This window comes from Sphingomonas arabinosi, from assembly GCF_036663715.1.
Classification (GTDB): domain Bacteria; phylum Pseudomonadota; class Alphaproteobacteria; order Sphingomonadales; family Sphingomonadaceae; genus Sphingomonas.
Genome location: NZ_JAXOJN010000004.1, coordinates 55193 through 111949 on the forward strand (window position 1 = coordinate 55193; position 56757 = coordinate 111949).

The 56757-nt window shown below is 66.3% G+C and carries 54 protein-coding genes (2 of these 54 only partly in view); 30 read left to right on the forward strand and 24 right to left on the reverse strand.

Annotated elements, in window-relative coordinates:
* The 4 genes in view from nrdR to rpiB are tightly spaced (at most 4 nt apart) and all read right to left on the reverse strand, a layout consistent with a single transcriptional unit that may run on beyond the window.
* Nucleotides 1-77 carry the beginning of a transcriptional regulator NrdR gene (gene nrdR / locus U1708_RS08535; RefSeq protein WP_332744683.1) on the reverse strand. It extends 388 nt beyond the left edge of the window, so only the first 77 of its 465 coding nucleotides appear in the window; the start codon lies at nt 75-77; the stop codon falls past the left edge of the window.
* Nucleotides 78-257, reverse strand: a complete 180-nt coding sequence (locus U1708_RS08540; RefSeq protein ID WP_307087601.1) for a hypothetical protein — start codon at nt 255-257, stop codon at nt 78-80.
* A gap of 4 nt (nt 258-261) precedes the next feature.
* Nucleotides 262-1572 carry a serine hydroxymethyltransferase gene (gene glyA / locus U1708_RS08545; RefSeq protein WP_307087603.1) on the reverse strand — a complete coding sequence of 437 codons (1311 nt, stop codon included), beginning with the start codon at nt 1570-1572 and terminating at the stop codon, nt 262-264.
* Nucleotides 1569-2003: a ribose 5-phosphate isomerase B gene (rpiB, locus tag U1708_RS08550; protein WP_332744686.1), complete on the reverse strand. Its 435-nt coding sequence runs from the start codon at nt 2001-2003 to the stop codon at nt 1569-1571. Before rpiB ends, glyA begins: the two co-directional genes overlap by 4 nt.
* A gap of 224 nt (nt 2004-2227) precedes the next feature.
* Here rpiB and U1708_RS08555 point away from each other — a divergent pair, with 224 nt between their 5' ends.
* Genes U1708_RS08555 through U1708_RS08575 form a run of 5 tightly spaced genes read left to right on the forward strand, consistent with a single transcriptional unit; the run spans nt 2228 to nt 5015 of the window.
* Complete coding sequence (locus tag U1708_RS08555; protein WP_332744688.1) at nt 2228-2650, forward strand: hypothetical protein; 423 nt, start codon at nt 2228-2230, stop codon at nt 2648-2650.
* A gap of 10 nt (nt 2651-2660) precedes the next feature.
* A complete protein-coding gene (locus U1708_RS08560) occupies nt 2661-3230 on the forward strand; it encodes a sigma-70 family RNA polymerase sigma factor (protein WP_332744690.1) in 570 nt (189 codons plus the stop codon).
* Complete coding sequence (locus U1708_RS08565; protein ID WP_332744692.1) at nt 3223-3933, forward strand: anti-sigma factor; 711 nt, start codon at nt 3223-3225, stop codon at nt 3931-3933. Before U1708_RS08560 ends, U1708_RS08565 begins: the two co-directional genes overlap by 8 nt.
* Nucleotides 3933-4409 (forward strand): DUF3429 domain-containing protein, encoded by a 477-nt coding sequence (locus U1708_RS08570; protein WP_332744694.1) that lies wholly within the window; start codon nt 3933-3935, stop codon nt 4407-4409. Before U1708_RS08565 ends, U1708_RS08570 begins: the two co-directional genes overlap by 1 nt.
* A gap of 48 nt (nt 4410-4457) precedes the next feature.
* Nucleotides 4458-5015, forward strand: coding sequence for a Uma2 family endonuclease (locus U1708_RS08575; RefSeq protein ID WP_332744696.1), 558 nt, complete (start codon nt 4458-4460; stop codon nt 5013-5015).
* A gap of 28 nt (nt 5016-5043) precedes the next feature.
* Here the strand turns inward: U1708_RS08575 and hemA are convergent, their stop codons facing one another.
* Together hemA and murI are read right to left on the reverse strand one after the other, a co-directional pair.
* Nucleotides 5044-6306 carry a 5-aminolevulinate synthase gene (hemA, locus tag U1708_RS08580; protein ID WP_332745146.1) on the reverse strand — a complete coding sequence of 421 codons (1263 nt, stop codon included), beginning with the start codon at nt 6304-6306 and terminating at the stop codon, nt 5044-5046.
* A gap of 136 nt (nt 6307-6442) precedes the next feature.
* Complete coding sequence (gene murI / locus U1708_RS08585; protein ID WP_332744698.1) at nt 6443-7231, reverse strand: glutamate racemase; 789 nt, start codon at nt 7229-7231, stop codon at nt 6443-6445.
* A 256-nt stretch (nt 7232-7487) separates the two neighbouring features.
* Between murI and plsY the strand changes: the two genes are divergently transcribed.
* From plsY to topA, 3 genes are all read left to right on the forward strand, one after another.
* Entirely contained in the window at nt 7488-8105 is a 618-nt protein-coding gene (gene plsY, locus U1708_RS08590) for a glycerol-3-phosphate 1-O-acyltransferase PlsY (protein WP_332744700.1), read from the forward strand.
* On the forward strand, nt 8098-9189 hold the full coding sequence (gene dprA / locus U1708_RS08595) for a DNA-processing protein DprA (protein ID WP_332744702.1): 1092 nt from the start codon (nt 8098-8100) through the stop codon (nt 9187-9189). The genes plsY and dprA overlap by 8 nt, the downstream gene beginning before the upstream one ends.
* 378 nt (nt 9190-9567) lie before the next feature.
* Nucleotides 9568-12186: a type I DNA topoisomerase gene (gene topA, locus U1708_RS08600; RefSeq protein WP_332744704.1), complete on the forward strand. Its 2619-nt coding sequence runs from the start codon at nt 9568-9570 to the stop codon at nt 12184-12186.
* Nucleotides 12187-12502: 316 nt separating this feature from the next.
* Here the strand turns inward: topA and panC are convergent, their stop codons facing one another.
* On the reverse strand, nt 12503-13342 hold the full coding sequence (gene panC, locus U1708_RS08605) for a pantoate--beta-alanine ligase (RefSeq protein ID WP_332744706.1): 840 nt from the start codon (nt 13340-13342) through the stop codon (nt 12503-12505).
* An 81-nt stretch (nt 13343-13423) separates the two neighbouring features.
* On the opposite strand from panC, the gene U1708_RS08610 reads away from it, so the two are divergent.
* The 8 genes from U1708_RS08610 (at nt 13424) to U1708_RS08645 (ending at nt 20613) form a co-directional block, all read left to right on the forward strand.
* A complete protein-coding gene (locus U1708_RS08610; protein WP_332745148.1) occupies nt 13424-14236 on the forward strand; it encodes a division plane positioning ATPase MipZ in 813 nt (270 codons plus the stop codon).
* Nucleotides 14233-14490: a DnaJ domain-containing protein gene (locus U1708_RS08615; RefSeq protein WP_332744708.1), complete on the forward strand. Its 258-nt coding sequence runs from the start codon at nt 14233-14235 to the stop codon at nt 14488-14490. The genes U1708_RS08610 and U1708_RS08615 overlap by 4 nt, the downstream gene beginning before the upstream one ends.
* A gap of 64 nt (nt 14491-14554) precedes the next feature.
* On the forward strand, nt 14555-15922 hold the full coding sequence (gene pgmG, locus U1708_RS08620) for a phosphoglucomutase/phosphomannomutase PgmG (protein WP_332744710.1): 1368 nt from the start codon (nt 14555-14557) through the stop codon (nt 15920-15922).
* A 388-nt stretch (nt 15923-16310) separates the two neighbouring features.
* Nucleotides 16311-16760, forward strand: a complete 450-nt coding sequence (locus tag U1708_RS08625) for a PH domain-containing protein (RefSeq protein WP_332744712.1) — start codon at nt 16311-16313, stop codon at nt 16758-16760.
* A 27-nt stretch (nt 16761-16787) separates the two neighbouring features.
* On the forward strand, nt 16788-17567 hold the full coding sequence (locus tag U1708_RS08630) for an exonuclease domain-containing protein (protein ID WP_332744714.1): 780 nt from the start codon (nt 16788-16790) through the stop codon (nt 17565-17567).
* Nucleotides 17568-17642: 75 nt separating this feature from the next.
* Nucleotides 17643-19148 (forward strand): sensor histidine kinase, encoded by a 1506-nt coding sequence (locus U1708_RS08635; RefSeq protein ID WP_332744716.1) that lies wholly within the window; start codon nt 17643-17645, stop codon nt 19146-19148.
* Nucleotides 19145-19585, forward strand: coding sequence for a response regulator (locus tag U1708_RS08640; protein ID WP_307087643.1), 441 nt, complete (start codon nt 19145-19147; stop codon nt 19583-19585). Before U1708_RS08635 ends, U1708_RS08640 begins: the two co-directional genes overlap by 4 nt.
* Nucleotides 19582-20613: a sensor histidine kinase gene (locus U1708_RS08645; RefSeq protein WP_307087645.1), complete on the forward strand. Its 1032-nt coding sequence runs from the start codon at nt 19582-19584 to the stop codon at nt 20611-20613. Before U1708_RS08640 ends, U1708_RS08645 begins: the two co-directional genes overlap by 4 nt.
* Before the next feature lie 30 nt (nt 20614-20643).
* On the opposite strand, the gene U1708_RS08650 is transcribed toward U1708_RS08645, so the two are convergent.
* A complete protein-coding gene (locus U1708_RS08650) occupies nt 20644-21135 on the reverse strand; it encodes a TetR/AcrR family transcriptional regulator (protein WP_443030018.1) in 492 nt (163 codons plus the stop codon).
* 213 nt (nt 21136-21348) lie between these two features.
* Between U1708_RS08650 and U1708_RS08655 the strand changes: the two genes are divergently transcribed.
* Genes U1708_RS08655 through U1708_RS08665 form a run of 3 tightly spaced genes read left to right on the forward strand, consistent with a single transcriptional unit; the run spans nt 21349 to nt 27308 of the window.
* Nucleotides 21349-22566: an efflux RND transporter periplasmic adaptor subunit gene (locus U1708_RS08655; RefSeq protein ID WP_307087647.1), complete on the forward strand. Its 1218-nt coding sequence runs from the start codon at nt 21349-21351 to the stop codon at nt 22564-22566.
* A 6-nt stretch (nt 22567-22572) separates the two neighbouring features.
* The gene (locus tag U1708_RS08660; RefSeq protein WP_332744724.1) at nt 22573-25782 is read left to right on the forward strand and encodes an efflux RND transporter permease subunit; all 3210 of its coding nucleotides are present in this window, start codon (nt 22573-22575) and stop codon (nt 25780-25782) included.
* 5 nt (nt 25783-25787) lie between these two features.
* Nucleotides 25788-27308 carry an efflux transporter outer membrane subunit gene (locus tag U1708_RS08665; RefSeq protein WP_332744726.1) on the forward strand — a complete coding sequence of 507 codons (1521 nt, stop codon included), beginning with the start codon at nt 25788-25790 and terminating at the stop codon, nt 27306-27308.
* Nucleotides 27309-27368: 60 nt separating this feature from the next.
* Here the strand turns inward: U1708_RS08665 and U1708_RS08670 are convergent, their stop codons facing one another.
* Nucleotides 27369-27989, reverse strand: coding sequence for an NADPH-dependent FMN reductase (locus tag U1708_RS08670; protein ID WP_332744728.1), 621 nt, complete (start codon nt 27987-27989; stop codon nt 27369-27371).
* A gap of 188 nt (nt 27990-28177) precedes the next feature.
* On the opposite strand from U1708_RS08670, the gene U1708_RS08675 reads away from it, so the two are divergent.
* The 3 genes from U1708_RS08675 to U1708_RS08685 all read left to right on the forward strand — a co-directional run bounded on the left by U1708_RS08675 (nt 28178) and on the right by U1708_RS08685 (nt 32446).
* Nucleotides 28178-30331, forward strand: coding sequence for a transglycosylase domain-containing protein (locus tag U1708_RS08675; RefSeq protein ID WP_332744730.1), 2154 nt, complete (start codon nt 28178-28180; stop codon nt 30329-30331).
* A gap of 193 nt (nt 30332-30524) precedes the next feature.
* The gene (locus tag U1708_RS08680; protein ID WP_332744732.1) at nt 30525-31526 is read left to right on the forward strand and encodes a threonine aldolase family protein; all 1002 of its coding nucleotides are present in this window, start codon (nt 30525-30527) and stop codon (nt 31524-31526) included.
* Nucleotides 31523-32446 (forward strand): DMT family transporter, encoded by a 924-nt coding sequence (locus tag U1708_RS08685; RefSeq protein ID WP_332744734.1) that lies wholly within the window; start codon nt 31523-31525, stop codon nt 32444-32446. The genes U1708_RS08680 and U1708_RS08685 overlap by 4 nt, the downstream gene beginning before the upstream one ends.
* On the opposite strand, the gene U1708_RS08690 is transcribed toward U1708_RS08685, so the two are convergent.
* Both U1708_RS08690 and U1708_RS08695 read right to left on the reverse strand, forming a co-directional pair.
* The gene (locus U1708_RS08690; RefSeq protein ID WP_332744736.1) at nt 32359-33195 is read right to left on the reverse strand and encodes a Rossmann-fold NAD(P)-binding domain-containing protein; all 837 of its coding nucleotides are present in this window, start codon (nt 33193-33195) and stop codon (nt 32359-32361) included. The genes U1708_RS08685 and U1708_RS08690 overlap by 88 nt on opposite strands.
* Nucleotides 33192-34889, reverse strand: coding sequence for a M28 family metallopeptidase (locus tag U1708_RS08695; RefSeq protein WP_332744738.1), 1698 nt, complete (start codon nt 34887-34889; stop codon nt 33192-33194). Before U1708_RS08695 ends, U1708_RS08690 begins: the two co-directional genes overlap by 4 nt.
* A 106-nt stretch (nt 34890-34995) precedes the next feature.
* On the opposite strand from U1708_RS08695, the gene pepN reads away from it, so the two are divergent.
* Nucleotides 34996-37584, forward strand: coding sequence for an aminopeptidase N (gene pepN / locus U1708_RS08700; RefSeq protein ID WP_332744740.1), 2589 nt, complete (start codon nt 34996-34998; stop codon nt 37582-37584).
* A 142-nt stretch (nt 37585-37726) separates the two neighbouring features.
* Here the strand turns inward: pepN and U1708_RS08705 are convergent, their stop codons facing one another.
* Nucleotides 37727-38155 carry a nucleoside deaminase gene (locus U1708_RS08705; RefSeq protein ID WP_332744742.1) on the reverse strand — a complete coding sequence of 143 codons (429 nt, stop codon included), beginning with the start codon at nt 38153-38155 and terminating at the stop codon, nt 37727-37729.
* Between the two features lie 60 nt (nt 38156-38215).
* Nucleotides 38216-38434, reverse strand: a complete 219-nt coding sequence (locus tag U1708_RS08710; protein ID WP_332744744.1) for a hypothetical protein — start codon at nt 38432-38434, stop codon at nt 38216-38218.
* Nucleotides 38435-38594: 160 nt separating this feature from the next.
* Here U1708_RS08710 and rpmB point away from each other — a divergent pair, with 160 nt between their 5' ends.
* Nucleotides 38595-38894 (forward strand): 50S ribosomal protein L28, encoded by a 300-nt coding sequence (gene rpmB, locus U1708_RS08715; protein ID WP_131586953.1) that lies wholly within the window; start codon nt 38595-38597, stop codon nt 38892-38894.
* 96 nt (nt 38895-38990) lie between these two features.
* Here rpmB and U1708_RS08720 read toward each other — a convergent pair whose 3' ends face one another.
* Nucleotides 38991-40016 carry an esterase-like activity of phytase family protein gene (locus tag U1708_RS08720; protein WP_332744749.1) on the reverse strand — a complete coding sequence of 342 codons (1026 nt, stop codon included), beginning with the start codon at nt 40014-40016 and terminating at the stop codon, nt 38991-38993.
* Between the two features lie 155 nt (nt 40017-40171).
* Between U1708_RS08720 and U1708_RS08725 the strand changes: the two genes are divergently transcribed.
* Complete coding sequence (locus tag U1708_RS08725) at nt 40172-40558, forward strand: glycine zipper 2TM domain-containing protein (RefSeq protein ID WP_332744751.1); 387 nt, start codon at nt 40172-40174, stop codon at nt 40556-40558.
* Between the two features lie 327 nt (nt 40559-40885).
* On the opposite strand, the gene U1708_RS08730 is transcribed toward U1708_RS08725, so the two are convergent.
* From U1708_RS08730 to lgt, 6 genes are all read right to left on the reverse strand, one after another.
* Complete coding sequence (locus tag U1708_RS08730) at nt 40886-41404, reverse strand: phosphoribosyltransferase (protein ID WP_332744754.1); 519 nt, start codon at nt 41402-41404, stop codon at nt 40886-40888.
* Between the two features lie 120 nt (nt 41405-41524).
* The gene (locus tag U1708_RS08735; protein WP_332744756.1) at nt 41525-42871 is read right to left on the reverse strand and encodes a cystathionine gamma-synthase family protein; all 1347 of its coding nucleotides are present in this window, start codon (nt 42869-42871) and stop codon (nt 41525-41527) included.
* An 89-nt stretch (nt 42872-42960) separates the two neighbouring features.
* Entirely contained in the window at nt 42961-43719 is a 759-nt protein-coding gene (gene pgeF / locus U1708_RS08740) for a peptidoglycan editing factor PgeF (RefSeq protein ID WP_332744758.1), read from the reverse strand.
* 159 nt (nt 43720-43878) lie between these two features.
* A complete protein-coding gene (locus U1708_RS08745) occupies nt 43879-44391 on the reverse strand; it encodes a GNAT family N-acetyltransferase (RefSeq protein WP_332744760.1) in 513 nt (170 codons plus the stop codon).
* Entirely contained in the window at nt 44388-45488 is a 1101-nt protein-coding gene (locus U1708_RS08750) for a class I SAM-dependent methyltransferase (RefSeq protein WP_443030020.1), read from the reverse strand. Before U1708_RS08750 ends, U1708_RS08745 begins: the two co-directional genes overlap by 4 nt.
* 51 nt (nt 45489-45539) lie before the next feature.
* Nucleotides 45540-46475 (reverse strand): prolipoprotein diacylglyceryl transferase, encoded by a 936-nt coding sequence (gene lgt / locus U1708_RS08755; RefSeq protein ID WP_373458523.1) that lies wholly within the window; start codon nt 46473-46475, stop codon nt 45540-45542.
* A 37-nt stretch (nt 46476-46512) separates the two neighbouring features.
* On the opposite strand from lgt, the gene U1708_RS08760 reads away from it, so the two are divergent.
* From U1708_RS08760 to phbB, 4 genes are all read left to right on the forward strand, one after another.
* The gene (locus U1708_RS08760) at nt 46513-48216 is read left to right on the forward strand and encodes a class I adenylate-forming enzyme family protein (RefSeq protein ID WP_332744765.1); all 1704 of its coding nucleotides are present in this window, start codon (nt 46513-46515) and stop codon (nt 48214-48216) included.
* Between the two features lie 157 nt (nt 48217-48373).
* A complete protein-coding gene (locus U1708_RS08765; protein WP_332744767.1) occupies nt 48374-50560 on the forward strand; it encodes a xanthine dehydrogenase family protein molybdopterin-binding subunit in 2187 nt (728 codons plus the stop codon).
* Nucleotides 50557-51564, forward strand: a complete 1008-nt coding sequence (gene hemH, locus U1708_RS08770; protein WP_332744769.1) for a ferrochelatase — start codon at nt 50557-50559, stop codon at nt 51562-51564. The genes U1708_RS08765 and hemH overlap by 4 nt, the downstream gene beginning before the upstream one ends.
* A gap of 33 nt (nt 51565-51597) precedes the next feature.
* A complete protein-coding gene (gene phbB, locus U1708_RS08775; protein WP_056066403.1) occupies nt 51598-52320 on the forward strand; it encodes an acetoacetyl-CoA reductase in 723 nt (240 codons plus the stop codon).
* 348 nt (nt 52321-52668) lie between these two features.
* Here the strand turns inward: phbB and murA are convergent, their stop codons facing one another.
* Nucleotides 52669-53952: a UDP-N-acetylglucosamine 1-carboxyvinyltransferase gene (gene murA, locus U1708_RS08780; protein ID WP_332744773.1), complete on the reverse strand. Its 1284-nt coding sequence runs from the start codon at nt 53950-53952 to the stop codon at nt 52669-52671.
* Nucleotides 53953-54203: 251 nt separating this feature from the next.
* Here murA and U1708_RS08785 point away from each other — a divergent pair, with 251 nt between their 5' ends.
* The gene (locus tag U1708_RS08785; RefSeq protein ID WP_332745150.1) at nt 54204-54887 is read left to right on the forward strand and encodes a Crp/Fnr family transcriptional regulator; all 684 of its coding nucleotides are present in this window, start codon (nt 54204-54206) and stop codon (nt 54885-54887) included.
* 38 nt (nt 54888-54925) lie between these two features.
* On the opposite strand, the gene clpS is transcribed toward U1708_RS08785, so the two are convergent.
* The 3 genes from clpS to U1708_RS08800 form a co-directional block, all read right to left on the reverse strand.
* Nucleotides 54926-55264 carry an ATP-dependent Clp protease adapter ClpS gene (gene clpS / locus U1708_RS08790; protein ID WP_332745151.1) on the reverse strand — a complete coding sequence of 113 codons (339 nt, stop codon included), beginning with the start codon at nt 55262-55264 and terminating at the stop codon, nt 54926-54928.
* Between the two features lie 190 nt (nt 55265-55454).
* A complete protein-coding gene (locus U1708_RS08795) occupies nt 55455-56171 on the reverse strand; it encodes a phasin family protein (RefSeq protein WP_332744775.1) in 717 nt (238 codons plus the stop codon).
* A gap of 103 nt (nt 56172-56274) precedes the next feature.
* Nucleotides 56275-56757: the 3' portion of a PHA/PHB synthase family protein gene (locus U1708_RS08800; RefSeq protein ID WP_332744777.1), read on the reverse strand. Its footprint extends 1230 nt past the window's final position; the window shows 483 of its 1713 coding nt (coding positions 1231-1713); its start codon lies off the right edge, out of view; it ends in the stop codon at nt 56275-56277.

Consider the following 56757-nt stretch of genomic DNA (forward strand, 5'->3'; position numbering starts at 1 on the left):
CGGATCGCCGCCCCGTCTTCGGTGGGGCGGCTGTCCTTTACCTGGCTGTCTTCATGTCCGCAGAAGGGGCAGCGCATTCAGACCTTCTTCTTGCCCTTGTAATAAGCGTAGCCCGCGCCCGCGAGTGCGCCGAAGATCGGGCCGATCACGGGCACCGGGATCGCCACGACCGCGCCGAGTGCGCTCCACTTGGCCATGCTCTTGCCGAGGCCGGGGGTGCTCTTCACGTCGTTCTGAATTTCGTCGAACTTCGACATGACATCATCCTTGATAGATCGGGAAGCGCGCACACAGGGCCCGCACGCGAGTCCGAACGTCCGCCTCGACGTCCGGGTCCCCATGCTCGCCCTTTTTCGCGAGGCCGTCCAGCACGTCGGCGACCATGTTCCCGATCTCGCGGAACTCGGCCGGGCCGAAACCCCGCGTCGTGCCCGCGGGGGAGCCGACGCGGATGCCGCTGGTCTTGACCGGCGGCAGCGGATCGTTGGGAATGCCGTTCTTGTTGCAGGTGATCCCCGCCCGCTCCAGCGCCTCGTCCGCATCGCGCCCGGTGATGCCAAGCGGCGTGAGGTCGATCAGCGCCAGATGCGTGTCGGTGCCGCCTGAAACGACATCCGAGCCGCGCTCCTTCAGCGTCGCTGCGAGCACCTTCGCGTTTTCGACGACGGCCGCGATGTAGCTCTTGAAATCAGGCTGCAGCGCCTCGCCGAACGCGACCGCCTTCGCCGCGATCACGTGCATCAGCGGCCCGCCCTGGAGCCCCGGGAACACCGCCGAGTTGAACTTCTTCGCCAGCGCCTCGTCATTGGTCATGATCATGCCGCCGCGCGGACCGCGCAGCGTCTTGTGCGTGGTGGTCGTCACGACATGCGCATGACCGAACGGCGTCGGGTGCAGTCCCGCCGCGACGATCCCGGCGAAATGCGCCATGTCGACCATGAAATACGCGCCGACCTTGTCCGCGATCGCGCGGAAGCGCGCGAAGTCGATCGTCCGCGGATAGGCCGAGCCGCCCGCGATGATCAGTTTCGGCTGATGCTCGACTGCCAGCGCCTCGACCTGGTCATAGTCGATCAGGTGAGTGGTCGCATCGACGCCGTATTGGATGGCGTTGAACCACTTGCCCGACATCGCCGGCTTGGCGCCATGCGTCAGGTGACCGCCCGCATCGAGGCTCATGCCGAGGATCGTGTCGCCCGGCTTGACCAGCGCCAGCATCACCGCGCCGTTCGCCTGTGCGCCCGAATGCGGCTGCACGTTGACGAACCCGCAGCCGAAGATCTGCTTGGCGCGCTCGATCGCGAGCGTCTCGACCACGTCCGACGGTGCGCAGCCCTGGTAATAGCGCTTGCCCGGATAGCCCTCGGCATATTTATTCGTGAACACCGACCCCTGCGCCTCGAGCACTGCCTTCGAGACGATGTTCTCGCTCGCGATCAGCTCGATCTGCGTCTGCTCGCGTTCGAGTTCGGCCTCGACGCCGGCGAACACGGCGGCATCCGCATCGGCGAGAGTGCGCGTGAAGAATCCGTCCGGCTGGACGTCGTGGAGATCGCGGGGCTGGGTGCTCATGCGGGGACCTTTAGCTTGTCGACACGGAGTTGATGACGGCCGCCGGCGAAATCGGCGGTGAGGAACGCTTCGACGCACGCCTTGGCCATTTCCTCGCCGATCAGGCGGGCGCCCATCGCAATGGCGTTGGCGTCGTTGTGAACGCGCGCGAGACTCGCCGACAGCGGTTCGGAGACAAGCGCACAGCGGCAGGCGGGGTTGCGGTTGGCGGCGATCGAGATGCCGATCCCGGAACCGCACAGCGCGATACCACGCTCGACGCGACCATCGGCGATCGCGGCCGCTAGCTTGTACCCATAATCGGGATAATCGACGCTGGCGGTGCCCTCGGGTCCGAGATCGAGCACGTCATGCCCTGCTTTGCGCAGCCAAGCGGCGAGCACCGCTTTCAACGAAACGGCGGCGTGATCGGACGCGATGGCGATGCGCACCTGGCGTAATCCTGTGGCGGGAGATCGGGTGCCCAGCCCCTTACCGACCCGAGCAAGGATTTGCCACACCTGTTCGCTGCTGCTTCGTCATCCTGACGAAAGTCAGGGCCCGGGTAACCCAGGGCAACGTAGTGCATCACCGGTGGCTCTGGGTCCTGACTTTCGTCAGGATGACGCGTTAAGGTCGGCATCTGCGCTAAACGCCGACCGTGAAGGAGACATCCATGAAAGCCCTCACTTTGCTCGCTACCGTCACGCTCGCCGCCTGCTCCGGTCCCGCACCCGACACCAGCAGCGATGGCAACATGACGTCGGCAGGGTCAGTCGAGCAAAAGGCCACTGGATCCGCATCCGCGCCGCGCGACTACACCGGCCGCTGGGTCGGGGTGGAGGGGATGGTCCTGGATATCGCGGACGCCGGCGCACCCGGCCACTACGACCTCACGATGCAATGGGACCTCGACCACAAGGGCACATTCGACGGCATCGCGAACGGGAGGACCATCACGTTCATCCGCAACGACATTCCCGAAACCCTGCGCCCGACAAACGGCGATGCGACCGGGCTGAAATATCTGTCGGGCAAAACCGACTGCCTCACCGTCAAGCCTGGCGAAGGCTATTGCCGCGACGGACTTAGCCGCTAGGTTCTCGGTCGTGACCCGAGCCTATCCAGACGCCGACGCCGCCCGCGCGCACCTCTCCGAGGTGCTGCTGCGTACCGGCCAGGAGGATCGCGATGCGTTTCGCGAACTCTATACGCTGACCAGCGCGAAGCTTTTCGGCATCACCCACCGTATCTGCGGCAACGCCCAAGCCGCGGAGGATGTGCTGCACGAGGTCTATCTCACGATCTGGAAACGCGCCGGTGCATGGGAACCCGGCCGCGCGAGCCCGATAACCTGGTTGGCGACGATCGCGCGCAACCGCGCCATCGACTGGCAGCGCGCGCAGGGCGTCCGCCGCACCAGCCCGCTCGACGACGCGCCCGACATCGCCGATCCCGGCGACGGTGCCGAGGCTAGGCTGCTCGCCAGCGAATCGTCGCGCGAACTGATCGAGTGCCTCGAGGGCCTCGAACCACAGCAGCGCGACGCGATCCGCACGGCGTTCTTCGACGGCGTCACCTATGCCGAACTCGCAATCAAGCGCGCGGTGCCGCTCGGCACGATGAAGAGCTGGGTCCGCCGTGGCCTCGCCCGCCTCAAGGATTGCCTCGATGGTTGATCCGACCACCGATACCGGCGTTCCCGAAGACGTGGCTGCCGCCGAACTCGCACTCGGCCTGCTCGAAGGTGAAGAGCGCGGGGCAGCGCTTCGCCGTGTGCTCGCCGAGCCCGGTTTCGCCGCGCAGGTCGAATGGTGGCGGTCGCGTCTGGCCGTGTTGTTCGACCTGTGGCCCGAACGTGGGGCGCCGCCGCATCTCGCCGCGCGGATCGAAGCCAGCCTCGATGGTGCGCAAACACCTGCCAAGGCCACCCGCTTCGCATGGCCGGCGCTCGCCGCGATCACCAGCGCGATTGCCGCATCGCTGCTGCTGTTCGTCATGGTCCGGCCGGAACCGACTGTGCCCGTCTCGCAGCCGATCCCCGTCGCGCGGCCGACCAGCGTGCTGGTCGCGATGCTCGGCGATGCGAAGTCGCCCGTCGCCGCGGTCTATGATCCCGCCAACGGCATGCTCCGCGTCGCGGCAGGTCCGGGCGTACCGAATGCGCGGGTCGCCGAACTCTGGGTGATCGGGGGCGACGGCGTGCCGCATTCGCTTGGCCTGCTGTCGGGACGTCCAACCAAGCTGGTACCGAAGGGCGTCGACCGCGGTCGCATTGCCTCCGGCGCGACGCTCGCGATTTCGGTCGAGCCGCTCGGCGGCTCGCCGACCGGCCTGCCGACCGGCCCGGTCGTCGCCACCGGCGTGGTCGCGCGCGTCTGATGACCGAGCGACCGCCGTATAGCGGGCCCGCGACCGGCGGCATCCCGCCGATCGCGCGCCTGCTTGGGTTGAGTGGCCTGCTCCCGCAATTGGCGTCGGTCGCGCTGCTGCTGAGCGGCGACCCCCAAAGCCGCTACTCCGCGCTGGCGATCGCTTACGCCTATGCCGCGATCATCCTGAGCTTCCTTGGCGGCCTTTGGTGGGGCTTGGCCGCGCGCACTGACTCGCCCCCGCGCTGGCTCTGGTTCGCCAGCGTCGCGCCGTCGCTGATCGCGCTGGCGACCGCGTGGCCCTGGATGGTCGGCCTGCGCTGGCCCGGCCCGTCGCTGGTCGTGCTCGGCATCAGCCTGGTCGGTGCATTGCTTGTCGACCGCGCCCTCGTTCGTTCCGGTATCGCCCCGCCCGGCTGGATGGCGCTGCGCGTACCCTTGTCGCTCGGCCTCGGCGTCCTGACGATGCTCGCCGCCGCGCTTTAAGGCCGCTCGCGAGTCGTAAGAACATCTGGTTCGTGGTACGAATCCGGCATGATGACATCTGCCGTGAATCTCCGCACCGACCGGCAGGCGAAGGCGCGTTTCACGATCGCCAAGTTTGTCCGCATGGGTGAGTCCGGCGCGTTCGACGACATGAGGATCGAGTTGGTCGATGGGGAACTCGAACGGATGGACCTACCTTTGGCAAGCCATGCCGCGCGCCAAGCTAAGATCGGCATCCGCCTTTCGGGTCTGCTTCCGGAAGCGCGGATCATGGGTGGGGTCGCCGTCGATCTCGGCAACGATACCGTACTCGGCTGCGACGTGGCCGTGTTGCGTGAACCGGTCGAAGGTAACCGCCTACCGGTCGCCGCCGACTTCCTGCTCGTCATCGAAGTCGCGGAAACCTCGGTCGCACGCGATACCACGATGAAGCGCTTCGCCTATGGGCGCGGCGGGATCCCACATTACTGGGTCGTCGACGGCGCCCGGTCTGTCGTCCACATCTACGCCAGCCCCGTCGAGGGCGATTACACACGGTTCCACTCGGTAGGGTTCGGCGAACCTGTCGCCGTTCCTGATACAGACGGCACCATCACCATCGACTAAAAGCCCGCCAGCGCAGGCAAGTTCGGCCTCAGGCAGCCTTGCGAAGGTCCAACCGGCTCCAAATCTCCACCAGCGCATCGGTCAGCTCGCGCATCATCGCCTCGGTATGCGCAGGGCCCGGCGTGAACCGCAGCCGCTCGGTACCGCGCGGCACGGTCGGGTAGTTGATCGGCTGCACGTACACGCCGTATTCCGCCAGCAGCACGTCGCTGATCTTCTTCGCCTTGACCGGATCGCCGACCATCAGCGGCACGATATGCGTATCGCCGATCATCACCGGCAGACCGGCGTCCTTCAGCATCGCCTTGAGCATCGCTGCCGAGGCCTGCTGCCCCTCACGCTCGACGCTCGAGCTTTTCAGATGCCGCACGCTCGCGAGAACGCCCGCGACCAGCACCGGCGACAGCGAGGTCGTGAAGATGAACCCCGGCGCGTACGACCGGATCACATCGACGATCGTCCGATCGGCAGCGATATAGCCCCCCATCACCCCGAACGCCTTGCCGAGCGTCCCCTCGAGGATCGTGATCCGGTGCGCGACCTCGTCCCGCTCCGAGATGCCGCCGCCGCGCGCGCCGTACATCCCGACCGCGTGGACTTCGTCGCAATAGGTCAGCGCGTTGTACCGGTCGGCGAGATCACACACCGCGGAAATCGGCGCGATGTCGCCCTCCATCGAATACACGCTCTCGAACGCGATCAGCTTCGGAACGGCCGGATCTTCCGCGGCCAGCAACTCTTCGAGATGCGCAAGGTCGTTGTGGCGGAACACGCGCTTCTCGCAGCCCGAATTGCGGATCCCCGCGATCATCGACGCGTGGTTCAACTCGTCCGAAAAGATGACGCAGCCCGGCAGTACCTTCGCGAGCGTCGCCAGAGTCGCCTCGTTCGAGACGTACCCGCTGGTAAACAGCAACGCCGCTTCCTTGCCGTGCAGGTCGGCGAGCTCGCCCTCCAGATCGACATGGTAATGCGTGTTGCCACCAATGTTGCGCGTGCCGCCGGAGCCTGCGCCTACGTCGTGCAGCGCCTCTTCCATCGCCGCGATCACCTTGGGGTGCTGGCCCATCGCGAGATAATCGTTCGAGCACCACACCGTGATCGGCTTCGGCCCGTTATGCCCGGCGAAACAGCGCGCATTCGGAAACGCGCCCTTGTTGCGGAGGATGTCGATGAACACGCGGTAGCGCCCTTCGGCATGCAACCGGTCGATCGCCTGCGTGAACACACGCGAATAATCGACTCGCGGACCACTAATGCCGTCCGTTGCCGTTTTGCCGTCGATAATCATGGCCTTGGGCACTACGCCTCACTTTCACTCAGTTCCAGCGTAATACCGCTCTTACGGTGATCGCTTTCCTCGTCCTGGCAGCACATTGCCACGATGCGCCCGCGAAGCAAGGTGCCACATTGTCCCAGGTTAACGCTTAAAGCTGCTCGATCCGCGCAAACCCTCGCGCCGCCAAGGCGGGGCCGAGCGCGCATTCGTCGTCGCCCAACCGAGTAAAGACGGCGATGCCCTCCCCAGCTCCCGACCACGATTCGCCCTGCATCAGGTGAACGATCCGTCGCGCGATCCCAGGACCACCGTCGACGAACCGCACTCCGGGCGCCGCCGCGGCCAACTCTGCCTCGACCAGGGGGAAGTGCGTGCAGGCGTTGACGATCACGTCGATCGCATCGCCGCCGGGTTGCGAGAACAGCCCGTCGAGCACCGCGGCATAGCGCTCCGGCGCGACCGGTCGCCCGTGAAGCTTGGCCTCCGCCATCTCGACCAATGCCGCCGATCCATGGCGCAGCACCATGCAATCGCCCGCGAACCGCGCCGCCAGATCATCGACATATGCCTGCCGCACGGTCGCCTCGGTCCCCAGCACGCCGATCGTCCGCGTCTTCGACAGTAGCGCGGCAGGCTTGATCGCCGGCACCGTCCCGACCACCGGCAGGTCGAGCGCGGCGCGCACCACCGGTAGAGCGATCGTCGAGGCGGTGTTGCACGCAATCACGATCAGCCGCGGCCGATACCGCTCCGCCAACCGCCCCAGCAACACCGGTACGCGGGCGGCGATCTCCGCCTCGTTCTTGGTGCCGTAGGGGAAGCCGGCCGAGTCGGCGGCGTAGACGAACGGCGCATCGGGCAGCGCCGCGCGCGCCGGACCGACGATCGACAGGCCACCGACACCGGAATCGAAGAACAGGATGGGGCGCGTGTCCATGCAGCGCTCTTAGGACGGATCGGCGTGCGTAAACCAGAGCGACATATCCCCCCTCCCTGGAAGGGAGGGGTTGGGGGTGGGTCGGTTTCCGCATGTTCAGACGGTCGCGGCACGAGCCGGCCTACCCACCCCCAGCCCCTCCCTTCCAGGGAGGGGAGCGCGTCGACCTTGGGTCCACGCGCGCGTCCTCTCAAACTCACCCCATTTGCCGTCCGCCCCGCGTCGTTTATAAGCACCCCTAGAACGGGGGACATACTTGCAGACGGAAATTCTCTGGGTCGCGCCCACGCTATCGCTCGTGCTCAGCTATCTGCTCGGCTCGATCCCGTTCGGCGTCATCCTCACGCGGCTCGGCGGCGCCGGCGATCTGCGGACGATCGGCTCGGGCAACATCGGCGCCACCAACGTCCTGCGCACCGGACGGAAGGGTCTCGCCGCCGCCACGCTGCTGCTCGACATGGCCAAGGGCGCGGTCGCCGTCCTGCTGGTCGCGCACCTGTTTCCCGGCAACGCCTTGCTTGCCGCAGCCGGCGCGTTCATCGGCCATTGCTATCCCGTCTGGCTGAAGTTCAAGGGCGGCAAGGGCGTCGCCACGCTCATGGGTATCGTCGTCGCACTCTACTGGCCGCTCGGGCTGGTCTACGCAGTCGTCTGGCTCGGACTCCTCGCAGGCCTGCGCATCTCTTCGGTCGCGGGCATGGCCGCCGCGCTCAGTGCGCCGTTCGCAGCCGCCTTGTTCGGCCGGTTCGACCTCGTCCTGCTGCTGCTCGCGCTCGCACTGATCGTCTTCTGGAAGCACCGCGAGAACGTCGATCGCCTGTTCTCCGGCACCGAACCGCGCATCGGCCGCTCAAAACGACCACCGGGTGACTGACCCGACGGTCTCACGTCTTCGGCTCATCCGCACGACCGGGATCGGACCGGTCACCTATCGCCAGCTCATCGCCCGCTTCGGCAGCGCGGACGCCGCGATCGAGGCGCTCCCCATGCTCGCCCAACGGGGCGGCGGACGCAGCCCCCGGATCGCCGACGCCGCGATGGCCGAACGCGAGATCGCCGCCACCACGAAACTCGGCGCGCGCTATCTCTTCGTCGACGACGCCGAGTACCCCCGCCTGCTCGCCGAGATCGAGACCGCACCCCCGGCGTTGATCTTCCGCGGCGACATCGCGCACGCCAGCCGCCCCTGCATCGCGATGGTCGGCGCACGCAACGCCTCAGCCGCCGCCTGCCGATTTGCCCGCCAATTGGCACTGCAACTCGCCGAGGAAGGCACGACGATCGTCTCCGGCCTTGCCCGCGGAATCGACACCGCCGCACATATCGGCGCGTTGGGCGGCGGTTCCAGCGGCGGCACGATCGGCGTGATCGCCAGTGGCATCGACATCGCCTACCCGCCCGACAACACCGCGTTACAGGAGCGCGTCGCCACCGAAGGCCTGCTGCTCGCCGAACAGCCCCCCGGCACCGAGCCGAAAGCGCGCAACTTCCCCTCGCGCAACCGGATCATCGCCGGTCTCGCGATCGGCACGGTGGTGGTCGAAGCCGTCCCCAAATCCGGCTCGCTGATCACCGCGCGCCTCGCCAACGAATCCGGCCGCGAAGTCATGGCCGTCCCCGGCAGCCCGCTCGATCCCCGAGCGCAAGGGTGTAACCTGCTGATCCGCGAAGGCGCCACGCTGGTGCAATCCGCAGCCGACATCCTCGAACAGATCCGCCCGTTCGACCCGCGCGCGGTTCGCTCCCCAGTCGGAGCCTACGCCGCCGCGCCGCCGGAAGACGCGAGCGACACCGACCGCCGCAGGATCGCGGATCTGCTCGGCCCCGTCCCCGTGGCGATCGACGAGCTCATTCGCCAGTCGCATCTGGGACCGGCCGTCATCCAAACGGTGCTGCTCGAACTCGAACTCGGTGGCCATCTGGAACGTCATGCCGGCGGCCGGGTCAGCCTTCGCTGATCGTCCGGGTTTCAGGAAGCCGACAAGGCTCCGCGACCCTCTGCCCGCAATTTCACAACCCCGGCCGCAGCCAATGTATGGACGATCCGGCGCGGCGGTCGCTGAACTGGATGACCGAGGACCGTCAATCGTAACGATCTCCACGCCTGATCTGATCGGAGGCAACGAGAGGGAATGGTCTACTGTCATCATACCGACGCGGATACCGTGCCAGCAGCGCCGTCAGAGTCCGGGAAATACCCCGGCCCTGAGACCCCCTCTCGAAAAGCGGCACCTGTACCCTAATTTGCGGAGGTCGCTGATACCCAACCCGGGTTGACGCGAGCACCCCGACGCCGTCACCCTCGTACGCGTACACGTAAGGACCCCGGTTTCCCCATGCAGCTTGTCATCGTCGAATCGCCTGCCAAGGCCAAAACCATCGAGAAGTATCTGGGCAGCGATTACCGCGTCCTGGCCAGCTACGGCCATGTCCGCGACCTGCCGCCCAAGGACGGCTCGGTCGATCCCGACGATGCGTTCGCAATGACGTGGGAGAATTACGCGGACAAGTCGAAGCAGCTGAAGGCGATCACCGATCTCGCCAAGCTCGCCGACCGCCTGATCCTCGCGACCGATCCGGATCGCGAGGGCGAGGCGATCTCGTGGCACGTCCGCGAAGTGCTGCGGGCGCGGAAAGCGCTGCCCAAGGAGGTCGAGCGCGTCACCTTCAACGCGATCACCAAGGCCACCGTCACCGAGGCGATGAAGAATCCACGCGAGCTGGACGACGACCTGATCGACGCCTATCGCGCCCGTCGCGCGCTCGATTATCTGGTCGGCTTCACGCTGTCGCCGGTGCTGTGGCGCAAGCTGCCCGGCGCCAAGTCCGCTGGCCGCGTCCAGTCGGTGTCGTTGCGCCTAATCGTCCAGCGCGAGCGCGAGATCGACGTCTTCAAGCCACAAGAATACTGGTCGGTGACGGCCGACATGGAGCATGACGGCACCGCGTTCACCTCGCGGCTGACGCAGTTCGAGGGCAACAAGCTCGACCGCCTCTCGATAGGCAACGAAGGCGATGCCCTGCGCGCCAAGCAGGCGGTTCTCGACGGCAATTTCTCGGTCCAGTCGGTCGAGACCAAGCCCGCCGGTCGCAACCCGCCGCCGCCGTTCACGACCTCGACCTTGCAGCAGGAAGCCTCGCGCAAGCTCGGCTTCTCGGCCGATCACACGATGCGGATCGCGCAGGGGCTCTACGAGGACGGCGCGATCACCTACATGCGTACCGACGGCGTGCAGATGGATTCGAGCGCGATTTCAGCCGCACGTCTGGCCGTCGCGAACCGCTTCGACGCGAGTTATGTCCCCGACAAACCCCGCCAATATCAGTCGAAGGCGAAGAACGCACAGGAAGCGCACGAGGCGATCCGTCCGACCGATTTCGGCAAAGACAAGGCCGGCGGCGGCGATCACGCGCGCCTCTACGACCTGATCTTCAAGCGCGCGCTCGCCAGCCAGATGGCCTCCGCCCGCATGGAGCGCACGACCGTCGAGATGGCCGACGGCACCGGCCGCAACATCCTGCGCGCCACCGGGCAGGTCGTCCTCTTCCCCGGCTATCTCGCGCTGTACGAGGAGGGATCGGATGATTCCGCCGACGAGGACGCACGCCGCCTGCCGCGGATGCGCGAGGGCGATGCGCCCGCCAAGAAGAAGGTCGACGCCGAGCAGCACTTCACCCAGCCGCCGCCGCGCTTCTCCGAAGCCTCGCTGGTCAAGCGCATGGAGGAACTCGGCATCGGCCGCCCGTCCACCTACGCGTCGATCATCAAGACGCTGAAGGACCGCGCCTACGTCCGGATCGAGAAGAACCGCTTCTTCGCCGAGGAGAGTGGGCGGCTGGTGACGGCCTTCCTCGAACGTTTCTTCGAGAAATATGTCGGCTACGACTATACCGCCGAGCTGGAGGAGGAACTCGACGACGTCTCGGGCGGCCGCGCGCAGTGGCAGTCGGTGCTCGACGCGTTCTGGCGCGATTTCAAGCCGCGCACCAACGAGGTGATGGAGCAGCAGCCCTCGGCGATCACCGCAGAACTCGACACCTTCCTCGCGCCCTACCTGTTCCCCGCCAAGGCTGACGGCGGCGATCCGCGTCTGTGCCCGAACTGCGGCGAGGGCCAGCTCGCGCTGCGCGGCGGCAAGTTCGGCGCGTTCATCGCCTGCTCCAACTACCCCGAGTGCAAATACACGCGCCGCTTCGCGCAGCCCGGCGGCGACGCCGAGGCGGATGCCGGCCCGTCGACGCTCGGCACGCATCCCGACACCGGCCAGCCGATTGAGCGCAAGTCGGGGCGCTTCGGCCCGTATCTGCAGATCGGCGAAGGCGAAGATCGCAAGATGGCGTCGATCCCGAAGGACATCGGCGAGCTCAATCTGGAGTGGGCAGTCAAGCTGCTGTCGCTCCCGCGAACGGTCGGCAACCACCCCGAGACCGGCGAACCGATCATTTCGACGATCGGCAAGTTCGGTCCATATCTGAAGCACGCAGGCAAATATGCGCGACTGCAGACGACGGCGGACGTGTTCGAGACGGGCATGAACGCCGCAGTCGTGAAGCTCGCCGAAGCCGCAGCCGGCGGCGGACGTACCGCGCGTGGCGCTCAGGCGCCGCTCAAGGTGCTGGGCAATCATCCGCGCACCGAGGCCGAGATCAAGCTGATGGAGGGGCGCTATGGCCCTTACGTCACCGACGGCACGACCAATGCGACGCTGCCTAAGTCGATCGAGAAGGACCAACTGACGCTGGAGGAAGCGGCGTCGCTGATCGACGCGCGTGCTGCGGCGGCTCCGGCCACGAAGAAGAAGAAAGCACCCGCCAAGAAGCCGGCGGCGAAGAAGGCGCCTGCGAAGGCCGCAGTGGCGAAGGACGAAGCTGAGGCGAAGGCTCCAGCAAAGAAGGCTCCGGCTAAAAAGGCTCCCGCCAAGAAAGCCGCTCCGAAGAAGAAAGCGGAAGACTAATCCCCCTCCCGCTCACGGGAGGGGCTAGGGGAGGGACTGAGATACCCCACGAACGCGACGTTCGCGGTGGCCCCCTCCCCCAACCCCTCCCGCAAGCGGGAGGGGAGCTTTAAGCTTAAGCAGCCCGCCGCTGCGTGAGCTGCATCCAATCCCGGGCAGCGTGCTGTGCAACCGAGATTTCCCGCGCGGCATCCCCAGACGGCGTTCAATTCCGATATTCACGTTCAAGATACTGCTACCCATGGTCTTACCCAATGTGCTTGGGGCAGACTGCGGTGATTCAGCTACGAAATGGTTTTGGGTTAAAGTCCGTTTTTTACGCGTCGATCGCGATATTATCGATCAACCGCGTCGCGCCCATGCGCGCTGCTGCTAGCAACCGCCGCGGGCGATCCGCCGCCGGGTTCTCCGCCAGCGTCTCGGCATCCGCCAGCGCAACGTAATCGATCGTGAACCCCGCCCCGACCAAGGTCGTCCGCGCATCGTCCAACACCGACTCGACGTCCTCGCCCTTTGCGATCGCCCGCGCCGCCACACCCAGTGCGCGCGGCAAGGCTACCGCCTGCCTGCGCTGCTCGTCGTCGAGATAAATGTTGCGCGACGACATCGCCAAGCCGTCGTCGTCGCGCTGCGTCGGCACCCCGACGATGTCGATCGCGAAATCGAGATCGGCGACGAACCGCCGGATCACCGCCAACTGCTGATAATCCTTCTCGCCGAAATACGCCGCATCGGGCTCGACCTGGTTGAACAGCTTCGACACGACCGTCGCGACGCCATCGAAATGGCCGGGTCGCGAGGCGCCGTCGAACCCGTCGCTGACTCCCGACACGCGCACCATGGTCGCGAAGCCACCGGGATACATCGTCTCGACCGACGGCAGCCAGAGCAGGTCGCACCCGGCCTCGTTAAGCATCCGGATATCGGCCATCTCGCGCCGCGGATAGCGCGAGAGGTCCTCGTTCGGGCCGAACTGCGTCGGATTGACGAAGATCGACGCGACCACCTTGGTGCCCGGCCGCTTCGCCGCCTCGATCAGCGCGACATGGCCGGCGTGGAGCGCGCCCATCGTCGGGACGAGCGCGACGCGCTGCCCCGCCGCACGAAAGGCGGCGACGCTTTCGCGCAACGCATTAAGGTCCCGGACGGTGTCCACGTGAAACTCCTACTCGATAAGTGCGGTCGCGGCTTCTATGAAGGGTGACAGTCTCGATCAATAAGGAAACGCGCGTTGGCCATGGGCCCGGATTCTCCCCAAGCTTCGCCGCATGTGATCGTGTTCGCCAACGAGAAGGGCGGTACGGGCAAGTCGACGACCGCGGTGCACGTCGCGATCGCGCTCGCCGCGAAGGGTGCGCGTGTCGCGTGTCTCGATCTGGATCACCGCCAGCGCACCGTCGGCCGCTATCTCGACAACCGCGCCGAGACGATGAAGCGCAACGGCTCGGTGCTGCCGATGCCGCGCCACGCGACGCTGTCCGACCAGAGCGAAGATCAGTTCGAGGACCTGTGGCATTCGCTGAGCGCGGGGTCGGACTTCCTGGTCGTCGACACGCCGGGCCGCGACGATCCGTTCGCACGCACCGCGGCGGCGCTGGCGAACACGCTGGTCACGCCGATGAACGACAGCTTCGTCGACTTCGACCTGATCGGCCAGGTCGATCCCGAAACCTACCAGGTGACTCGCCCAAGCTTTTATTCCGAACTGATCTGGGATGCCCGGAAACAGCGCGCGCGCGCCGACGGCACCACGATCGACTGGGTCGTGCTGCGCAACCGCCTCCAGCATATCGAGGCGCGCAACATGCGCCGCGTGTCGGATGCGCTGGCCCAACTGGCGAAGCGCGTCGGCTTCCGGATCATCCCCGGCCTCGGCGAGCGCGTGATCTACCGCGAGATGTTCCCCGCCGGCCTGACGATGATCGATTCGAAGGCGTTCGGCAGCATGGGCCTCGCGCATGTCGCCGCGCGCCAGGAACTGCGCGAGATGATGGCGGCGTTGCAGCTGCCCGAGGTGGTCGCCGAGCGTGCCCCGGACGTAGCTGCGTGAAGTGGATCGTCGCCGCCGTCTTCATTTGGCTGGCGTGGCACTATCTCCGCCCGAAGCCGAAACAGCGTGTCGTAACCGATGAAGCCGAGGCCCTCTCGATTTTGGGTATCGACCGCAGCGCAGACGCCGACGCGATCCGCAACGCGCATCGCCGCCTGATCGCCTCGGTCCACCCCGATCGTGGCGGCTCGACCGACCTGACCCGCCGGGTAAACGCCGCGCGCGACCTGTTGCTGAAGCGCTCTTCGCGATAACCCTTACCGCCGACCGTCCTGAGCGAAGTCGAAGGGCAAGCTCAGGACGAACGGAAATCTAAAAATGACCCACCAGTTCGACCCGACCTCGCTTCGCGAATACGACATCCGCGGGATCGTCGGCAAAGCGCTCGGCCCCGCCGACGCCGTCGCGATCGGCCGAGGCTTCGCCACCCGCATCCGCGCTGCGGGTGGCCACCGCGTGGTCGTCGGCTATGACGGCCGCAACTCCTCCCCCGAGCTCGAAGCCGCGCTCGTGTCCGGCCTCACCGCAAGCGGCGTCGACGTCGTCCGGATCGGCCTCAGTACCTCGCCGATGCTCTATTACGCCGAGGCGACGCTAGAAGTGGATGGCGGCATCCAGGTAACCGGCAGCCACAATCCCCCCGAATATAACGGCTTCAAGATGGTGCACGCCCACGCGCCATTTTTCGGCGACGACATCCAGGACCTGGCCTCGCTCGCCGCGTCGGGCGCCTGGAGCGAAGGCGCGGGCGAAGTCACCACCGCGGACGTGCTCGACGCCTATGTCGGCCGGCTGATGGCGGGCTATGCGGGTGGCGCGTACCGGATCGGCTGGGACACGGGGAACGGCGCCGCCGGCCCGGTGATCGAGAAGCTTGTCCAACTGCTGCCGGGTGAGCATCATGTGATCTTCGCCGAAGTCGACGGCAATTTTCCCAACCATCATCCCGATCCTACCGAAGAGGCGAACCTCGCCGATCTGAAGAGCCTGGTCGCGGAGAAGAACCTCGATTTCGGACTGGCCTTCGATGGCGATGGCGACCGGATCGGGGCGATCGACGGGTTGGGAAGAGTAATCTGGGGCGACCAGATTCTCTCCATTCTGGTCGAACCTGCGCTGCGCGAGCATCCGGGTGCGCCAATCGTCGCCGATGTGAAGTCGTCGCAAGCGCTGTTCGACCGCATCGCAACGTTGGGCGGCGAGCCGGTGATGGCCCCGACCGGTCACAGCCTGATGAAGCAGGCAATGACCCGCACCGGTGCGCCGCTTGGGGGGGAGTTGAGCGGGCATCTGTTCTTCGCGGGCGAATATTACGGGTTCGACGACGCGCAATACGCGGCGGTGCGACTGATCCGCGCGGTGCATCTGTCGGGTCGCTCGCTGACCGAGCTGCGCGACGCGATGCCGGCGCTGGTCGCGACGCCCGATCTGCGGTTTCCGGTAGAGGACGCGCGGAAGTTCGCGGTAGTCGACGAGGTGATCGCGCGGTTGAGGGCGGACGGTGCGGAGATGGATCTCACCGATGGTGCGCGTGTGACGACACCCGAAGGCTGGTGGCTCCTCCGCGCGTCGAACACACAGGCGATGCTGACGGTTCGCGCGGAAGCGAAGGATCAGGCGGCGCTCGACGCGTTGCTCGCGGAGGTAGACACGCAACTGTCGGCAAGCGGTGTGGCGCGACGCTAACCGTGAGAACTGCGCCACCCCGGCGGAGGCCGGGGCCCAGTTGGAAAGGTGGATATAACGAAGTGCCGCGCTCCGTTAGCAACGTCCCCCAACTGGGCCCCGGCCTCCGCCGGGGTGGGGGCTGGTGGAGAGGGCGCCCCCAGAATTAGACGAGCACCCCTGCGACGAGCAGTGAGGTCCCGCCCCCTCCCCCGTCATTCCCGCGGAGGCGGGAACCCAGACTGGCTGGCCTCCCAAGGGATCGCAACCGTTCGGAGACTATGGATCCCCGCCTTCGCGGGGATGACGACGACGTGGTAAGTGGCGGCAGTATCAGGGCGACAGCCACACATGATTGACACGCAACCGCCCTCGCCTACCGTCCCGTCACCACCCCAAGGAGTCCCCAGTGGAGCGCCCGATCGACGAATTCCGCTCCAGCACGCGCCGCTGGTTGCTCGGCAGCTTTGCCGGCTGGGGCACTCTGCTCGCCTGCCTCGCCGGCGTCGGCTTCGTCATCATCGGCGTCCGCTGGCTCAAGAACCGCAGCACCTCCTACGAGATCACCGACCAGCGTCTCATCATCAAGCGCGGCATCCTGTTCAAGACGATCGACGAGATCGAGCTCTACCGGATCAAGGACGTCCGGCTCGGCTATTCGCTGCTCAATCAGATGACCGACATCGGCACGATCATCCTCACCTCCAGCGACCGCACGACCAGCGGCGGCGAGTTCACGCTCCGCGACATCCCGATGGCACGCGACCGTCGCGAAGGCCTGCGCAAGCTCGTCGACCGCGCCCGCCAGCGCCGCGGCGTCCGCGAACTCGACGTGGAGGACGCATACGCGCTGGATTAAGCGCGCTTTTGTCCCCACATGGCGGGCATGGCGCCCCCCTATCCCAAGCCCAAGCAACAACCGCAGATGATCCGGGTCGTCGACCTGGAAACGACCGGTTCGGCCCCGCCCGCGCACGGCGTGTGCGAAATCGGCTGGCAGGACGTCGCGCTTGGCGAGGACGGCCGCTGGGAGATCTATGGCGAGGGCGGCAGCCTGCTCGTCAATCCCGGCCGGCTGATCCCGCCGATCACGCAGGCGATCCACCACATCCTCGACGAACATGTCGCCGACGCGCCGTATTGGCACGATTGCGCGCGCCAGGTGCTCGACCCGTGGCCGCGTCGGCTCGCGCTCGCCGCGCACCGCGCGGACTTCGAGCAGAAATTCTGCACCCCTGCGCTGACCCGTGATGCCGAGTGGATCTGCACGTGGAAATGCGCGCTGCGGCTTTGGCCCGACTCGCCGAGCTTCTCGAACCAGGTGCTGCGCTACTGGCGTAAACCCCATGGCATGGAGCACGGCCGCGGACTCCCCGCACACCGCGCGTTCCCGGACGCGTACGTCACTGCGTTCCACCTGCGCGACATGCTCAACGAGGCGAGCCTGGCGCAACTGCTCGAATGGTCGCGCGATCCGGGGCTCATCCCGCGCGTCCGCTATGGCCCTGACCGCGGCAAGGAATGGTCTGAACTCGATCACGAGACACTGATGGCGTTCATGACCGATCGTGACCCCGACATCCGCTTCACTGCCAACCACGAGATGGACCGGCGCAGCGGTGGCGGCCGCGTCGGCAAGGCGAGCGCGCAGGATCTGCTGCTTTAAATTAATGAGGTTCCGTCTGCGTGCGCGGCAGTATCGCTGGCGTAACGACTTCTGCCCGCCTACACTGCAGCCCCTATGGTCCGCGTACGCTTGAAACTGCCCTCGTCGGAAGGGCGAGTCGCACGTTGGCTGGTCGCGTTCATGACGCTCGGCTTCATCGCGCTGGCCGCCGCGGCGATCGCGATCGGCTGGATCACGGTCCGCAACCGCACCTACACCGCCGAAATCTTGCACACGCAGGACGTCCGCCAGGCGATCGCCACGCTCCAGATCCAGATGGAGCAATCGGAAACGGCACGGCGCGGCTATATCCTGGCCGGCAAACCGCTGTTCGCCACCGCCTATGCGCGGACCGCGGGCAACCTCGTGCCGTCGATCCGCAAGCTGCGCCATCTGACGCGCGACAACCCGCAGCAGGGCGCCCGCCTCGATCTGATCGAGCCGCGTTTCGTCCAGTTGCGCGCGCTCCGGACGCAGTCGACGACATTGGTTGCCGCGGGCCGGATCGCCGAAGCACAGCGCCGGTTCGCGGTCGATGCCAGCGTGCCGTTGATGCGCGGCATCCGCTATCGGCTCGAGGCAATGGCCGCCGACGAGGTCCGCCTGCTCGCGATCCGGACCGAGCGGCAGGAACGCACCAGCGCGCTGTTCCTATCGGTCGCCGGACTGGCCGCGGCACTGCTCCTGATCGTCGCGATCCTCGCGGTCCTATTGATCCGCCGCTACACCGCCGACCTCGCCCGCTCGCGCAACAGCTTGCGCGACCTCAACGAGACACTGGAGGAACAGGTCGCCGAACGCACCGCCGACCTCAGTCGCGCGAACGAGGAAATCCAGCGCTTCGCCTATATCGTCAGCCACGATCTGCGCTCGCCACTGGTCAACGTGATGGGCTTCACCGCCGAACTCGCCGCCGCCGCCGTACCGCTCGGTCAGTTGGTCGACCGTGTCGAGGCCGAGGCGCCACACATCCTCGCCGAGGACGCACGGCTGGCGGCGCGCGAGGACCTTCCCGAGGCGATCGGTTTCATCCGGACGTCGACGCAGAAAATGGATCGGCTGATCAACGCCATCCTGAAGCTAGCGCGCGAAGGCCGCCGGACGATCGCGCCCGAGCATATCGACCCGGCACAACTGGTCGACACGATCGTCGGCGCGATGCAGCACATCGTCGACGATCGCGGTGCCGTGGTGCGGGTCGAGCGACCGATGCCGGGAATCGTCACTGATCGCCTCGCGCTCGAACAGATCCTGTCGAACCTGATCGAAAACGCGACCAAATACCTGCAACCCGGTCGCCCCGGCGAGATCACGGTCAAGGGCCATACCGAACGCGGCCGCGTTATCCTGTCGGTCGTCGACAACGGCCGCGGCATCGATCCGCGCGATCACCAGCGTGTGTTCGACCTGTTCCGTCGGTCGGGCGCGCAGGATCAGCCGGGCGAAGGTATCGGACTCGCGCATGTCCGCGCACTTGCCTATCGTCTGGGCGGTACGATCGACGTGCAGTCGACGCTCGGCGACGGCGCGACCTTCCGACTCAACCTGCCGACCCACATGACCATTCAGGACGCAGCATGAACGATCACAAGACCGTCGGTATCGTGATGATCGAGGATGACGAGGGTCACGCCCGCCTGATCGAAAAGAACATCCGCCGCGCCGGCATCCTCAACGATATCCGTCACTTCACCGACGGCACCACGGCGCTCGATTTTCTGTTCAACGCCGCCGATGGCCCCGCGAAAAGCGGTCCGGCGATGATCCTGCTCGATCTCAACCTGCCCGACATGAGTGGGACCGACATTCTGGCGCGGATCAAGGCGGAGGGCAGCCCGTTGCGCCGCACGCCGGTCGTCGTGCTCACCACGACCGACGACAAGGTCGAGATCGAGCGCTGCTACGATCTCGGCTGCAACGTCTACATCACCAAGCCGGTGAACTATGAGAGTTTCGCACAGGCGATCCGCCAGCTCGGGCTGTTCCTGTCGGTGATCCAGGTGCCCGAAGCCGAGTGAGCGAAACACGCGTCCTCTACATCGACGATGACGCCGGGATCCGGCGGCTGGCGGCGCGTGCCCTGGAACGTCGTGGCTACCGGATGACCGTCGCCGAAACCGGGTCCGAAGGCGTCGTGAAGGCCGCCGCCGAACGTTTCGACCTGATCGCGGTCGATCACTACATGCCCGGCATGGACGGCCTCGAAACCTTGGAAGCGCTCCGTCGCCTGCCCGATCCGCCCCCCGTGGTGTACGTCACGGGCTCGGAAGAAGGCCGCATTGCCGTGGCAGCACTGAAGGCCGGCGCCGCCGATTACGTGGTGAAGACCATCGGCGAGGATTTCTTCGACCTGCTCGCCGCCTCGTTCGAACAGGTGCGCGCGCGTGCCCTGCTCGAACAGGAGAAGGCGTCCGCCGAAGCCGATCTCCGCGCCAGCAATGCGCGGCTGGAGGCGTTGCTCGGCGAAGTGAACCACCGCGTCGCCAATTCGCTGCAACTCGTCTCGGCGATGGTCCGCCTTCAGGCGACCGCGCTGACCGATCCGTCAGCACGCGAGGCGCTCGAAGATACGCAGCGCCGCATCCAGGCGATCGCGCAGGTCCACCGCCGGCTCTACACCAGCAACGATGTCGAGAGCGTCGACATGCAGGAATATCTCGGTGCGCTGGTCGACGAACTCGCGGAGACCTGGTCGACCGAAGCGCTGCCCCGCGCGCTCAGCCTTGCTGCCGAGCCGATACGCCTGCCCACCGACCGCGCGGTATCGCTCGGCGTGATCGTCACCGAACTCGTCACCAACGCGTGCAAATACGCCTACCCCACCGGCGGCGGCGAAGTCCGCGTCGTGCTACGCCGGATCGACGACGACGTCTTTCTGCTCGCGGTCGAGGACGATGGCTGTGGCATCCCCGAAGACGCCGTCCCGCGCGGCACTGGCCTGGGAACGAAGCTCATCCGCGCTATGGCGCAGAGCCTGCACTCGATCGTGGAATACGACCCAGCCCACGCTGGCGTTCGCGCCACCCTGCGCGCGGCGGTGCGATAGCGCCCTAGTCCGTCAAAATGACGGAATTTCCTAAAGCGCGCGCACCGCGGCGAGGATCATCCGCCCCGTCAACCGCGCAGTCTCGTCTTCCGACAGGCGCGGGCGTGACAGCGTGCGATGGCCAAGACCGAACATGAAGGCGAGGATCAGCTCCTCCGCACCTTCGAGGTCGTTATCGGACAAGTCGGGATTGGCGACGCACGCGAGGTCGCGGATCATGCTGCGGAACCCGCTGCACAGGTCGGCGATCGTGTCGGCGACGTCGGTGTTGCGGTGCGCCTCCGCCATGATCTCGAACGACAGCGCCTCGTCGCCCTTCGACAAGGCGCGTCGCGATAATTCGATAAAGCCGTCCTCGATCGACATCCCGCACGACTTCACCGAGTCGTTCATAGTCTGCATCTCGGCCATCTTGCCGGTTGCATCTTCCATGACGATCGCCTGGATCACCGCATTCTTGCCGGTGAACAGACGATAGATCTGGCCGACCGATACCTCGGCCGCCTGCGCCAGTTCGGACATCGCCGTCTGGTGAAAGCCTTGAGTCGCAAACAGATGCCGAGCCGTGGCGATGATACGCTCGCGACTGCACTTTTCATGTTGCACTGCACTCAAAACAGAATTCCTGATGCGTTTTTTGATTGACCGGCCGCTCGCACAATCCTAGCGGGCAAGCAAGCGGAATGAACGTTCATTCCGGTGAACCTAATCTGCACGGACGTCGGGATGCTTAACATGCAGCAATTGAACCTCAAGGGATCGGTGGCGCTCTTCGCGCTCGCCCTGCTGTCGGCTTGCGGCAAGGAGCAGGCTCCGCCGCCTCCGCCCACGCCGACTGTCGGCGTCGTTACCGTCGGCGAGGAATCGGTCGTCCTCACCTCCGAACTTCCCGGCCGTATCGCCGCCGTGGAGACCTCGGAAGTGCGTCCGCAGGTCAGCGGCGTGGTCCGCGATCGCCTGTTCACCGAGGGCGCAATGGTCAGCAAGGGCCAGGTTCTTTACGCGATCGAGGACGCGCCCTACCGGGCCGCGCTCGCCAGCGCGCAGGGCCAGCTCGGCGCCGCGCAGTCGCAGATCAACGCGACGCGCCTCCAGGCTCAGCGCTACGGCCAGCTCGTCGCGCTCAACGCGGTCAGCAAGCAGGAAGCTGACAACGCCACTGCCTCCGCACAGCAGGCTCGCGCCAATGTTGCAGCGCAGCAGGCGGCGGTCCAGTCGGCGCGCGTCAACCTTGGCTTTACGCGCATCAAGGCGCCGATCTCGGGCCGCATCGGTCGTTCGCTGGTGACCGTCGGCGCGCTGGTCCAGACCGGCCAGACCGACCCCCTCGCGACGATCCAGCGTACCAACACCGTCTATGTCGACGTCGTTCAGTCGGCAGCGCAGCTGCTCGATCTCAAGCAGGCGATGGCGACCGGCGGCGTGACACGCGGCGACGGCAGCGCGCGCGTTCAGCTGATCCTTCCGAACGGACAGACCTATCCGATCGAGGGTCGCCTCCAGTTCGCCGAAGTCACCGTCGACCAGACCACCGGCGCGGTAACGTTGCGCGCGAGCTTCCCGAATCCCAACGGCCTGTTGCTGCCGGGCATGTATGTCCGCGCCAAGCTGGTCGAGGGCACGCGTCGCCAGGCGATCATGGCGCCCACCGCGGGCATCACGCGCGATCCGCGCGGCGGTGCGACCGCACTTGTCGTAAACGCGCAGAACAAGGTCGAGCAGCGTAACGTCACCACCGACCGCGTGATCGGCGACAAGTGGATCGTCACCAGCGGCCTGAAGCCCGGCGACAAGCTGATCGTCGAGGGCCTGCTCAACCTGCGTCCCGGCTCGACCGTGAAGCCCGCTGCCCCGCAACAGGTCGGAAAGCCCGCCGGTGCGCCCGGCGCGGCACCCGGAGGCGGCGACGCGTCCGGTGCGACCAGCAACAATTCCGCGCAGGCCGGGAAGTAACCGCCCATGTCACGCTATTTCATCGATCGACCCATCTTCGCGTGGGTCATCGCCATCATTTTGATGCTGGCCGGTATTCTCGCGATCCGGTCGCTGCCGATCGCCCAGTTCCCTGAGATCGCCGCCCCCAAGGTGACGGTCGCGACGTCCTACCCGGGCGCCGACGCGCAGACGCTCGAGAACACGACGACGCAGATCATCGAGCAGCAGATGAAGGGGATCGACAACCTTCGCTACTTCGCCTCGACGTCGGACGGCTCGGGCAACCTCGCGATCACGCTGACCTTCGAGCAGGGCACCGACCCCGACATCGCGCAGGTCCAGGTGCAGAACAAGCTGCAGCAGGCGACCCCGCTTCTGCCGCAGGAAGTGCAGCAGGCCGGTCTTCGCGTGACCAAGGCGACCGCCAACTTCCTGCTCGTCATCGCCGCCTATTCGGAGAATGGCGCGCACGATCAGGTCGATCTCGGCGACATGATCGCCTCGAAGCTCCAGGATCCGCTCAGCCGCATCAAGGGCGTCGGCGACACGCAGGTGTTCGGCGCGCAATACTCGATGCGCATCTGGGTCGACCCCTTCAAGATGTCGAACCTCGGCGTCACCGTCACCGACATCACTTCGGCCCTGACCGCGCAGAACGCCCAGGTCTCGGCGGGTCAGGTCGGCAGTCTGCCGGCGGTGAAGGGCCAGTCGCTCAACGCCACCGTGACCGCGCAGTCGCGCTTGCAGACGCCGGAGCAGTTCCGCGCGATCATCGTCCGTTCGGCAACCAGCGGCGCGACCGTGCGCCTGTCGGACGTCGCGCGCGTCGAGATGGGCTCGGAGAATTACTCCTTCCAGGCACGGTACAACGGCAAGCAGGCGGCAGGCTTCGGCGTGAAGCTGGCACCGGGCGCCAACGCGCTCGATACCGTGAAGCTGGTCAAGGCCGAGGTCGAGCGGATCGCCAAGCAGTTCCCGCCCGACGTCAAGGTCGCGTTCCCGATCGACAACTCGACGTTCGTGCGGCTGTCGGTCGAGCAGGTCATCCATACGCTGATCGAGGCGATCATCCTCGTCTTCCTCGTGATGTTCCTGTTCCTCCAGAATTTCCGTGCGACCCTGATCCCGACGATCGCGGTCCCGGTCGTGTTGCTCGGCTCGCTCGCCGTGCTCCAGGTCGCGGGGTTCACGATCAACACGCTGACGTTGTTCGGCATGGTGCTGGCGATCGGTCTGCTCGTCGATGACGCGATCGTCGTCGTCGAGAACGTCGAGCGCCTCATCCAGGAGGAAGGGCTAAGCCCCAAGGAAGCCGCCAAGAAGTCGATGGACGAGATCAGCGGCGCGCTGGTCGGCATCGGCCTGGTACTGTCGGCGGTGTTCCTGCCGATGGCGTTCTTCAGCGGCTCGACCGGCGTGATCTTCCGCCAGTTCTCGATCACCATCGTGTCGTCGATGGCGCTCTCGGTGTTGGTCGCGTTGATCCTGACGCCCGCACTCTGCGCGACGATCCTGAAGCCTGCGAAGGACGGTCACGGCGAGAAGAAGGGCTTCTTCGGCTGGTTCAACCGCACCTTCGACAAGGGCGTCGGCAAGTACGGCAACGGACTGCGCCGCGTCGAGAAGGGCTGGGTCCGCACGATGCTGGTCTATGCCGTGATCGTCGTCGCGATGGCGTTCATCTTCCTGCGCCTTCCGTCGGGCTTCCTTCCCGAGGAAGATCAGGGCGTGATGTTCGCGCAGGTTTCGATGCCGTCGGGTACGCCGATGGAGGAGACCGCACGGACGATGGACAAGGTCCGCGATCACTTCCTGATCGACGAGAAGGCCAATACGTCGGGCATCTTCACGATCAGCGGCTTCGGCTTCGTCGGCCAGGGCCAGAATGTCGGCATCGCCTTCATTCAGCTCAAGCCTTGGGAAGATCGCAAGGGCGCGGAGAACACCGTCGCCGCGGTCGCCGGGCGCGCCAACCAGGCGCTTGCCGGGGTCCGTGCCGGCATGGTGATCGGCTTCGTGCCGCCGGCCGTGCAGGAACTCGGCAACGCCAACGGCTTCGACTTCATGCTGAAGGACAATGCCGGCGTCGGTCACGAGAAACTGCTCGAGGCCCGCAACATGCTGCTCGGCATGGCCAGCCAGGACAAGCGCCTGATGCAGGTCCGTCCGAACGGCCTGGAGGATGCGCCACAGCTGAAACTGAACGTCGACCAAGCGGAAGCCGGCGCGCTCGGCCTCAGCCAGGCGGACATCAACACCACCGTCAGCACCGCGTTCGGTGGCGCCTACATCAACGACTTCATCGACCGCGGTCGCGTGAAGAAGGTGTTCGTGCAGGCCGACGCACCGTTCCGAACCTCGCCCGCCGATCTCGGCAACTTCTACGTCCGCGGCACGACCAGCAACGCGATGGCACCGTTCTCGTCCTTCTCGACGACGAGCTGGAATTACGGCCCGTCACGCCTCGAACGCTACAACGGCGTGGCGTCGTTCGAGATCATGGGCTCGCCGGCGCCGGGCGTCAGCAGCGGCACCGCGATCAAGGCGATGGAGGAGATGGCGGCCAAGCTGCCCCCCGGCATCGGCTACGAGTGGACCGGGCTCAGCTACGAGGAAAACCTGTCGGGCGGCCAGTCGACCACGGTGTACGCGCTATCGCTTCTGATCGTGTTCCTCTGCCTCGCGGCGTTGTACGAGAGTTGGTCGATCCCGATCGCCGTCCTGCTGGTGGTGCCACTCGGCGTCCTCGGCGCGGTAGCGGCGGCGATGATCTTCGGGCTGAACAACGACATCTACCTCCAAGTCGGCCTGATCACGACGATCGGCGTGGCGGCGAAGAACGCGATCCTGATCGTGGAATTCGCCGAGGAGAAGATGGGCGACGGGATGAACGCGGCCGATGCCGCGGTCGAGGCGGCGAAGCTTCGCCTTCGCCCGATCCTGATGACGTCGTTCGCGTTCATCTTCGGCGTGTTGCCGCTCGCATTGTCGAGCGGTGCCGGCGCCGGTGGCCAGAACGCGATCGGCTGGGCGGTGGTCGGCGGCATGCTGTCCGCGACCGTCCTCGCGATCTTCTTCGTGCCGCTGTTCTTCCTGCTCGTGAAGCGCGTCTTCAAGCAGGACAAGGCCGGCTCGGGGCAAGACCGCGATCAGGTACGCAATGACGACAACCGTGACGGCGGTCATGACGATCACCGTCATCCGTCCCACGACCAGCGGCCGCAGGAGGCCTGATCCAGATGTTCTCGACCAAGATCTCCAGCCGCACCGCGCTGACGTTCGCCGCGGGGCTCACGCTCGCCGGGTGCAACCTTGCCCCCAAATACGTCCGCCCGGAGCTTCCGGTGGCACCGAGCGGACCGACCGGGTCAGCCTATGCCGCCGGCAACGCGGCGAACGCGATCGTTCCGGCGGACACCGCGTGGGAGGCGTTCTTCACGGACGACCGTCTGCGCGGCGTGATCCGCCTCGCGCTCGATAACAATCGCGACGTCCGCATCGCGGTCGCCAACGTCGCACAGGCTCGCGCACTGTACCGCGTCCAGCGCGCAGACCTGTTCCCGACTGTGGGCGCAACCGGCAGCGCGACCTACCAGAAGTCGCCGTTCAACGCGGTCGGCGGCGGTGGAGTCGGCGGCGGCACGGGCGGTGGAGTCGGTGGAGGCGTCGGCGGCGGTGTGGGCGGCGGCGTAGGCGGCGGCACGGGAGCCGGTGCGGTAGCAGGCAGCGGCCGAATCGACATCTATTCGGCCAACGTCGGCATCTCGGCTTGGGAGATCGATCTCTTCGGCCGCATTCGCAACCTGACCCAGGCGCAGCAGGAGGCGTATTTCGCGGCGGAAGAAAACCGCAACGCCGCCCAGGTGTCGCTCATCTCCGAGACCGCAACCGCGTGGCTGACGATGGCTGCGGATCAGGACCGGCTCAGAATCGCGCAGGATACCGAGCGCGCGTTCGGCCAGACGCTGAAGCTCACGCAGGATCGGTTCCGGATCGGCATCGCATCCGAACTCGAAGTGCGTCAGGCGCGTACCACCTATGATCAGGCCCGCTCGGATATCGCCGATGCGACCACGCTGATTGCGCAGGACCAGAACGCGCTCAACCTGTTGGCCGGGACGACCGTGTCGCACGAGCTGCTCCCCGCGCGGATGCCGGACAAGACGCCGACGCTGGAAAACCTGCCCGCAAACCTGTCGTCGGAGGTGCTGTTGCGCCGCCCGGATGTCGCAGCAGCCGAGCATAACCTGATCGCCGCCAACGCGAACATCGGCGCGGCCCGGGCGGCGTTCTTCCCGAACATCTCGCTCACCGCGGCGTTCGGGACACTCAGCCTCGGCCTGTCGAACCTTTTCGGCAGCGGCAGCCAGCAATGGTCGGTCGCCCCTTCGATTACCCAGCCGATCTTCGATTTCGGCCGTAACAAGGGTAACCTGCAATACGCCAAGGCAACGCGCGACGCGATGCTGGCCACGTACGAGAGGAGCATCCAGACCGGCTTCCGCGAAGTCGCCGATGCGTTGGCGCGTCGCGGCACCATCAACAGCCAGCTGGAGGCGCAGACGTCGCTCCGCGACAACGCGGCCGGCGCATACAATCTGTCGCAGCTCCGCTTCCGCGCCGGGATCGACCCGTTCCTGAACACGCTCGATTCGCAGCGCGCGCTCTACACCGCGCAGCAGAGCCTGCTTGCCACGCGACTGGTGCGCGACAGCAACGCGGTCGAACTCTACCGCTCGCTCGGCGGTGGCCTTAAGTAAGGCCCGCTTCCAACGGCATGACCTACCCCCCTCCCTTTCCAGGGAGGGGCGAGAAAGAAGCTAGTTCGCCGGCTCGGACAATGGCGCAAACCGCGCGACCTGCCGGCCGACCAGCCGCAACTGCTCGACCACCGCGGGGTCGCTCGCCCCGCCCTCATCGTCGAACTTCGTCACCTGCGTATTGATCGCCGCCGCAAACGGCGTCGGCCACCCACGCAGCGCATGGACGATGGACCGCAACGCCGCGATCGTGCTCCCCGTCGCCTGCCAGCCATAGGCCGTTGCGATCAGCCCGACCGGCATGTCCGCCAGATAAGGTCGCTCGTCGCGCGCGGTTTCCTCCAGCAGGTCGAGCGCGTTCTTCACCACGCCGGAGATGCTGCCATGATAGCCGGGGCTGGCGATGATCACCGCCGATGCGCCCCGCACGGCCTCCACGAATGCCTGTTCGTCCGCGGTCCGCGTCGTTGCCTTGGGATCGTAGAGGGGCAGCCGCGCCATGTCGGCCCCGCCGAACATCTGCGTGCGATAGCCCTGCTTCTCGACCGCATCGAGCGCGATCCGCAGCGCACGCTCGGTCGACGAAACGCCGCCGATCGTGCCGCCGATGCCAACCACTAGCGGCAGAACGGCAGGAAGAGTTTCGGAAGCGGTCACGATATCACCCTGTTCGAACGTCATCGCCCTGCTCTTCCCCGTTTCGCCGCGCGATGACAACAGGGCTTCGACCGGTTCTCGTTCGGCGGGCACCACGAGCGCTGTCGCTAAGCCCCGGTACACGTTAGGCATGCGCATAGGCTTGCCCAAGCTGTCATAGAACGATAACACACTAAAAGTCCGCCCGTTGGCCGACCCGCTGGAACGATCCGATGCGCCCCGATCCCTTCGACCCCGACCGTTCCAGCTCGCGTGGCGACCGCGAGCCCTATGCGTATGAGCGCGAGCGGCTGATTACCGAACGCGAACGCCTGCGCCAGAAATATGAAGCCGAGCGGGACGGCGAAGACCCGGAACCCTATGATCGCGACTTCGGCGCGCCCTATGTCGCCCCCCGTGCGCCACGCCCGCGCCGCCCGATCGGTCGCTGGATCCTGCGCGGATTCGGCGTCGGTATCGTCCTGCTTGTTATCGCGATCATCTGGTTGGCGATCACTGCGCCGCTGTCGAAGTCGCTCCAACCGCCGACACCCCCCTCGATCACGCTGACCGCGGACGACGGCACGCCGATCGCGCGACGCGGTGCTATCATCGGCAAGTCGGTGGATGCCTCCAAGCTCCCGCCGCACGTCACGCAAGCGTTTCTAGCGATCGAGGACCGGCGCTTCTATTCGCACTGGGGCGTCGATCCGCGCGGCATCGCCCGTGCGGCGTGGGCGAACCTCGGCTCGGGCGGCGTGCGCCAAGGCGGCTCGACCATCACGCAGCAACTCGCGAAGAACGCGTTCCTCGATTCGGACCGCACCGCGACGCGAAAAATCCGCGAGGCGATGATCGCGTTCTGGCTCGAGGCGTGGCTGTCGAAGGACGAGATTCTTTCGCGCTATCTCTCGAACGTCTATTTCGGCGACAACACCTACGGGATCAGTGCCGCGGCCAAGCATTATTTCGGCCGCACGCCCGACAAATTGAACGTAGGGCAAGCGGCGATGCTCGCGGGCCTGGTAAAGGCACCGTCACGTCTTGCCCCCACCTCCAACCTCGAAGGCGCGCGCAAGCGGGAAGCCGTCGTCGTCGGCGCGATGGTCGATGCCGGCTTCCTCACCAAGGCCGAGGGCGCCGCGGTCCGGCCGCAGCGCGTGCTCGGCAGCCGCCCGTCGCAATTGCCCAACGGCACCTATTTCGCCGACTGGATCCTCCCCGAGGCGCGCGACCAGGCTGGTGAGATCAAGACCGAGGCGACCGTCCAGACCACGCTCGATCCTCGCCTCCAGCGCGCCGCGGAGCGCACCGTGTCGCGCGCGGGTCTGCGTCAGGCACAGGTCGCGCTCGTCGCGATGCGTCCCGATGGCCGCGTCGTCGCGATGGTCGGCGGCAAGAATTACCGCAAGAGCCCATTCAACCGCGCGACCCAGGCGCGACGCCAGCCCGGCTCGACCTTCAAGCTGTTCGTGTACCTTGCCGCAATGCGCCAGGGGATGACCCCCGATTCGACCATCGAGGACAGTCCGGTGACGATCGGCGACTGGTCGCCCAAGAACAGCGACGGTCGCTATCAAGGGACGATCACGCTGCGCCAGGCGTTCGCGCGCTCGTCCAACGTGGCAGCCGCGCGCCTCACGCAACAGGTCGGCGTGAAGGCGGTGATCAAGGCGGCGCGCGATCTCGGCATCTCGACGCCGATCCCGAACGAGGCGACGATCGGACTCGGCACTTCGACCGTGTCGCTGCTCGAACTCACCGCTGCCTATGCCGCGATCGCCCGCGAGCAATATCCGGTGCAGCCGCGCGGGCTTGCCGACGTGCGCGAGAAGGGCTGGTACCAGTCGCTGACCGGCGGCGCGACCGAGATGCCGTCGAAGATCCACGACGAGATGCTCGACCTGCTCGCCGCCTCGATCCGCAACGGCACCGGGCGGCAGGCGAACCTGACCGTCGACGCGTTCGGCAAGACCGGCACGACATCGGACAACAAGGACGCGCTGTTCGTCGGTTTCGCGCGCGATCTGGTGGTCGGCGTGTGGGTCGGCAACGACGACAATTCCTCCAATCCCGGGCTGTCGGGCGGCGGCATCCCGGCGCGGATCTGGCGCGACTTCATGCAGTCCGCACTGGGAATCGCGCCGGTTGCCGCGCCGCCACCGCCGGTCGAGGAGGTCGATCCCGACGCGTTGCCGTCAGGGGATGAGGACAATGCGGTATTGCCACTCGGTGGCGAGATCGAAGGGATGGGCTTCAACCTGAAGATGGGCGAGGACGGCACGATCTCCGTCGGCCCCTCCCGCCGCGACCGGGAGGAGGGCCCGCCCCCACGCGATGATCGGAGGCCGCCGGAGGAAGAACCGGGGTTCGACGAGGGACAGTAATTCCGCAAACACCACCACCCCGGCGGAGGCCGGGGCCCAAGTGGAAAGGTCGCTGTAACGATGCGCAGTCCTTCGCCATCTACCGCCCCCAATTGGGCCCCGGCCTTCGCCGGGGTGGAAGAGCAGCTTGGATCTGCGCTTCAGAAGCCCGGCCCCCGTTGACGCCACCACCGCATCGCAGCATGTCCTGACCATGCGCTTCTTCTCCGACAACGCCGCCACGATCCACCCCCGCGTCATGGCTGCGATCGCCGCCGCCGACACGCTCGACACCGCCTATGCCGGCGATGCGTGGAGCCAGCAGCTCGACGGCCGCCTGTCCGACCTGTTCGAAACCCAAGTCGCGGTGCTCTGGGTCCCTACCGGCACCGCCGCCAACTGCCTCGCGCTCGCGGCGCTCTGCCCGCCGCACGGCGGCATCGTCTGCCACCGCGACGCGCATATCCAGAACGACGAGGGTGGCGCGCCCGAATTCTACACCCACGGTGCCAAGCTGTTCCTGGCCGAGGGCGACGGCGCGAAACTCACTCCCGAAACGATCCGCGCCGTCATCGACGCGATCCCCGACGACGTCCACCGCGTCCAGCCGCACGCGATCTCGATCACCAACGCCACCGAATATGGCCGCGTCTACCTGCCCCACGAAGTCGCCGCGATCGGCGCGCTGGCAAAGGAGCGCGGGCTCGGCTTCCACATGGACGGCGCGCGGTTCGCCAACGCGATGGCGCGCGTCGGCTGCTCGCCCGCGGACATGACATGGCGCGCCGGCGTCGACGCGCTGAGCTTCGGCTTCGTCAAGAACGGCGCGATGAGCGCGGAAGCGCTGGTCTTCTTCAAACCCGAACTCGCCGCCGTCACGCAATACCGCCGCAAGCGCGCCGGCCTGCTGCTGTCGAAGGGGCGGTATCTCGCCGCGCAGATCCTCGCGATGCTCGACGACGACCTCTGGCTCGCCAACGCCAAGGCCGCAAACGACGCTGCCGCCAAACTCGCCGCCGCGGCCGGCAACCGCCTTGTCCACCCGGTCGAAGCTAACGAAGTCTTCCTCCGCGCCACGCCGGAAGAAGCCGCAGCCCTCCGCGCGAAGGGCTTCGACTTCTACGACTGGGCGGCGGGCGAAATCCGGCTCGTAACCGCCTGGGACAGCCCGGCGGACGCAGTCGCCTTGCTCGCCGACGCGATCCGGGAGTTATGACCCCCGGCCCCACCGACCCACCCCAGTCTACGCGAGCCGCGGTGCTGATCCCGTTCGGCATCGTCACGCTGATCTGGGGTTCGACCTGGCTCGTCATCCGCGACCAGATCGCGGTGGTCCCGCCGAGCTGGTCGATCAGCTACCGCTTCCTCGTCGCCGGCATCGCCATGGCGATCTACGCGAGCATCAAGCGCGAGAGCTTCAAGTTCGACGCCCGCGGCTACGCATTTGCGGCAGTGATCGGCATCGCGCTGTTCACGTTCAACTTCAACTTCGTCTACCGCGCCGAGCATTATGTGACGTCCGGGCTCGTCGCGGTGGTGTTCGCGCTCCTGCTCGTCCCCAACGCGATCTTCGGCCGCATCTTCCTCAAGCAGCGCCTCGGGCGACAGCTGATGGTAGGGTGCGCAGTGGCGATGGCGGGGGTCGCGCTGCTGTTCGTCAACGAAGCACGCGTCGATCCGCACGGGCCGCGCTCGGCGACGATCGGCATCGTCCTGACGCTGTGCGGCGTGATGGCCGCGTCGGTCGCCAACGTCATCCAGGGCAGCGCGTTCGCCAAGCGCTATCCGATGGCCCCGACGCTCGCGATGGCGATGCTGATCGGCGCGAGCCTCGACGCCGCGTTCGCGTGGATCACCACCGGACCACCGGTGTTCGAGCCGCGCTTCGGCTATGTCGCGGGCATCCTCTATCTCGGCGTGTTCGCGTCGGCGCTCGCCTTCCCGCTCTACTTCAACGTGATCCGCGCGATCGGCCCGGCCAAGGCGGCCTATTCGGGCGTCATCGTGCCGGTGATCGCGATGCTGCTATCCACGATCTTCGAGCGCTATCACTGGTCGACGCTGGCGGTCGCCGGCGCGGTATTGTCGGGCATCGGCCTGGTCATCGCGCTCAGCGCCCGCAGGCCGGCACGGTAGTCTGCCCACGCGGGCGTCCAGCCGAGCACCCGCTTGGCCTTGCCGTTCGCGACCCGCCGGTTCTCGTTATAGAAGCCGCGCCCCATCGCCGAGAGTTCCTCGAGCGTCACGAACGGCGGCGCGGGCATCCCGAGCAGCATCGCCGCGAACGCCACGACGTCGTTCTGCGACGCGGGCACATCGTCCGCGATGTTGTACGCCCCCGCAGGCGCATCGAACCCGGCGATCACCCCCGAGACGATGTCGTCGACATGCGCGCGGCTGAACACCTGGCCGGGTTGCTCGATCTGGTGCGCCTTGCCCTGCCGCACCCGGTCGAGCGGCGAGCGGCCGGGACCATAGATCCCCGGCAACCGGAACGTCCGCGCACCAATGGCCAGCCAGTCCGCATCCGCCGCCGCCCGCGCAGTCCGACGACCACCACCGATCGGCGCAGTCTCGTCCACCCACGCGCCCTGCGCATCGCCGTACACCCCGGTCGACGACAGATACCCGATCCACGCGCGCGTCCGCAGTAACAGCGAACCGTAGCGCCCGAGCACGGGGTCCGCCTCGTGCTCGGGCGGCACCGACGACAGGATATGCGTTGCCGCCGCGATCTCCGCCGTCACCGCGTCCACGTCGTCGAACCGGATCGTATCGCCTCGCCCGTCGCGCGTCGTGCCGACGACATACCAGCCGTCCGCGGCCAGCCGTTCGGCGATCCGCCCCGCGGTGTAGCCCAGCCCGAAGATCAGCAGTCGGCTCATTTCATCGTCCCGGTCGTTGCCATCGGCCCCTTGTACAACGTCCCGAAATAATCGCCCGCATTCCACACCGGCCGCTGCGCGCCATCGGCGATCTCGCGCGCGATCCGGTAGTTCGCATCGACGAACCGCACGCCCTGATCCCACAGGATCGGCTGCGTCAGGTCGTCCGACGGCTTGTGATAATTGTTCGCCATGAAATACGCGACCGCCGCCTTGCCCGGCCCCTTCTGACCCGGCCACAGGAACACCGACGGGATGCCCTTCTGGACGAAGCGGAAGTGATCGGAGCGGACGAAGATGCCCTCTTCCGGCATCGGATCTGGCGACAGGCCGACACCGATCGCGGCCACCGCGTGTCGTACGATCGGGCCGATCGTCGAACGCTCGGCGCCGAACACGACCATGTCCTCGAACTTGTAGGTCAGGATCGGCATGTCGAGGTTCACGTCCGCGACGATCGAGGTCAGCGGCACGGTCGGGTGATTGGTAAAGTAATCGCTGCCGACCAGCCCTTTCTCCTCGCCGGTGACGGCCAGGAACAGGAGCGTGCGCCTGGGCCCCTGCCCGCTGGCCTTGAAGCGCTTGGCCTCCTCGATCAGGCTGGCGATGCCGATAGCATTGTCGAGCGCGCCGTTGTTCAGCGCATCGCCCCCCTTTTTATCAGAGGCGATCGGCTTGGTGATGCCGATGTGATCGAGATGCGCCGACAGCACGACGACCTCCTTGCCGACCACCGGATCGCTGCCGGGAATCATGCCGACGACGTTGCTGCTCGCGGCGGGCACGAAACCCGTCTTGGTCGCGACCGTCAGCGTGCCGACCAAGGGCACCGCCTTGAACTTCGCATTGTCGCTGTCCGCCTGCTTCACGACCTTGCTCCAATGCATCTTCGCACCAGCAAAAAGCTTGGCCGCGCCGGCCATGCTGACCGTACCGAGCGACGGCGCGCCGGGCGCGTCGACCTTGCCGGTGCCGTCCGGGTTCGCCCACGTCATCCGCGGCGTCGCATAGGAGTCCGCCAGCTTGGCGAACGTCCGGACCTTAGCCGATCGCGGACTCTCCAACGTGATCACGCCGACTGCGCCCTTGGCCTGCGCGATCGCCGCCTTGGTGCCGCTCGACCCGAAGAACGCGCGCTCCTCGCCACCGAACCGCGTAGGCGAGCCGCCGAAATACGCGACGATCTTGCCGCGCACGTCGACGCCCTTGTAATCGTCCTGGCCATATTGCGGCGCGTCGATACCGTAGCCGACGAATACGACGGGCGCCGAAACGCTGGTCTCCGCCTTCGCACCGTTCGCTGCGGGCACATAGTCCTGACCAAACACGAGCGGTTGGGCCGCCCCGCGACCGGTCCAGACGAAGTCGCCCTTGCTCGCCGCCTTGTACGACACCAGCGGCACTGCCTGGAGATAACCGCCCGCATCGCCACCGGGGCGAAGCCCAGCCGCATAGAATTGCGCGGCGACATATTGCGCGGCGATATCGAACTCGGGGCTGCCAGCCTCGCGACCCTTCATCGCGTCCGATGCGAGGAACAGCACGTGTGCCTTCATCGCTGCCTGATCGGCGGGTAGCGGCGCGGCGAGCCTGGCGTTCAACTCGGCTGTGTTCGGAGCCGCAACGGGCGCAGTCTGAGCCAGCGCAGACGTAGAAAGCGCGAGCACCGCGAGCGCGCCGAGAGGACGATACATCCGGAAATCCTAGCAAAGGGAACGTGTTGCAGCGACGTAGCATGCACCGACACCCGCGCAAGCTTTGGCTGGCGATAGGTGGCCACGGCCCTATATTCGCAAGCATATGCTCGATATCCAGAACAGTCTCGCCCACCCGCTCGTCATTCGCCGCGAGGATTACACCCCGCCGGAATGGCTGGTCCCCGAGACGAAGCTGGAGTTCGACCTCGATCCGTCGACCACGCGTGTCACCGCTACCTTGTCGGTCACGCGCAACGGCGATCACAGCGCACCGCTGCGGCTCGACGGCGCTGGGCAAAAACCACTGTCGGTCACGGTCGACGGCGTCGCGATCAACGACTGGCGGATCGACCGCGAGCAACTCGTCATCCCGCTTACCGGCGCCGCGCATATCGTCGAGACGCAGGTCGAGATCGCCCCCGATCGCAACACGCAGTTGATGGGACTCTACGCGTCGGGCGGTAATCTCTGCACGCAGTGCGAGGCGGAGGGCTTCCGCCGCATCACCTATTTCCCCGACCGCCCCGACGTGCTTAGCGTCTATTCGGTCCGGATGACCGCGGACAAGAAGCACTTCCCCGTGCTGCTCGCGAACGGCGATCCGGTCGAGCAGGGCGATTTCGAAGACGGCCGTCACTGGGCGACCTGGCATGACCCGTTCCCAAAGCCCTCCTATCTGTTCGCGCTGGTCGCGGGCGATCTTGCTGTAAACCGCAGCAGTTTCACGACGATGTCGGGCCGCAAAGTGTCGCTCGGCATCTGGGTGCGCGAAGCCGACCTGCCCAAGACCGACCACGCGCTGAAGGCGCTTGAACTCGCGATGGCGTGGGACGAGACGACCTATGGCCGCGAGTACGACCTCGACGTGTTCAACATCGTCGCGGTCGACGATTTCAACTTCGGCGCGATGGAAAACAAGGGCCTCAACATCTTCAACTCGCGCTACATCCTGGCCGACCCGGATACCGCGACCGATTACGATTACGACGCGATCGCCGCGGTCGTCGCGCACGAATATTTCCACAATTGGTCGGGCAACCGGATCACCTGCCGCGACTGGTTCCAGCTATCGTTGAAGGAAGGTTTTACGGTCTATCGCGACCAGGGCTTTTCCGCCGACCAGGGTTCGCGCGCGGTCAAGCGGATCGAGGACGTCCGCGGTTTGCGCGCCTCGCAATTTCCTGAGGACTCCGGTCCCCTCGCGCATCCCGTGCGGCCTGAATCGTATCAGGAAATCTCCAACTTCTACACCGCGACGATCTACAACAAGGGCGCCGAGCTGATCCGGATGATGGCCGCGATCCTCGGACCCGAGGGCTTCCGCGCCGGCACCGACCTGTATTTCGACCGCTACGACGGGACGGCGGCGACCTGCGAGGATTTCGTCACCTCGATGGAGGAAGGCGGCAAGGTCGACCTCACCCAGTTCCGCCTCTGGTATTCGCAGGCGGGCACGCCACGTGTTTCCGCCAGCCTTTCGCAGGACGGCGACCGCGCGACGTTGCGGCTCGCGCAGCAGGTACCCGCGACGCCCGGCCAGCCGGTCAAGTCGCAGATGGTCCTGCCGTTGCGCATCAAGCTGTTCGGCGCCGAAACAGGCGCGGCGCTGACCGACGAACGCCTCGTCCTGTTCGGCGACACGCTCGACACGATCGAATTCGAAGGCCTCACCGAACGCGCGGTGCTGTCGATCAACCGCGGCTTCTCCGCGCCGGTGGTGGTCGAGAGCGACCGCACCGCCGCCGATCTCGCCTTCCTCAGTGCGCACGACGACGATCCGTTCGCGCGCTACGAGGCGATGCAGCAGTTGATGCTCGATACGCTGGTCGCCTCGGTCAAGGGGCGCGTGGATCACGCGGCCGTGATCGCCGCGGTCGCGAACACGCTCGCAAATACCGATCTCGATCTCGCGTTCGTCGCGGAGGCGGTGCTGCTGCCGTCGGAGAGCTTCATCGGCGACCAGATGAAGATCGTCGATCCCGAGGCGATCTTCCGCGCCCGCGAGGCGCTGCGCCGAGATCTCGGCACGCGTCTGGAGACGCAGTGGCGGCAGGCTTACGCGCGGGGTGAGGGCCAGCCCTACGCCTATACTCCGGAAGGCAAGGGCCTGCGTCGCCTGCGGTCGGTCGCGCTCGGCTATATCGCGGCGAGCGGCGCGGCGGATGCGGCGGACCTCGCCTTCGCGCAGTTCGATTCGGCGGACAACATGACCGACCGGATGGGCGCGCTGACGACATTGGTCAGCAGCACATCCGACATCCGGACCACCGCGCTCGACATCTTCTACAGCCAATATTGCGATAACCCGCTGGTGCTGGACAAATGGTTCCAGGCGCAGGCGCAATCGTCGCGCGACGATACCGGCGCGGTCGTTGCCGCACTGGCCGAGCATGCCGACTTCACCCTGACCAATCCCAATCGTGCCCGCTCGCTGATCGGCGCGTTCGGCGCGAACCAGCGGGCTTTCAATACCGCCGACGAGAGTGGCTATCGGTTCCTCGCGGACCAGTTGATCGCGCTCGACCGCCTGAACCCACAGACCGCGGCGAAACTCCTGCCGCCGCTGGGCCGCTGGCGCCGGTTCGATGCGGGTCGGGCTGGGCTGATGCGCGCGGAACTGGAGCGGATCGTTCGGACGCCGGGGCTGTCGAAGGATTTGTTCGAGCAGGCGTCGAAGAGTCTGGAGGGCTAACGCTCTAGGGGCTTCGAACAGGCGCCCCCGCCCCTCCCGTTCGTGCTGAGCGAAGTCGAAGCACCCTCTCTTGGGGCACACCCTTCGACTGCGCTCAGGGCGAACGGGAAGGGGGCGTGGGGCCTAGCGCGACTCGGCCGACCTACCTCCGACTCGCAAAGAACTCCCGCAGGATCCCCGCCGCCTCGGTCTCCGCAATCCCCGCATAAATCTCGGGCCAATGATGGCACGTCGGCTGACCAAAAAACCGAGGCCCATGCTCGACCGCGCCCCCCTTCGCATCGGGCGCCCCATAATAGAGCCGCGCTATACGAGCATGCGCGATTGCACCGGCGCACATCGCGCAGGGCTCCAGCGTTACCCAAAGGTCGCATCCCTCAAGCCGGTCACTGCCCAACGCCAACGCCGCAGCGCGAATCGCCTGGATCTCGGCATGCGCAGTCGGGTCGGACAACGCCCGCGGCGCATTGGCACCCACAGCGATAACGATGCCGTCCTTCACGACGACGGCGCCAACCGGGACTTCCCCAGCCAGCGCCGCCTCGCGGGCCGCGTCGAGTGCGCGGTGCATGGGTTCGGGAATAGGGAACATGGCCTCAAGCCCTGCCCGCGCTGCCCCCTTCCGTAAAGCTCAGTTCGGGGCCTGACTGTTACCCGGCTTCTCGACATTGATCGTCGGCACCGCCACGGTCTTGTTCTCGGTACCCAGGGTGACCTTGCCGACGTCGGCCTGGAACTTCGGCGTCTGGACCATTCCCGGGCGGGTCTGGTCGATGTTGATGATCCCGAAATACATCAGGCCGACTACGACCAGCACGACGATTGCGAGCAGCGACAAGAGCGTACGCATAGAACATCCCCTTTTCTTGAACAGTTCGATAGCGTAACAACGTCCGCGAACGACGCCGGTTGCAAGACACGTTTTGCGCGCAATCGGTTGACGAAAGCCGGCGTGCCAGCTATCCGCGCGCCTTTCCGGGGTTCCTCCCGACACTTGAATAGGTAATCACATGTCGCGCATCTGCGAACTGACCGGCAAGGGCCGGATGGTCGGGAACAACGTCTCCCACGCCAACAACAAGACCAAGCGCACGTTCCTGCCGAACCTGCAGAACGTCACGCTTCTCTCCGACTCGCTCGAGAAGGGCGTCAAGCTGCGCGTCTCGACGCATGGCCTGCGCACCGTCGAGCATAATGGCGGCCTCGACAACTGGCTGGTGAAGGTCTCGGACGACAAGCTGTCGCTCCGCGTTCGTCGCCTGAAGCGCGAAGTCGTCAAGAAGATCGCATCGTCGGCAGTCGCCGCCTAACAGCGACGGTTGAGGTCCCCGCTTCATAGCGGCGGACAAGACGATCACCGCGGCCCGCCCTGCACCTCGCAGGGCGGGCCGTCGGCGTTTGTGCAGTCAGCGATCTAGCCGGAACTTCAGCAGCAGCGTGCGCTGGAGAAACATCTGGTTGTCGTCGGACACGATCCACACGATCGTCTTGCCGCTCTCGACCGTCGTGTCGATCCCCTCGAAATTGTCGTGGATCAGCGGCGCATCGATCGTAGCGATCAGACGGCCACGAGCGATTCGCCCCGCCGCAACGTCCTCCGCTGCCACCCGCGATATCCGTGCCGAGAACGTGAACGGCAGCCGGAAACCGCGATCGAGCACAAGCAAATCCCCGTTCGGCAGCGCGGTGACGTCCGATGGGTCGTACTGCCCGAACGGTTGGTACGCGAATCGCTCAGGCACCCCCGCCCCGGTCGGATCGCCCGCAAAGATCAGCGCCTGCCGCGTGTGCAACCGCGCCGTCTCCGACCCGGACCAGTCCGGCCGCCGGACATGCGCCTCCTCGCTGATGACGACGAATCGCCCATCGGGCAGTCGCACCATCGACTCGGGACCGCCATTGGTAGGCCATTTCCGCATCGCCTCGGGCGCCACCCGCGCCTCGTACCGCGCAAAGCCCGAAGCATAGCGCCAGATTGAGTTGGCATCCTCGAACCCGACCCAGATCTTTCCCGTTACCCGATCGATCGCCACCGATTCGCTGTCGCGGTCGCGTTTCTCCCAGCCGATGCCGGGGCCAGCGGGCAGGTTCTTGAACGCGACACGATGCGGGAGCCAGTCGGCCCCCATGTCGAACTGAACGATGTTGCCGCCGTCACTCAGCATCGTGAAGCGATTACCCGTCGCGGTCGGCGCGACGTCGAGCGACGAAAACCCACCGAACGCCCGATCGCGACTGGCGAGCGCCACGCCGCCCAGATAGTTGAGGCCACCGACGCGCACGCGTCGCGGGTTGGTGCGATCGAGCATCACACGCGTCGCAGTCAGCTGCGCCCGCTTGCCGAGCAGGTCGAGCCGCGCCTCGCCCGACCAAGTCGGCACGATCGCGCAGACGCTCCCGGCGACGAACAGGACAGTGATCAGGCGCCGCATCGCGTCCTCATAGGATGTCCGGCGATCCACGGAAGCATGAACAGCGGATAACGGAGGCATTCAGGCTCGGCTCAATGCGAATCACCCATAAGCGTCTCATCGAGGATGGAAGCACGGCAAACGCCGCCGCCGAAATCCCCAACGGGAGACGCACGATGTTCAAGACTTTTACCCTCGCCGCCAGTGCCCTCGCATTGGGTGCGACCGCCCTCGTTCCCGCCGCCGCCGATGCGCAGCGTTATGGCTCGCGCTACGAGCGTGCCTACGATGGCTATCAGGGCGGCTATCGCGACGGTGGCTACGATCGTGGCTATCGCCAGTATCGCGGCAACGATCGCCGCTACAACTACAACGCCCGCAGCCGTCGCGGTTGCGACAACAGCGGTGGCACGATCGTCGGCGCGTTGGCCGGTGGCCTTCTCGGACACACCATCGCCGGTCGCGGTGACCGCACGCTAGGTGCAGTCCTCGGCGCTGCCGGTGGTGGCCTTGCCGGCAATGCGATCGATAAGTCGGATAACCCGCGGTACTGCCGGCGCTAAGTCCGGCAACGCCCGGGCCGATGCGAGCGAAAGCGAGCAAGCGCCAGCACGGACGGCGGGCAGGCAGCGCCTGACCCGACCGACGACGGCTTCGCCGACGTCGCGCCCCGCCGGCCCGGGCCTCACCAGTTTCCCAGTTCCCTCGCGTAGCGTATCGAGGGCGAGGGCCGGCTTCCCGTTCGGAAGCCGGCCCTTTGTTCGTCTACTGCTCCCCTCCCTGGAAGGGAGGGGTTGGGGGTGGGTCGGCTTCCGTATCACGGCACGGTTGCGACCAAAGCTGGCCAACCCACCCCCGGCCCCTCCCTTCCAGGGAGGGGAGAAGCTCAGTCAGGCGATCCGCTCGGGCACCTCCGCCGCATCCTCGGCAATCGCCGTCGCCGGCGCGACCGCCTCCCAAGGGAACACGAACCAGTCCTTGGTCACCGCCCGGTCGATAACCCGCGCACTATAGTCGATCCGCTCCGCCGAGCTGAGGTTATCGATCAGCATAGCAAACCGCACCGCCCCCTCGACCGCTTCCGCCGCAGCCAGCGCCCCGCGCAGATGCGTGATCGTCCGCCCGGAATCGTTGATGTCGTCGAGAAACAGCAACCGCTCGCCATCCCGCGTCCGCGCGGCAAGCTTTACCAGCGGTTCGTCGGCAAAGTCCTTCACCTGGCTGGAATAATCAACCGACAGCGTCGGCAACCCGATCGCATGGCTGAGAAACACCGCCGGCACGAGCCCGCCGCGGCCAACGCCGATGATGTAATCGGGTTTCCATTCGGTATCCTCGACCAACTTGGCGGCGAGGATGTGGATCGCGGCGACGAACTCGTTCTGCGGGATAGGGGTGAAAATCGGCATTCTTGGACGCTACCGACTTGCCATTGCGAGAGCTAGCCGTTCTCCTGCGAAAGCAGGAGCCCAGGGTTAAAGGTACATCGATCGTAACCCTGGACTCCCGCGTTCGTGGGAGAACACTACTTAGATCGTCTCCAGCGCCTGCTCGAAATCGGCGATGAGATCGTCCGGATCCTCCACCCCGATCGAAATCCGGACGAGGTTGTCCGTAATCCCCAGCGCCTGCTTCCGCGCATCGGGCACCGACAGATGCGTCATCCCCGCCGGATGGCTCGCCAGCGTCTCGGTTCCGCCCAGCGACACCGCGAGCTTGGCGATCTTCAAGGCGTCGAGGAACGCGAAACTCTCGCGCTCGCCGCCCTTGAGGTACAGCGAGAAGGTCGAGCCACCGCCGGTGCAATGACGGCGATAGATGTCCGCCTGCCGCTCCATGCCGGGCTCGTCCTCGAGGAAACCAAGATACGCAACGCGCTCGACCTTCGGATGATGCCGCAGGAAACCGCAGACCTTCGCGGCATTCTCGCCCGCCCGGCTCATGCGCAGCTCTAGCGTCTCGAGCGACCGCAACAACATCCACGCGGTATTCGGATCGGTGATCGTCCCGATCGTGTTCCGCATCGTCCGGATCGTGTTGATATGCTCCTTCGTGCCGAGCACGCCGCCCGCCACCAGATCCGAATGCCCACCGACATATTTCGTCAGCGAATACACGACGATATCCGCGCCATGCTTGAGCGGCTGGAACCACAGCGGCCCCAGGAACGTGTTGTCGATCGCGATCGGCGGTTTCTCACCCCCATTGCCCGCGGCGAAGATCGCGTCACGGCTGGCGGCAACCGCCTCGACGTCGACCAGCGCGTTGGTCGGGTTCGCAGGGCTTTCGAGATAGATCAGCGCGACGTTGCCGGTCGCCGCCTCGGTCATCACCGCGTCGATCTCCTCGCGCGTCGCGCCAGCCGGGAAGTCGAGCCACTTCACGCCGAACTTACCGAGCACGCGGCCGATCAGCGTCTCGGTCGCGGCATAAAGCGGCCCCGAATGGACGATCGTGTCGCCCGGCTTGACCATCGCGAGAAACAGCGTGGCGATCGCCGACATCCCCGACGAGAAGGCGAGCGCATCCTCCGCCTCTTCCCACACGCCGAGGCGATCCTCGAGAATCTCCTGGTTCGGCCCGTTGAAGCGCGAATAGACGAGTCCCTCCGCGCCGCCCGGACGCTTGCCGGTGACGCCTTCGAAGTGGCGCTTGCCCGCCGCGGCGTTGGGGAAGACGAAGGTCGAGGTGAGGAAGATCGGCGGCTTCAGCGAGCCTTCCGACAGCGCTGGGTCGTAACCGTGGCCCATCATCAGCGTCGACGGCTTCAGCTTGCGCCCGCCGATCTTCTCGACCTCGGGCTTGGGCGCAACACGTGCGGCGACGCCGGTCAGGTCGGCTTCGGTTTCGTTCGCATTGTTCGGGGTATCGGACATCATATGCTCCTGCGTGGCCCGTCTGGCGCGGGCCGATGTGCAGGGTCTAAACGAGCCATGCAGGATTTGGGACCCGTTACAGGCCCCCGTTACAGCCCGATAATGCTGATCTGGCGCCCATAGGAGGGCTCGCCGCGATGGGTCGCGCGCCGATAGCTGAAGAAGCGGTCCTCATCGGTATAGGTGTCGAGCCCGAGCGCTTCGATCCGGCCGATCCCGGCGATCGCGAGACGGCTGACGACATAGGCTTCGAGATCGAACTGATAGTGGTCGGCACGGCCATCGGCGAAGAAGCGCTCGTTCTCCGGGTCCGCCTCGCAGAACCGGCGGATGAAGCCGTCGTCGACCTCGTAGCTGGCGCGCGCGATGCACGGCCCGACTGCGGCGACGATCCGGTCGCGGTGCGCGCCGATCGCTTCCATCGCGAGGATCGTCGCATCGGTGACGCCGCCGAGCGCGCCTTTCCAACCGGCATGCGCGGCGGCGACGACGCCGGCTTGGGCGTCGGCGAACAGCACCGGCGCGCAATCAGCGGTGAGGATGCCGAGCGCTAGGCCCGGGCGGTTGGTGACCAGCGCGTCGGCGTGCGGACGAAGCGCGTCGTCGAGCGGCTCGGTGACAGTGACCGCGTCGGCGGAATGGACCTGGTAGAGACCGACGAGCTTCGCGCTCGGCAGGACGGCTTCGGTCGCGCGACGGCGGTTCTCGGCGATGCTGTCGAGATCGTCGTCAGAGCCGATGCCGACGTTGAGGCTCGCATACGCCCCCGTCGACACGCCGCCACGACGGCCAAGAAAGCCGTGCGGGATGTCGCCCAGCGACTTCGCACGGATGACGTCGATGTTCATATCGCCCGCCCCACCCACTTATCCACCCCGGCGAAGGCCGGGGCCCAATTGGGGGACTCTGCTGACAGAGGACTGCGCATCGTTACCACGACCTCTCCAATTGGGCCCCGGCCTTCGCCGGGGTGGTGTAGTTCGGCACGGTAACGGTAGTGCAGACCATCACAACACGAGCCGCATGATCCGGTCATCATCCGGCTGCTCGCCGACCATGAACACATACCGCCCGATCTCGACGAATCCGTACCGCTGGTAGAACCGGTGCGCCCGGTGGTTGTCCACATACACGCTTAGGATGATCTCCGTCCGCCCGTCGGCACGTGCGACCTCGATCGCCCAATCCATCAACGCCGGGCCAACGCCCGCGCCATGCTGGTCGCCGCGCACATAAAGCTGATGGAGTTCGATAGCGGTCGCAGGCCAGTCGCCGGGAAACGCGACAGGTCCGATCTTGGCAAACCCGACGATCTCGCCCGACTCGTCCACCGCAACGCGCACCGTGAAGGCAGGGTCGGACAGCTGCGCCGGAAGCCCCTTTTCACCGAACGTCTGGTCGAGAAACACGGCAAGATCTTCGGGCCGATACAGCGTGCCGAACGTGTCGGTGAACGACCGCTTCGCCATCGCGGCGAGCTCGGGTCCGTCCGCCGGGATGGCGTTGCGATAGGCGATCATGCACCCCACCCCGCGAACGCCGCCGGGGTCGGCCAGGACGGCGCAGTGATCGCCAGCGCTTTGAACAGCGTCCCCATATCGCCCATCAGCCGCTGCCGGTCCGCCCCCAGCGCCTCGGCGCGATCGGGCGATGCCTTTGCCAGCGCCGACGTGCGCGAATCGATGCCTAATGCACCGAGCAAATCGCGCTGCGTCACCGGCCCCCACGCGACCGCACCCTCGGCCTGCGCGGCGGCGGCGAGCGTGGTGAAGTCGACATGCGCGGTCAGGTCGTGCTCGCCCGGCGCCTCGAACGGATTGGCGAACGCATGCCCGCGCACCGCCTGCAACGTGTCGCCGAGCGCCGGCCCCTCATAACCATAGTCGACCGCGATCAGCGCACCGCCCTGCGCCGCAATCCGCTTGGCAAGGCCGCGGATGATCGTGACGGCCGCAGGCGAGGTTTCGAGAATCGAACCGGCGGCAGCCTCGCGGAACGGTTCGGGGATCACCGCATCGGGCAGCGGCTTGCCCGCGATCGGCAGGAACAGCAGGTCCTGCGCGGCGACGAGGCGTTCGTGCCACTGCTCGCGCTTGACGAGTTGACGGATCGGCAGCGCGTCGAAGAACTCGTTGGCGACGACGATCAGCGGCCGATCGGTCGGCAGCGTGTCGATCGCGTCGTGCCAGATCGCGGCGGGCACGCGCTCGGCCTGGGCCGCGCGCAGCGCTGGGCTGGTTTCGACGAAATGTACGGGCGGTTGAAGCCCAGCCTTTGCCATCGCGCGCGTAGCATCGGCGGCAAGCGTTCCTCGACCGGGGCCGAGCTCAACCCAAGCCACATCCGGGCGGCCAGCGCGGTCCCAAAGATCGGCACACCACAGCCCGACGAGTTCGCCGAACATCTGGCTGATCTCAGGCGCAGTGGTGAAATCGCCCCCCGCCCCCAGCGGATCGCGGGTCGCATAGTAGTGCGCGTTAGCGGCCGCCATGTACTGCGCGACGGGTATCGGACCTGCGAGCGCGATCGCTCGGGCAAGGCGTTCCGGGAGGGCGGTATCTATCCCCCTTCCGCTTGCGGGAGGGGTTAGGGGAGGGGCTGGAGAATCTTTGGCCATGACGTTTGCGGCCATGCCCTCCCCCAACCCCTCCCGCAAGCGGGAGGGGAGCTAGGCGACGCTCTGCGTACCCGCGATCGACTCGACCCGCACCCGCCGCTTGGCCGACGTTGCGACCAGATACGCGCCACCGAGAATCATCGGCACGCACAGCCACTGCCCCATGTGCAGCCCGGTCGACTCGGCAAAGGCCCGCAACTGCGAATCGGGCTCGCGGAAGAACTCGGCCGTGAACCGGGCGAGGCCGTAGCCTAGCACGAACAGTCCGACGAGCTTGCCCGGATCGTACCGCGCCTTGGTTTTCCAGAACGCGAACCACAGCAGCGCGAACAGGACTATGCCCTCCAGCCCCGCCTCGTAGAGCTGGCTCGGATGCCGCGCCGGCTCGACCATCCCGAACGGCACGGTGCGCTCGAAGATGATCCCCCAGGCGACGTCGGTCGGCTTGCCCCACAGCTCGCCGTTGACGAAGTTCGCCAGCCGCCCGAAGAACAGCCCGAAGGGGACGCAGCACGCGATATAATCGTGCACGCGCAACCAGTTGAGCTGGTGTTTCCGCGCAAACAGGATCAGCCCGATCGACGTGCCGATCACCCCGCCATGGAACGACATGCCGCCATCCCAGAGCCGGAAGATGCGCAGCGGATGCAGGAACATCTCGGGTGCGTAGAAGATCACATAGCCGAGCCGCCCGCCGAGGATGATGCCCAACGTTGCATAGAATACCAGGTCGTCGGCATGACGCCGCGCCATCGGTGCGCCGGGCTGTGCGAGCAGCTTCAGCAGGTACCACCAGCCGAGCAGAATCCCACCGATATAGGCAAGGCTGTACCAGCGCAGCGTGAAGAAGCCGATCGAGAAGACGTCGGGGTGGAGCCCCAGATCCTCGAAGCGGATGTGACTGCCGACGGCAGGCGCTGCGGCGCCCGCAGCGGCGGTGATGGTCGACAGGATCAAAGGCTTTTCCCCACGCGTTCGCCCCTGCATAAAGAGCGATAACGATAAGACCAAGTAGGAGAGCGATATGCGGACCGAGCTGGACCTAGCTATGGATTCGACGATGGCCGCGCTGACCGCGCCCGACGGTATGCTGGCGCTCGGTTCTGTCGAGCGGTTCGGGGTGAAGCTGCCGACGATCGCCGCCGCGCCGCCCGCACTCAGCTATTATTTCGCACACTACGCCAACGAGCATTGCGACGCCGTCTTCCTGGTATCGGGCGCCGAGCGGCTGACGTTCGGCGAAGTCTACGCTGCCGCGGAGAGAACCGCGCGCGCCCTCGTCGGCGGGTACGGCATCACCAAGGGCGACCGGGTCGGCATCGCGATGCGCAACTCGCCGTCGTGGATCGTGCTCTACATGGGCATCATAATGGCCGGCGGCGTCGCGACGTTGCTCAACGGCTGGTGGCAGTCGGAGGAATTGGAAACGGCGATCGGCGAGGTCGATTGCGCCCTCGTGTTCGCCGATCCGCCGCGGGTGAAGCGACTCGCGCAGATCGCGGCCCTGCGCGCACCGGTGGTCGAGATCGATGATTCGCGACCGCTTGCCGAAGCGCTCGGAGCCGTGTTCGCAAAGGACGACCACACCGCCGACCTGCCGCTGCTCGGGCCGGAGGATCATGCGACGATCCTGTTCACCAGCGGTTCGACCGGCCAGTCGAAAGGCGCATTGTCCGAGCACCGCGCGGTCGTGCAGGGCATCTTCAACTATCTCGGCCAGGCGATGATGATGGTCGGCATCGCCACCGCGCAGGGCAATCCGCCGGTCGGCCAGCCGGTCACGCTGCTGACGATCCCGCTGTTCCACATCACCGGGGAAGTGCCGGTGTTCCTGCAGAGCTTCGCGATGGGGCGGAAACTGGTGCTCATGCCGAAATGGGATGCGGGCGAGGCGATGCGGCTGATCGAGGCGGAGGGTGTCACGTATTTCGTCGGCGTGCCCTTGATGAGCTTCGAGATCCTCAATCACCCCGATCGTGCCAATTACGACCTGTCGACCGTCACCGATTTCGCCGCGGGTGGCGCGCCGCGCCCGGTCGATCACGTCCGCCGCATCGACGAGGAGATGGGCGGCCCGGATGGCAAGGGGGGCGCACCGCTGATCGGCTACGGCCTGACCGAAACCAACGCCGTCGGCACCGGCAACTGGCGCAGCAACTACCTCGCCAAGCCCAATTCCGCCGGCCGCGCCGGCGCGCCGTTGGTCGACCTCGCGATCCTCGACGATGCCGGCCACCCGGTCGACCAGGGCCAGCGCGGCGAGGTCTGCATCCGCTCGATCTGCAACTTCAAGGAATATTGGAACCGCCCGGACGCGACCGCCGCTGCGTTCACCTCGGACGGCTATTTCCGGACCGGCGACATCGGTTACCTCGACGAGGACGGCTATCTGTTCATCGTCGACCGCAAGAAGGATATCATCATCCGCGGTGGCGAGAACATCTCGTGCCAGGAGGTCGAGGCGGCGCTGTACGAGCACCCGGCCGTCGCGGAGGCCGCCGTCTTCGGCCTCGCGGACGAGCGCTTCGGCGAAGTCCCCGGCGCAGTGGTCGTGCCGCAGGACGGCGAGGCGCTAACGGCGGACGACCTGTGCGCGTTCCTCCACCAGCACATCGCCGCGTTCAAGGTGCCGCAGCGGATCTGGATTTCGGAGCAGCCGCTGCCGAGGCTGGGGACGGAGAAGATCGACAAGGTCTCGCTCAAGGCAACATACCGAGCGCTGGCTTAACGTCCCTCGCCCCTCCGGGGAGAGGGAGGGAGGAGCCGTAGGCGACGGAAGGGAGAGGGGCAGTGAGACTCCCGGCACGGTCCTGGAGACCCACGCCCCCTCATCCGACGCTTCGCGCCACCTTCTCCCCGTTGGGGAGAAGGATTAGAGCCCACTCATGATCAACAGGCGCGGCCTACTCATTAGCGGAGGCGCGGGCGTCGGCCTAGTCGTAGCCTGGAGCCTCTGGCCCCGAACCTACGCCCCCAACCTCGTCGCCAACCCCAGCGAAACCCCGTTCGGCGCATGGCTCAAGATCGGCACCGACGGCCACGTCACCGTCGCCGTTCCGCAGGTCGAGCACGGCCAGGGAGTCTACACCACCCTCCCCCAGATCGTCGCGGACGAGCTCGGCGCGGACTGGCGCACGATCGGTGTCGAGCCCGCCCCGCTCAACCCGCTCTACGCCAACCCGATCGGCACGCACGACCTGTTCGAAGGCCTGTTCGACCGCCTCCCGGATGGCACCCCGCAGCCACCGATGCTGACCGGCGGATCCAGTTCGATCCGGATGTTCGAACAAGCCTGCCACGAGGCCGGTGCAGGCGCCCGCGCGCTGCTCTGCATGGCAGCGGCCAAACGCTGGGACGCCGACTGGACCCAAGTCAACGCCGAGGCCGGCTTTTGCACATATCAAGCCAAGCGCATCCGCTTTGCCGAGCTCGCCGAGGAGGCCGCGAAGTTCACGCTCCCCGCCCCCCTCCCGCTCGGCATCCAGGGCGCGGGCAAGCTCGTCGGCAAGTCCGTACCCCGCCTCGACACCCCGTCGAAGGTCGATGGCTCGGCGAACTTCGCAGGTGACGTTCGCCTCGCCGACATGGTTCACGCGGCGATCCGCCAAGGCCCGGTCGGCGGTCGCCTGACCAGGGTCGACCGCGCCGCTGCGGATCGCATCCGCGGCGTGCTATCGGTGGTCGAGAACCCGCGCTGGGTGGCCGCAGTCGCGACGACAGGGTGGGCCGCACAAAAGGCGCTCGACGCGCTCGCGCCACGGTTCGAGAACGACGCCTCGCTCCCGGACACAGAGTCGATCGAAGCAGCCCTGGACGCCGCGCTCGCACGTCCCGGCATGCGGATGGCGGAGACCGGAGACGTCGCCGCGACGTTCCAGGGCGCCAAGCTCGTCACCGCAACCTACCGCGCCGGTCTCGGCCTGCACGCAGCGATCGAGACCCGCAACGCGACCGCCTCCTTCTCGAACGGCCGCCTCGAACTCTGGCTAGCGACTCAAGCACCCGGTCTTGCACGATCGGCGGCGGCGCGCGCGGCGAACCTCAGCGAGGATGCGGTCGTCGTCCACCCGATGCTGATCGGCGGATCGTTCGGCGCAGCACTCGAACACGACGTCGCCGAGCAAGCCGCCGTCCTCGCGCTCAAACTCCGCCGCCCGGTCAGCCTCGTCTGGTCGCGCGGCGAGGACTCGCTCCACGACCACTACCGCGCACCCGCAGTCGCGAAGATGGCCGCACGGCTCGCCCCCAACGGCGCGATCATGGGCTGGAGCGCGACCATCGCCGCCCCCGCCACCGGCGCCGAGATGGCACGCCGCATGATGCCGGGGCTCGCCACCGAATCCGCGCTGATCGGCGTGAAAGGTGATCGCTACGCCGTGGCAGGCGCAACGCCCGCCTACCGCATCCCCGCCTATGCGATCGACCACCACCCCGCCGAGATCGGCATCCCGACCGGCCACCTTCGCGGCGGCGCACATGGCTACACCGCGTTCTTCACCGAATGCTTCCTCGACGAACTCGCGCGCGCGGCGCAATCCGAACCGATGTCGTTCCGCATCGGCATGCTCGGCGGCGAACCGCGGCTCGCCCGCTGTCTCTCGACCGCAGCGGCACTCGGCGGCTGGAACGGCGGTATCGCGGGCAGCGGCCAGGGTATCGCAGCCCACGCGTTCCGAGGCAGCTACATCGCCGTGATGGCCGAGGCGCACATGGGCCCGAACCAGCGCCCGGTGGTCGACCGCCTCGTCGCCGCGGTGGATTGCGGCGCTCAGATCAATCCCGACATCGTCCGCCAGCAGATCGAGGGCGGTCTGATCTTCGGCATGGCCTCGGCACTCGGCGCCGCGACCGGCTTCACCCGCGGCCTTGCCGACGCACGCGGGTTCGACACGATCGCGCTGCCCCGCCTCGCCGACACGCCCGACATCACCGTCGAATTGATCCGCAGCGACGAAGCCCCCGGCGGCGTCGGCGAACTCGGCGTCCCCGCGGTCGCGCCGGCGATCGCCAATGCACTCTATGCGTCAACGGGCTTCCGCATCCGCAATTTGCCTTTAAGACCAGCGTCATGACCCTGCCCCCCGATCACCCCCCGATTCCCAAGCCGAAGATCGGCGTGTTGCTGATGAACCTCGGCACGCCCGATGGCCCCGATGCGAAATCGGTAAAGCGCTATCTCGGCGAGTTCCTGTCCGATTCGCGCGTCGTCGAAATCCCGCAGATCGCGTGGCAACCAATCCTGCGCGGCATCATCCTCAACACCCGCCCGAAAAAGTCCGCCCACGCCTATGCGCAGGTCTGGCGCGACGATGGCTCGCCGCTCGCTGCAATCACCCGGTTGCAGGCGGCGGCGCTGAAGGATTCGTTCGGGCCGGAAGTGCTGGTCGACTGGGCGATGCGCTACGGCAATCCCTCGATTTCGGACCGGCTGACGGCGATGAAGGCGGCGGGCTGCGAACGCATCCTGCTCGCGCCACTCTATCCGCAATATTGCGCAGCAACGACTGCAACCGCGAACGACAAGGCGTTCAAGCATCTCGCCGGGCTGCGCTGGCAGCCGGCGATCCGCACGCTGCCGCCTTATTATGACGACACGCTGTATATCGACGCATTGAAGGACTCGCTCGAAGAGGGCCTTGCCGCGCTCGATTTCACCCCCGATGCGATCGTCGCCAGCTTCCACGGGATGCCGAAGCGGACGTTGCAGCAGGGCGATCCCTACCACTGCCACTGCCAGAAAACCGCGCGATTGCTCGGCGAACGCATGGGCCGCGAGTTGACGATCGCGTTCCAGTCGCGGTTCGGGCCGCAGAAGTGGCTCGGCCCGGCGACCGACGAGACGCTGGTGGCGCTCGCCAAGGCCGGCAAGACCAAGGTAGCGATCTTCGCGCCGGGCTTCTCCGCCGATTGTCTCGAGACGCTTGAGGAGCTGTCGATCCGCGGGCGTGAGAGCTTCGAGGAAGCAGGCGGCACGCACTTCGCTTATCTCCCCTGCCTCAACGACAGCCCGGTCGGCGTGGAAATGTTGCGCAGCATTTTGGCGCGCGAGCTTGAAGGATGGGTGCGGGCTGGCTAGCCTCCCCCAAAAGGCTGAACCTAGGAGAGACTGATGGCACGCGTCGCAATTGTAACCGGTGGTACGCGCGGAATCGGCGAAGCGATCAGCCTCGCATTGCAGGACATGGGCCTGACCGTAGCGGCAACCTATGCTGGCAACGATGACCGGGCTCGCGAATTCACCGAGCGCACTGGGATCAAGGCGTATAAATGGGACGTCGCCGACTACGACGCGTGCCAGGCCGGCTGCGCGCAGGTCGCCGCTGACCTGGGTGACGTCGATATCGTCGTGAACAATGCCGGCATCACCCGCGACGGCACGATCCTGAAGATGACCTACCAGGATTGGAAAGAGGTGATGGACACCAATCTCGGCGGTTGCTTCAACATGGCCAAGGCGGTGTTCCCGGGCATGCGGACGCGCAAATGGGGGCGGATCGTCAACATTGGCTCGATCAACGGGCAGGCCGGGCAATACGGCCAGGTGAACTACGCAGCGGCCAAGTCCGGCATCCACGGCTTCACCAAGGCGTTGGCGCAAGAAGGCGCGCGTGCCGGCGTGACGGTCAACGCGATCGCGCCTGGGTATATCGATACGGACATGGTGGCGGCGGTGCCGGCCGACGTGCTGGAGAAGATCGTGGCGAAGATCCCGGTCGGGCGCTTGGGCCAGGCGACCGAAATCGCGCGTGGTGTGGCGTTTCTGTGCTCGGAGGAGGGCGGGTTCGTGACCGGGTCTACGCTGAGCATTAATGGCGGGCAGCACATGTACTGACGGGCGCAGGCGCGGCAACGTCCGCGCCGTTGACCGCGAGCAAAGCGAAGCGGGCAGCGCCCGGCACGGCCGGCGGGTCGGTTCACCGAACCCGTCCGACGGCGGCTTTGCCGGCGGCGCTGAGTAGATGTCTACCGGATTACCGAGAACGGTCTTGCTTGATCCTGGGCCCCCGCCTTCGCGGGGAAACAGCAAGGTCAGCGCTGCTTCAACCGAACCACCGGAAAACGAATAGCGACCTACTCCCTCTCCCCTTTGGGGAGAGGGTCGGGGTGAGGGGCAGCCAAGCAGTGCTACGCCCGGAACAGCCCCTCACCCAACCCCTGCTCAAGCTACGACACCAAGCCCTCACCCGTCGCTGGCCCGCTCGATATCCGCACCAACCGCGCTCAGCTTCTCCTCAAGCCGCTCATACCCGCGGTCGAGGTGGTAAACCCGACCCACCGACGTCTCGCCATCCGCCGCCAACCCGGCCAGGATCAGGCTCATCGAAGCCCGCAGATCGGTCGCCATCACCGGCGCCCCGACCAGCTTGTCGACCCCGCGCACCACCGCGGTCCGCCCACGCACCTGGATATCCGCCCCCATCCGCGCCAGTTCCGGCACGTGCATATAGCGGTTCTCGAAGATCGTCTCGGTCAGCACGCTGGCGCCATCCGCCTTGCACAGCATCGCCATGAACTGCGCTTGCATGTCGGTCGCGAACCCGGGGTAAGGCGCAGTCGACAGCGTCAGCGGCTTCAGCTTGCCGTCCGAGGCGATGCGGACGCCGTCCCTGGTCGGCGTAACGGAAACGCCCGCCTCGACCAGCGCATCGATCGTCGCACCCATGTCCGGGATCGCGACGCCGACCAGCTCCAGGTCGCCGCCCGTGATCGCCGCGGCGCACGCGTAACTGCCCGCCTCGATCCGGTCGGGCATCACCGCATAGGTCGCGCCGTGCAGCCGGTCGCGGCCCTCGATCGTCAGCGTCTCTGTGCCGATCCCGTCGATCGACGCGCCCATCGCGACGAGGCAGTTGCAGAGGTCGACGATCTCGGGCTCACGCGCGGCGTTCTCGATCACGCTGGTGCCCTTGGCGAGCACCGCGGCCATCACGACGTTCTCTGTCGCGCCGACCGACACGATCGGGAAACGGAAGCGCCCGCCCGGCAGGCGTCCACCCGGCGCGATCGCCTTCACATAGCCCGCCGCCATTTCCAACTCGGCGCCAATCGCCTCGAGCGCGCGCAGATGCAGATCGATCGGCCGATTGCCGATAGCGCAGCCCCCCGGCAGCGACACCGTCGCTTCGCCGCCACGGCCGAGCAGAGGCCCGAGCACCAGGATCGACGCGCGCATCTTCCGCACGATGTCGTACGGCGCCTCGGTCGAGGTGAGGTTACCCGCGCGGATCGTCATCACACGGCCGAAATCCTCCGGCCGCGTCCCCTGGATCGCGGTCGACGCACCGAGCTGGTTGAGCAGATGGCCGAAGCCGTCGACATCCGCCAGCCGCGGCAGGTTGCGCAGCGTCAGCGGTTCTTCGGTCAGCAGCGCGCACGGCATCAGCGTGAGCGCGGCGTTCTTCGCGCCGGAAATGGGCAGGCGCCCGGATAGGCGATTGCCGCCGCGAATGAGAATACGGTCCATCGCCGGTGTCTATCGCGGCTGGCGATCTGCGCAAGGGCCCCTTGGCGATCGGGCGATGGGCGGACGCTACCCGAGGACGAGTCCCGCGTTGGGACCGCGCGCCCTCCTCCGCAGCGCTAACGCCCCCCGCTTGATCGACTTTAATGCGCGGAAATCCTAGCTTTGCTCTGTGGTTCTCTAACATCGGGGACGATTACAGAGTGCCGCACAGCTGCTTCGCCGACCGCGTCGGCGATCTCGTCGACCTGTCGATGAACGAAAAGGCTGCGCTAGCGCGGTTGGAGGACCGCCCGCGAGACTTGCGTCGCGGTGCCGTCCTCGTGCGAGAGAACGACCCACAGGCCGAACTCTTCATCCTCCAACGCGGCATGGCAATGAGCTATGTGCTGCTAGACGACGGCAGCCGCCAGATCCTGCGCTTCCTCTATGCCGGCGACATGCTGGCGGTCTCGGCTCTGGTGTACCGCGATTCGCCCGAGACGGTGGTCGCGCTGACGGATTGCACGGTCTGCTCGTTCGATCGGTCGGCGATGACCGGGCTCGTCACCGATCACCCGCGGTTGTCGGCGCTGATCATGGTGATGAACCAGATGGAGAAGGTCGCGCTGACCGACCGTCTCGCCGCGCTCGGCCGGACCTCGGCAAAGGCCCGGATCGCCGCGCTGCTGTTCGAGATGCGCAACCGATTACGAATGCGCGACCGGGCGATGGGCAACAGCTTCACACTTGGGCTGACGCAGGAGGAAATCGGCGACGCAACCGGCCTCACCGCGGTCCACGTCAACCGCATGCTTCGCCAACTCGAGGAAGACGGCCTGATCCGCCGCGAAATGGGCCGGGTGACATTGCTCAACGAAATGCAACTGGCGCAGGCGGCGAATTATATCGATCGGTTCGACGGACTAGACCTGCGCTGGCTTCCCCCCGCACGGTAAAATACGCTTCGATCCCCCCGCCGAGAGGACTGATCAAGTCACGCCTTCTCGAGCGTGCACTGCAGCGGATGCTGGTTCTGGCGGGCGAAATCCATGACCTGCGACACCTTGGTCTCCGCGACCTCGTAGCTGAACGTCCCACAAACCCCGACGCCCTTCTGGTGGACGTGCAGCATAACGCGAGTCGCCGCCTCCATGTCCATCCGGAAGAACCGCTGGAGGCACAGCACGACGAATTCCATCGGCGTATAGTCGTCGTTGAGCATCAGGACGCGGTACGGCGTCGGCTGTTTGGTCTTCGCGCGCGTCTTGGTCGCGATGCCGGCGCCCGTGCCGCCATCGCCATCTTCGCCACCATCGTCGCGGCGCTCGGCCATCATTGCGGCCAGCTTCAATTCGGGGGTCAACACCATGCTGCCAAAATATGGCATGCCGGGGGGCAAGGGCAAGGGGGCGCCCGCACACCCCACGCGAAATCCGTGCGAAATCCACAAACGAAAAGGGGCGACCGTCGCATGACGGCCGCCCCTTTCGTGTCGCACTACCCGAAGGCGGCGCGCAATCGACTTACGACGAGATCTTCATCTTGTCGGTCGCGACCGCAACGCGGTTCGAGATCGGCTGCGCGAACTCGCCGAACATCTTCAGCATCCGCTCGGTCGAGCGCGAACCCTCGGCGATCATCGTGTCGAACGCGGTGCGCGCGTAATCGCCCTGGAGCTTCATGAACTCGGTCGGCGACTTGGCGGCGGCGAGCGTCTTGGCGGCTTCGGTCGCGCTCTCGAACGAGGTCTTGGCGTACTCGGCCGCTTCCTGGCCGAGCGCCTCGACGTTCTTCGCGGCGATCTTCGACGATTCGACCAGCGCCTCGATGTTGCCCTTGCCGAACGCGACGAAATCTTCCGCCATCTTCGCCGACTTCTCCATCGCGCCCTTGGCCTGCTCATTGAACTCGGCGGTGTTCGCGCCCGTGAAGAGGGCCTTGGTCTTCTCGGTGATGCTCTGGATCGTTTCCATCGTGGCGTCCTTTGTTTCGCTGGCAGGAGTCCCCGTTGGCGCGGTGGCCGGAATCGGGGCGGGAATGTCCGGATGCGGCGATACAAAAGCAGCCGCGAGAGGTTGAGGTACCGACGTCTTGGCGATCGGCTCGGGTGCCGGTTTCGCCGGCTTGGCGACAGTCCGAGCGGAGGCTTTGGCGGTCGCGGCCTTCACGGCAGCCACCGGTTTCGCGGCGGCGACAAGCTTCGAACCGGCCTTGGCCGTCCGTTTCACGATATCCACCATCCACGCACCTCTCTTCGGAGTTATGTCGCGGTCTTTGTACACTATTCGTGGCGCCGCACAATTAAAATTGTGCAGTGCACCATGACGTTAACGGAAGGTAGCGCTACCGAGTTTTAACATACTCGCCGGGCGCATCGCCGAGCGCCGCGAGGGGCCCCTTGCCGGGATGCCTAACCCCTTTGGCTGGCACGATTTTCGGATCGATCGCGCGGACCCATTCGACCCAGTCCGGCCACCAGCTTCCCTTGGTCTCGGTCGCTCCCGCAACGAAGTTGTCGAGCGTCGTATGCGCCGAAGGATTGGTCCAAAACTGATACTTGCCCGCAGCCGGCGGGTTCACGACTCCGGCGATGTGCCCCGACCCCGCCAGCACGAACTTCAGCGGTCCCGCGAACAGCTGGGTCAGCTTCCACACGCTTTCCGCCGGTGCGATATGATCCTCGCGCCCCGCCTGGACATAGCTTGGCGTCTTGACCTTGGTGAGGTCGAGCGGCGTGCCGTCGACGCTGATCGCGCCCGGCTGTACTAGCAGATTGTCGCGGTACAGGTCGGTCAGATAGCTCAAATGCCATTTCGCCGGCAGGTT

Excerpts from the sequence above, each read along its gene's own strand:
- U1708_RS08540 (WP_307087601.1), bottom strand. The coding sequence starts at position 257 with ATGTCGAAGTTCGACGAAATTCAGAACGACGTGAAGAGCACCCCCGGC.
- glyA (WP_307087603.1), bottom strand. The coding sequence starts at position 1,572 with ATGAGCACCCAGCCCCGCGATCTCCACGACGTCCAGCCGGACGGATTC.
- U1708_RS08555 (WP_332744688.1), top strand. The coding sequence starts at position 2,228 with ATGAAAGCCCTCACTTTGCTCGCTACCGTCACGCTCGCCGCCTGCTCC.
- U1708_RS08565 (WP_332744692.1), top strand. The coding sequence starts at position 3,223 with ATGGTTGATCCGACCACCGATACCGGCGTTCCCGAAGACGTGGCTGCC.
- U1708_RS08570 (WP_332744694.1), top strand. The coding sequence starts at position 3,933 with ATGACCGAGCGACCGCCGTATAGCGGGCCCGCGACCGGCGGCATCCCG.
- U1708_RS08575 (WP_332744696.1), top strand. The coding sequence starts at position 4,458 with ATGATGACATCTGCCGTGAATCTCCGCACCGACCGGCAGGCGAAGGCG.
- hemA (WP_332745146.1), bottom strand. The coding sequence starts at position 6,306 with ATGATTATCGACGGCAAAACGGCAACGGACGGCATTAGTGGTCCGCGA.
- murI (WP_332744698.1), bottom strand. The coding sequence starts at position 7,231 with ATGGACACGCGCCCCATCCTGTTCTTCGATTCCGGTGTCGGTGGCCTG.
- topA (WP_332744704.1), top strand. The coding sequence starts at position 9,568 with ATGCAGCTTGTCATCGTCGAATCGCCTGCCAAGGCCAAAACCATCGAG.
- U1708_RS08610 (WP_332745148.1), top strand. The coding sequence starts at position 13,424 with ATGGGCCCGGATTCTCCCCAAGCTTCGCCGCATGTGATCGTGTTCGCC.
- pgmG (WP_332744710.1), top strand. The coding sequence starts at position 14,555 with ATGACCCACCAGTTCGACCCGACCTCGCTTCGCGAATACGACATCCGC.
- U1708_RS08630 (WP_332744714.1), top strand. The coding sequence starts at position 16,788 with ATGGCGCCCCCCTATCCCAAGCCCAAGCAACAACCGCAGATGATCCGG.
- U1708_RS08635 (WP_332744716.1), top strand. The coding sequence starts at position 17,643 with ATGGTCCGCGTACGCTTGAAACTGCCCTCGTCGGAAGGGCGAGTCGCA.
- U1708_RS08640 (WP_307087643.1), top strand. The coding sequence starts at position 19,145 with ATGAACGATCACAAGACCGTCGGTATCGTGATGATCGAGGATGACGAG.
- U1708_RS08650 (WP_443030018.1), bottom strand. The coding sequence starts at position 21,135 with ATGTCCGAACTGGCGCAGGCGGCCGAGGTATCGGTCGGCCAGATCTAT.
- U1708_RS08655 (WP_307087647.1), top strand. The coding sequence starts at position 21,349 with ATGCAGCAATTGAACCTCAAGGGATCGGTGGCGCTCTTCGCGCTCGCC.
- U1708_RS08660 (WP_332744724.1), top strand. The coding sequence starts at position 22,573 with ATGTCACGCTATTTCATCGATCGACCCATCTTCGCGTGGGTCATCGCC.
- U1708_RS08665 (WP_332744726.1), top strand. The coding sequence starts at position 25,788 with ATGTTCTCGACCAAGATCTCCAGCCGCACCGCGCTGACGTTCGCCGCG.
- U1708_RS08670 (WP_332744728.1), bottom strand. The coding sequence starts at position 27,989 with ATGACGTTCGAACAGGGTGATATCGTGACCGCTTCCGAAACTCTTCCT.
- U1708_RS08675 (WP_332744730.1), top strand. The coding sequence starts at position 28,178 with ATGCGCCCCGATCCCTTCGACCCCGACCGTTCCAGCTCGCGTGGCGAC.
- U1708_RS08680 (WP_332744732.1), top strand. The coding sequence starts at position 30,525 with ATGCGCTTCTTCTCCGACAACGCCGCCACGATCCACCCCCGCGTCATG.
- U1708_RS08685 (WP_332744734.1), top strand. The coding sequence starts at position 31,523 with ATGACCCCCGGCCCCACCGACCCACCCCAGTCTACGCGAGCCGCGGTG.
- U1708_RS08690 (WP_332744736.1), bottom strand. The coding sequence starts at position 33,195 with ATGAGCCGACTGCTGATCTTCGGGCTGGGCTACACCGCGGGGCGGATC.
- U1708_RS08695 (WP_332744738.1), bottom strand. The coding sequence starts at position 34,889 with ATGTATCGTCCTCTCGGCGCGCTCGCGGTGCTCGCGCTTTCTACGTCT.
- pepN (WP_332744740.1), top strand. The coding sequence starts at position 34,996 with ATGCTCGATATCCAGAACAGTCTCGCCCACCCGCTCGTCATTCGCCGC.
- U1708_RS08705 (WP_332744742.1), bottom strand. The coding sequence starts at position 38,155 with ATGCACCGCGCACTCGACGCGGCCCGCGAGGCGGCGCTGGCTGGGGAA.
- U1708_RS08710 (WP_332744744.1), bottom strand. The coding sequence starts at position 38,434 with ATGCGTACGCTCTTGTCGCTGCTCGCAATCGTCGTGCTGGTCGTAGTC.
- rpmB (WP_131586953.1), top strand. The coding sequence starts at position 38,595 with ATGTCGCGCATCTGCGAACTGACCGGCAAGGGCCGGATGGTCGGGAAC.
- U1708_RS08720 (WP_332744749.1), bottom strand. The coding sequence starts at position 40,016 with ATGCGGCGCCTGATCACTGTCCTGTTCGTCGCCGGGAGCGTCTGCGCG.
- U1708_RS08725 (WP_332744751.1), top strand. The coding sequence starts at position 40,172 with ATGTTCAAGACTTTTACCCTCGCCGCCAGTGCCCTCGCATTGGGTGCG.
- U1708_RS08730 (WP_332744754.1), bottom strand. The coding sequence starts at position 41,404 with ATGCCGATTTTCACCCCTATCCCGCAGAACGAGTTCGTCGCCGCGATC.
- U1708_RS08735 (WP_332744756.1), bottom strand. The coding sequence starts at position 42,871 with ATGTCCGATACCCCGAACAATGCGAACGAAACCGAAGCCGACCTGACC.
- pgeF (WP_332744758.1), bottom strand. The coding sequence starts at position 43,719 with ATGAACATCGACGTCATCCGTGCGAAGTCGCTGGGCGACATCCCGCAC.
- U1708_RS08745 (WP_332744760.1), bottom strand. The coding sequence starts at position 44,391 with ATGATCGCCTATCGCAACGCCATCCCGGCGGACGGACCCGAGCTCGCC.
- U1708_RS08750 (WP_443030020.1), bottom strand. The coding sequence starts at position 45,488 with ATGGCCAAAGATTCTCCAGCCCCTCCCCTAACCCCTCCCGCAAGCGGA.
- lgt (WP_373458523.1), bottom strand. The coding sequence starts at position 46,475 with ATGCAGGGGCGAACGCGTGGGGAAAAGCCTTTGATCCTGTCGACCATC.
- U1708_RS08760 (WP_332744765.1), top strand. The coding sequence starts at position 46,513 with ATGCGGACCGAGCTGGACCTAGCTATGGATTCGACGATGGCCGCGCTG.
- U1708_RS08765 (WP_332744767.1), top strand. The coding sequence starts at position 48,374 with ATGATCAACAGGCGCGGCCTACTCATTAGCGGAGGCGCGGGCGTCGGC.
- hemH (WP_332744769.1), top strand. The coding sequence starts at position 50,557 with ATGACCCTGCCCCCCGATCACCCCCCGATTCCCAAGCCGAAGATCGGC.
- phbB (WP_056066403.1), top strand. The coding sequence starts at position 51,598 with ATGGCACGCGTCGCAATTGTAACCGGTGGTACGCGCGGAATCGGCGAA.
- murA (WP_332744773.1), bottom strand. The coding sequence starts at position 53,952 with ATGGACCGTATTCTCATTCGCGGCGGCAATCGCCTATCCGGGCGCCTG.
- U1708_RS08785 (WP_332745150.1), top strand. The coding sequence starts at position 54,204 with ATGAACGAAAAGGCTGCGCTAGCGCGGTTGGAGGACCGCCCGCGAGAC.
- clpS (WP_332745151.1), bottom strand. The coding sequence starts at position 55,264 with ATGGCCGAGCGCCGCGACGATGGTGGCGAAGATGGCGATGGCGGCACG.
- U1708_RS08795 (WP_332744775.1), bottom strand. The coding sequence starts at position 56,171 with ATGGTGGATATCGTGAAACGGACGGCCAAGGCCGGTTCGAAGCTTGTC.